This is a genomic window from Brevibacterium moorei (assembly GCF_024580735.1).
Classification (GTDB): Bacteria; Actinomycetota; Actinomycetes; order Actinomycetales; family Brevibacteriaceae; genus Brevibacterium; species Brevibacterium moorei.
Map to the genome: position 1 here is coordinate 57,672 of NZ_JANIJX010000012.1, position 50,679 is coordinate 108,350.

Below are 50,679 nucleotides of genomic sequence, written 5' to 3' on the forward strand. Positions count from 1 at the left end.
CGAGCTGCGCCAATCGTACTTAAATTTACCATAATCCTTCAAAAAATCACTTCGTATCTTCTGTGTCTGACGACGAAGAGTCTGCTTTGTAGATTCTTCTTTCAATAGCGAACCATCAGAACAGTTAGAGAACGAATGAGCAACCTCTGCAATATCGTCGCGGAAGCGCCGCGAAAATTTTGATTGCCTAAATTCTACGAGCTGAGCAGGGGTCAACCGCTCAAACTCGCCAATACCAGGAGCGGGTAATTCCATCACTTCACGATGACTCTGAAGTGCTCCGAAATTAATTTCACCTATTCCAGGCAACGAAAAACCGAGATTCAGACTATCCAGTAACCATTCTAGCGTAAACTCGGGCAAGGTCCACTCCGGCATATATAAATCAAGCTTGCCGTCACTATTCCCTACAACATCAAGTGTCTTAAATAGCTCGGACAGACCAAGAATACGCTGCTGATCTTCACGAATGTTGCGGAGCGCCTGAAGGCCCTCGACATCTTCATTTGGTTCTTTAACATACACCGACCGAGCCTCATCAATGTAGGAATCTACACCTGACATTGGAGTGCTGAAATACTGTAGCAGGCCAGATTCCTCTAATTCTGCGAACCGCACAACCTGAGCAAGGTCAGCAACGCCGTTAGGAAACTCTTGGTCACCAAGTACAGCCCCGACAGGCAGACTACCTTCAGCCGCACGCATTTTAGACCATTCGCCCATGCGGTCCCTCACCCCGAGGCTATCACTATATAACAGTGCCCGTCGCGCAAATGCCAATTCGTGATCGCCTCTACCGGAATCCTCCGCAGGATTAATATAGTCGCTCACAAAGGCCGGGCGATAGTCGTCACGCTTCTTTTCGGAAACATCAGGAAGATACCCTTTATATTTATCGTAGACATCAAGAACCCTGTTTAGAATATCATCATTCTTCTCGAAGGAGTTCCCAATAAAGAACGACTCATCGGGCAGATCGCCTAATGCCTCTTTAATAATATCGACTCTGTACATAATGCGCCCATGCTAGCAGATCATCCTCGGAATTACGTGAGGACGTTTCTCCAAATACTGGTATCACTCCGACTTCTCGTCAAACGCATCAATCGCATACCTCATTGCGGCCTCACGGTCGAGGGTGATGAACGGGGGTTGGTAGGTATAAGTGCCGTCCGATATGGGGTCGAGGTTACCCTCCTGTTTTTCGTGGAGTGCGACGATTTCCTTGGGGACTAGGCGACCGGATTTGTCGTAGTGGTCGCGTTGGGTGTCGTATTTGTAGAGGACGGGGAACTGGGCGCGGTAGATCGAGCAGAGTTCGTCTGCTGTCACACCAAGCATGAGCGCTACTAGTGCGTCGATCTCCAGCTGGGCTTGCCTGCGGTCGGCTGCCTGGCGCAGTGGAGTGTTAGGAGTCCACTCCGGCTCGATGGTACTCATGTCATGCGACTCTGCATAGCCGTATCTCCCAGTCCAGCCGTCGTACGGTTGTCTTTTAAGGTGATCGCCTTGGATCTTGTTACCTCCGGTATCCTGCTCACCTCGCATGAAAGGAACACAAGTATTCCAGAGGTCAGCGTAGGCGTCGGTTAAGCAGTTTAGGCGGAGGACTCTGTGCACCAACGTCGGTAGTAATGGATGATTGAGCGACGGCATGGGCAGTTTTGAAAATGGTCGGCCCTTTATATGAGCTTTTGGTGCGGACCGAATCTGATAGTCGCAAAGCAGTGACGATGCCACGCCTTGGACAATAGCGAGTAATGTACCGACGTCATTGGGAATCCATGCGCTTACGACAGTGAATAGATGAGCGCTACCTGGAGGAATGATTGCTGGAATTAGGGATCGTACGTTAGCTGGCTGCGCCATCGATCGCCAGGCGACTCGGTAGTGGTCGCGAGCTGCCACTTTACTTCCGTTCGGCAGGATCCAGTGGGTGTACTGTTTGTCGTATTGGCCGTCTTTGCGAATTGGTTTGTAGCTGGTAACCGGTACAGCGTCATCACGCAACTTTTCCAAATCGAGATCCGACCAGTCACCATTATTCTTCATTGTCTCGTTTGGCTGCTTGTAGAATGGCGCGTCGACGTGGAAGTTCGGGCCTTGTAAGATTACGTCGGCCCACGAATCGGGCATCCCCCACTTCTTCTCAAAGCGACCTTTGTTGAAGTCCGTCGTTTCATTCCAACCTTGCGAAAAGTAGGGCCTCAGTTGTCCGATTCGCTTCTGGCGTGAAAGCTTCCCCAACACATCCGCTGCTGAACGGTTTACAGCATAGAGCATTTCTGTTTCCAGAACAGGAGTTTGCTCGTCGGCTAGGGCGTCCCTCCATGCTTCAAGTTGTGGATACTCGATCCGTAATATTCTGCCTGCGTGTGCGGAGGTATCCCAATGTCCGTCAGCCGTCTTCAGACCTGGCTCGGCACCTTCACCGCTGTGCAATAGTGACCGCTCAATGGTTTCGGGGTTATGCAGCGATGCTGCCATAAGGAACGACGGCTGGACCTGGGGCAAACCGTAGATATGAATACCGAAAATTTGCTTGCTATCAGCCTCGAACAATTTAGTTGCGTTTGAAAATTGCCAGTGCCGACGTAAACGCGAGTAAGACTCGCGGCGAAGTCGCTGAGCTTTGTCGTCGGTGAAGTGCGTCTCAGGATGGATCAATCCGATGGCGCCGCGGAATGAGGCATGGCTCCATGTCTCTTCCATAAAGCAACGATAAAGATCTGTCCTAAGTGCCGAGATAATCGGGTATGTCGAGACATCACTGAGGAAGGTCCGGTTCGCGCTATTATAAGACGCCTGGGTAACGTACTCGCGCAGGCTCTCTTGAACAATCAGCGCTTCATCCTTGAGCCTATTGAACCTCGCCGGCGGCATCTTGCCCTCAAGTGCAAACGACACGTCGAAGTCGCCGAGGATGTCGGCTTCGTTCCAGTCAGGACGCACCCACGGCGGATTACCCAGCTGGAGGTCAAATCCCCCCTTTTGGAAAACGGTGGCGAAATCGAGTTCCCAGTGGAAGAAACCCTGCTGCTTGGCGATGTCCTCGGATACTCGCAACCAAGGGTGGGCAGTAAGGACCTTCTCGACATCAGTGACAGCCTGGCTGAAGACCAGTTGGTTAACCTCGTAGTCGTTGAGTTCGGCCCAGGAATCAACGTCTGCGATCGTGCTCTGACCAGCAACTTCTTTCCTGCTCACCTTCAGCGGCTTGCCCAACAGCTGCTCGCACGTCTCCAGCCATTCGTCGATGCTCGGCAGCTTTACCTCGGTTTCTGTCAGCGGCCAGAACCATAGCGCGCACCAGGCGTCCATGACGCGACGCAGCCTACGGTAGGCACCGTTCTCATCAGCCAGCTTGCGTTCAACCTCAGCACGGGTGACGGGTGCTTCGACTCCGGGTGCACCACGCTGCTCCCCGGCCACATCGTACTGGTCTGCTGGATCGGCTTCTTCGAAACCCCAGACTCCCATGACACGGCGGGTCTCGGACTCGGCGATGGTGAGGCGTCGCAGGGCGGTCTTCCACAGGGCGTCGACCTGATCGGCCAAGGCCTCGGCACGCTGCAGTTGGGTTTTGCTCAATTTGAGCCGTACAGTCTTGCGCCAGTCTTTGAGTGCCTTCACGGCCTCGGGTGCCAGGTTCCTGCCCTCTTTGGCATCGGCCGCTGCACCCCACCCTTCTGCAGGCAGGAGGAACTGGTAGATGGACTTTGCATCGCGCACTGGGTCGCCATCGGCATCCAGAGCAACACGTGCGGGCGTGGACTTCAAATAGCTCTTGTCCCGGGCCACCGTGTAGTTATAGACAGACCGGCGAGCGCCGATCAACGAGTTACCGCGCCGCAGCCGCAGGCCGAACCAGGGTGCGGCCAGCCCTGCAACCATGGTGTCCAGCCACAGGGATATCTCCGCCAGTTCCACGGCCGTGGCGTTGAGGTCCACGCCATAGACGTTGTGCAGGGCAATATAGGCCTTTGTCTTCTGCAATTCCCGGGGATAGGCCTCGGGATCGATCTTCTCGTTGCGCTCGTCCTGTTTGCGCTTGAGATACTCAGCGGCCAGCTGGCGCACGCCTTCCAAGGCGAAGGCGCCGGACCCTAGAGCCGGCTCGCACACCGTCATCTGCAGGATGTCGTCAGCCTTAGTGTCGTCGGTCAGGAGTTCTGCCAAGGCCTGGCTAACCGTGAACTTGGTCAGGACCTCGGGCGTGTAATAGGAGGCCGACTGTTGCCGGTCCCGCCCGGACAGGCGGAAGACGAAGGACCCAGCCCGGTGCACCACCCGGTCCATATCCCCTGTCAGGTCACTAGGGGTCTTGACGAAATTATCATCGCCGATGTGATCGGCCCGGTCGGTCGGCACAACCCAGCTGCCCTTGGACGGGTCGCCGTGCGGGGCGACTTCGAACAGATCATGTTCAGCGAAGAAGCCGGTATAGGACATGAGTCCCTCATATACGCGGCCAAGCTGGTTGATGCCCAGTTCCGCGTAGCTGATGAAGCCACGCTGTTTGTTCTTCTGTTCCTTGCTCAACAACAGTCGTGTCAGTACCTGCTGCATTGCGTCATTGCTCAACTTAACCCGGTCAATATGGGCCGTTGCCTGAGGCCTGAAAAGATCTGCCTCCAGAGGATGGAAAGTGAGCGATTCGGAATCAGCCACATCCTGGACATCCTCAGCAGGGCCACTTACCCGTAAATCGTTGTGGCCATTCTGGATTTGGTCGAACAGGACCTTGAGCGATTCGTACAGGTGGGTGCCCTGACCTCGGGAGGGGATGGGCACCAAAGCCAGGTCCCGCAGCCGGTCCAGGCTGTAGCCCGACTGGTATTCGGTGGTGCCGGCCTGCACGACCTGCAGTTCCGGACTGGCTTCCGCATAGAGCAGGAACAGGATGCGATAGAGGAAGCGCAATGACTGTTTGGCCAAGGGCTGGGCCTGCTCGGCCGGCAGGGGTTCCAGGCCCTGGGCGCGGCGGCGGGCCACCACGTCATTGGCGATGATTTCGATCGAGGTGCGCACAGCCTCGCGCAGGTCGCCCGATACCTTCTCCGTGTGCTTGACGGAATCCTCGAACACAGAGGAGAACCACGTTGTACCGTCGGCACCCGGGGCGATCGCGGCAGCCGATGCACAGGCCAGGAAACGGTCGACCGCCCCACCCTTCTTCGTGTCGCTGGTCTCCAGCAGCAGGCCCAGATCGATGCTCAAGTAGCGGCCCTCCGGCCAGCGTTCGGCCTGAGTCAACAGCATGGAGTTGCCGGCTAAGACCAGTGCCAGTTCGGGTGGATTGTCCGCGTTGAAGCGTTCGGAGAGGAACCGGGCAGCGGAGGTGGTGGTCTTGACCGCACTTTCCGCATCACCGGGGATGGAAGGCTGTTCAACAGGGGTGAGCAGCGTGGCGTCGTCCTTGACCAAGAGGTCGGTGACATCTGCGACCGGCTTGGCGAAGACGACAAGCAACGGGGATGAACCCTCATCCGTGCCCATCCCCCGGAACTCAATGTAGGGCGCCTCGGACCCGTCCGCATTCATACCCACGGTCGTGTGTGCGACGCTTGCGAAGCCCAGGTAGTGCAGCAGGTGGGAATAGAAGTCGGTGGTAATGCTCGTCTGGTCTGCGCTCAGCGGCAGGTTGATGTCGCCGCCTTCGTCCTGGGCACTCAGGCCGGCGACGTTCAGCAATTCCTTCTGCAGGGCGCCACGGACCCCGGACCATTCGCTCAGTGGAGAGGCGTCCTCGTCCTCGAACTGCTTGCGAAGTTCGAGGACCTTGGCCAGGAACGACTCCTTCTTCGAGTCCGAAGTGAAGTAGTCCTCGCTGATGAAGTCTTGGACGACGGCTAGTTCTTTCACGGGCGGGGCTCCTGGGAAACGGTGGTAACGGGGGTATCAGCGGGCAGAACCAGCAGTAGGGGCCTGACCAGAGTGCGGTCGGGCTGCATGGCCTGAATGAGTTCGGATTCGCCTTGGACTGCCTTGGACCTGTCTATACGCGTCTTTGACCGGGTCATCCTCAAGGCGGTCTGCTGCCATTGACCATTGCGTTCGGTCCAGGCGTGCACTCGGTGTTGTGCGTTGGCCGTGCTGGACTGGACCACTGCCTCGGCATTTTCCCGGATGGCGTCGACTGCGGGCGCGATCAGATGCTGATAGGCGCCGATGTCGATCCGCCCGGGATTGGAACGCCGCCCGGTCACGCCCAGTTCCCGCAACAACCCGGCGATAGTCGGGAAGGTCGCCGGCAGGCCGAAGGCGGGATTGTCCGGGTCGGGGAACTCAACGGTGCTGAACACACTGGCCACGGTCTGGCCACGCTTATTTGTCAGCCCCGCATGAATGACCACGGTGGGATAGTCCACAGCCCCCCGTACGGCATACACGCCGCCCCGTCTGGGCACCGCGGCCAGTGCTCGGTCGGATACCCACTCCAGCACAGGATGCAGCGGGCCCAGGTAGTGTGCCTCCGGCCAGAGGGAGTCGTCCTTGCGATTGGTCGAGTTGCGGGCGGCTTCCACCAGTTCCCGGCCCTTGCGCTTTTCCGTGACCAGTTTGAAGTTCTGCTTGACGTGCCGGTCGCGCAGATAGGACTCCGGCAGGTTCTCCAGGCGCGGCAGCATGTCGCGTGGCGGGGTGAGTTCCGCAATCGGCTGGCCCATATACGTGGTCCAACCGACCCCGCCCTGGCCATCGGCCGATGGCTTCTGATCAGGGTGGTCGTGGAAGACCATGTTGAGGCCGTCCTCCAGGAACTGGATGGGCGCCTGGTAGACGGACAGGCCGGTAGCGGTGGGCTGGGCAGCAGAGCCAGCGTCCAAGCCCGCTCCATCGGAAGCTGGGACAGCAGCGGCGGGCCGAGGGGCCTCGGCCACAACGGGTGCGCCGAAGCCGCCCCAGAACATGGCCATGGGATCATCGGTGGCCGGGTCAGGAGCATCCGGGACGACCTGGTCGACGTCCTGCCCCTTGGCCAGGGCATCGCGGATCGCGTCTTCCTCGGCCTTGGCACTGTACTTGCCCATGAGTGCCGCGGCATCGCCCAGGGCCTTATGGGCTTCGTTCTCCTTCTCGATGAGCTTGACCAGCACGTGGATGTCGCCGGAGAAGCTCTGAGCCTCTGGTTCCAGCACCAATGTGGTGATCTGCGGTGAGCAGGTCTGACCGTAGCGGTCGATGCGGCCGTTGCGCTGTTCGATCCGGATGAGCGACCACGGGATGTCGAAATGGACCAGTTCGTGGCACTGCGAGTGCAGGTTCACACCTTCGGAGGCCACATCGCCGGTGACCAGCACCCGGATGGGTGAGGACTTCTTCTTGAAGGATTCGACGATCTCCTGCTGTTCCTGATCGTTCAGGCCGCCGTGCAGGATCCGGACCTGGTCGTCCTTGAACTTCAGATCGGCTTTGATGTTGGCAGCAAGTGCATTGAGTGTGGCGATTCGTTCGGCGAAGACCACCACGCGTTCGGCGGACTTGGGGCCCACCTTGATCTGCTTGAGGTATTTCAACAGCTCGCCATACTTGCCCAGTTGCGGCTGTTTGGCGGCTCGGGCGGATGTGACGGCGTCCTTGGCTGCTGTAGCAAGGTCGTGTAAGCGGTTCAAGGCGCCCAGCTCATGGGCTTTGGCGGGGTCGGCAGGGGTGATATCCGGATGGCCGCCGGTGACGATCTTCCGGCGGTTGTCGACCGTCTCGATGAGTGCTTCCGGGCTGGACAGGAATGCCTTGGCCAGGGTCCATGGGAACAACTGAGTGTTACCGGAATATGGGCTCTTGCCCTGCGGATTGCCCGCGGTAGCCACGGGGTGCAGCCACACCTGGTCCAGTTCGTCAGCCACGGCGTTCTCCTCAGGGCTGGCCGTGGCGGTCAGTGCCTGTGGGTCCTTGCGTTCGGCCCAGTCCGTGCTGACCTCCTTGCGGACATCTTCGGAATAGCGGTGGCGGCGCACGACCAGCTTCTTGACCGCGTCCTCGTCCAGTTTGCCGTCAGGGCGTACCGCGGTGGGTTCGAGCAGGCGGATGAGTTCTGCGAAGGAATCGGCCTTGCCGTTGTGAGGGGTGGCACTGGCCAGGATCAGCGCATCGGTATTGCGTGCCAGCGTATTGGCCAGGCGATTGTTCAATGAGCTGGTGTTGGTGACGTTGTGGGATTCGTCGATGACGACCGCATCCCACTGGTGCTTGCGCAGATGTGCCAGGTAGCGGTCGGACTTGAGCGTGTCGATGGAGATAATGGCGCGCTTGAAGTAGGTGAAGGGATTGCGGGTCGCCGGCAGCTTCTGGCGGATCCGCTGGATGCCCTGAGAATCCAAGCGCACAAAGGGGATGGCGAACTTGGTCCACATCTCATGCTGCATCTGTTCGAGCACGTGCTTGGGTGTGACGATGAGGATGCGGTCGCCTCGGCCCCGCTTGATGAGTTCGGCCAGGATCAGGCCGATCTCGATTGTCTTGCCCAAGCCCACGGCATCGGCCAGCAGAATGCGCGGACGCAGATTGTCCGGGTCCAGGATCTTCCGCACCGGGGTGCGCTGATAGTCCTTGGCGTCGATGAGCATTCCGTCGGCCAAACGGATCCGGGTGTCCTCGACCGGGACGGCCGTCTTCATGAGTGTGGCTTCCAACCACAGGCGCGAATTGCGGTAGCCGGGGCTGTCGTCGCTGATCAGCGGGGCCTGACGCGGGTCGATGGGTGTGACTTGGTCGATGCTGTCGTAGAAGATCGCAGTGGTGTCGCGTACCAGTTCCGACAGGCCCTGTACCTCGATCCGGTTGACCGGCTTGGTTGGCTGTAGGTCCTGATGACTGGCACGTTCGTAGACAGTCTGTATGCCGGTGACCAACCAGTCCTCGTCACGGACGGTAACGACGGAGCCCGGCGCTAGCGGCGTCGCAGTCGGATGGGGCGGGGAGACTTCGGCGGCGGTCATCGACGGTACCTCTGGAGGTTGGGGAGCATATAGCTGTGATGCTATCGCAGCTAGAGGTGTTGTAACCGCCATGTGTGGGGTTACGGAGTAAAACGCTTCGACATCAGCACTTCGACTACCCGTTCGGCAGCGGCAAAATAGAATTGGAAAATGCGTAGGAGACCATGCGGAGCACCCAAAGTTTGGTAGCCTTGAAGGGACGCCCCGGTGGAGCGCTGACCCTGGAAACAGGGTTATATCTCGCCGGGGCTTTGACGTACCTACCGACACCCACGGCAAGGAGCCCCCTTGACCGGTTCACCGCGTAACCGTGATCACTCATCTGACTCGTGGGTCGAACAGTGGCTTTCAGCGCCTAGGCTTCGCCGATATCTGGCCGAGTCCGGCGGCGACCAGGAACGTGCACTCGACTTATACGAGTGGAATCTGCGGCTCGGAGCAGCGCTGATGCGGGATATCGCGCATTTCGAAGTCGCGCTGCGCAACGCCTACGACCGGGTTATGTGCGAACGGTGGCCGGGCGAGCACTGGTTGTTCGATCCTGCATCGCCGATCTTGGCACCGCTGTGGCGGACCAGACGCAGTAGGCGCGCCGACTTAAATGCGCGGAACCGCACCACTGTCGCAGATGCCGTACGCCGATGTGGAGGGCAGACGGCGAAGCCTGGTGAGGTAATTGCGGAGCTCTCCTTCGGATTCTGGAGACACTGCACCGACGCTGCGCATGAAAAGACCATCTGGGTTCCATACCTGCACCACACATGGCCGAAGAAGACGAGTCGCGTCGTACTCGAACGAACCCTCACGACGATAAATACCGCTCGAAACCGTGCCTCGCATCACGAGCCGCTCTTCGGAAACAGACCCGGCCGCGACCTGGCCGACGCGCACCGCGGAATACTCCACCTGTCCGAGCTGCTGCTACCCGAACTGGCCAGCTATCTTCGTGACACCACCACAGTGACCAGGACCCTCGCAGAACGACCTTGAGCGCTCAAGCTGCGTCGGTGGGGCACCACCCCACAGCATTATCTACTTCCAGTCCTATAGCACCCCCGTATCCAGCCCCAAAATAGGACTGGGGGTACAAAACGCGGCAGCAGCAGAGCCCGGAAAACAAAAATGGCCCGGCATCTGCCGGACCATTTTCACACCGTGCGCGAGGGGGGACTTGAACCCCCACGACCTTGCGATCACTGGCACCTGAAGCCAGCGCGTCTACCAATTCCGCCACTCGCGCAACAAGGAATACATTACACAGCCGGGACCCCCGCGCAAAATCGAGAACCCCCGAAAATCCGCCCCAGACCCCCGATAACACCCGACTGAGACGAAGAACACACGTGCTGGGCGATTTCGACACCCTGTCAAATCGGCTCCTGCCCCGGTAAAACCTACTCAGGAGGCCTGTTTTACCGCTGTGTTCAGCCTCAGCCGGTACCATGAACCCAGTAAAGAGCAGGTCCCGTTCGGCGGGACCTCTTGAAGTCTGTGTACGTACAGGCGGTCGACGGGACCGAGTCATCGGTACCGTGGGCCACCGGACCCTGTGGAAGGAGGCGAGCTGTATGAGCGTTATGGATCGCTTTGAGAAGCGCATCGAACGTTTCGTCAACGGGGCCTTCGCCAAGGTCTTCCGGTCCCAGGTCGAACCCGTCGAACTCGCCGGCGCCCTGCGCAAGGAAAGCGATACCCGTGCCGCCGTGGTCTCCCGCGGCCGCACGCTGACGGCCAACAGCTACGTCATCGAACTGTCCCAAGGCGACTACGAACGCCTGGGGCCCATCGAGGACGACCTGCGCCCGGAATTGCGCCAAGTGGTCGCAGAACACGCCGCGGAACAGGGCTATAGCTGTGTCGGACCCATAACGGTGTCATTCGAAATGGCAGACGACCTGGACACCGGCATGTATCGCGTCCGCGCGACCACCCGGCGCCCCGACGGCTCGCCCGCGGCCCAGCCGGCCAACCGGGGCGGTTACGATCCGCCATCGCGGGCCAACCCGATCGTCGCCGAGGCCTATGAGCAGTCCCAGGAGAACCGCGTGCGCTCAGGGGCCGGCAACACCTATCCCGGCCCCGCGGATTCCGCCGCGGCCGCTCGCCGCGCGGCCGGCGCCACCGGCTGCAAGTACTTCTTCACCGTCGACGTGGGCGATCGTAGCTACAACCTCAAACAGGGCACCACGGTCTTCGGCCGCTCCTCGAACAGCGCGGACATCGTCTTGAGCGATCCGGGGATCTCCCGCCGCCACTTCGAAATCACCGTCGACGGCAATCACGCCACCGCCAGTGACCTGGGTTCGACCAATGGCACCATGTTCGACGGCCGCCCCATCACCAGCATCACCCTGACCGACGGCGTCACCCTGGTCGCCGGCGACACCCATGTGACGTTCCATCAGACGGAAACCGGAGCGCAATGACTGAGCTGACCGTCGTCACCCTGCGTCTGGGATTCTTCGTCCTGCTGTGGCTGTTCGTGCTGATCACCGCGGTCGTTCTCACCCAGGACATCGTCTCCCCGCGGGGCAAGCGCAGAGCCGCCCGCGCCGCGAAGAAGGCCGCGCGCGCCGGCAAACCGGCAACCGCATCCGCACAGCCCCGCAGGGAGCCCGCACGCCAGTCGGCCCCACCGCCCGTCCCACCCACCCCGGCGGCGATGCCGCGCGAACTGGTCGTCACCTCGGGCCCCCTGGTGGGAGTCTCCGTGGCGCTGGGCACCTCGGCGATCAGCCTGGGCCGTGCCGGTGACAACACGGTCGTGCTCGAAGACGACTTCGCCTCCGGCCACCACGCCCGCGTCTACCCGGGCCCGCAGGGCTGGATCCTGGAGGACCTGGGCTCGACCAACGGCACCTTCCTCGGACAGCAGAGGGTGACCGGCTCCATCCAGCTGCCCACCAACGTCCCCCTGACCGTGGGACACACGACTCTGGAGCTTCGCACGTGACCAACGATTTCATGCTCCGCACGGCTGCCCGGTCGAACACCGGGCTGGTACGGAAGAACAACCAGGACTCCGGTTACGCCGGTCCGAACTTCCTGCTCATCGCCGACGGCATGGGCGGTCACGCCGGCGGCGACGTCGCCAGCGCCATCACCGTCTCCCAGCTGGAGCCGCTCGACCACCCGGACCAGGGCTCCGACGCGATGGAGAACCTGCGGTCGGCCATCCTCACCGCCAATGAGCGGATCACCAATACGGTGGCCACCCAGCACGAACTGGCCGGGATGGGCACCACCGTCACCGCCCTGCTGCGCAGCGGCGAACAGCTGGCCCTGGCCCACATCGGCGACTCCCGCGCCTATCTGCTGCGCGGCGGCATCCTGACCCAGATCACCTCCGACCACACCTTCGTGCAGATGCTGGTCGACGAGGGCCGCATCACCCCCGAAGAAGCCGAAACCCACCCGCAGCGCTCCGTCGTGATGCGTGTCCTGGGCGATGTGGGCCAAGCCCCCGAACTCGATATGTCCATCCGCGAGGCCCGCCCCGGCGACCGCTGGATGCTCTGTTCCGACGGCCTGACCGGCTTCGCCGACATCGACGAGATCTCCACCCGGATGGAGCAGATCGACGATCCCGGCGCCTGTGCCGACGCGCTGATCGACCTGGCCCTGGGCGGCGGTGGCGGCGATAACGTCACCGTGCTCATCGGCGATGTGGTCCCGGCCGACCGCGCCGGCCTACACACCCCGGGTGTTGCGGTGGGCTCCGTGGCGATCAACCCGCAGTACGCCCGGCTGGGCATCAGCGGCACCCCCACCGGGGCGATCCCGGAGGTCGACGATGCCTCCGAGGACGACACCGTCGGCCTGCCCCGGGCGAACCAACCGGCGCCGGCGGCCCTGCCGGACGATGCCTCGGCGGCAGAACCCGTGCCAGGGTTCCTCGCATCCGAGACCCCGGCAGCAACCGCTGCAGCCGAAACACCCGCCGAGGACGCTGCGCCCGCAGTGGCCGCCGCCGCACACGATTCCGCAGATGCCCACGCCGAGGCCGAGCGGGCCTGGCGCGAATCCGGAGCCCAGCCGGCCACCCAGCCCCTGGCCGCGGCTCAGCGGCCCGACGCGGGCCACGACGGTGGCGAACCGGCGGACTCCGAGTCCGCCGAGGACTCCCAACGTGCCGCCGCACGCTCCGCCGGCTCCGAGGACACCGGCTCCAAGGACGCCGCTTCCGAGGGCCGGATCCCCGCCTGGCGGCTGTCGGGCACCGAGGACGAGTCCGCGGACCAGGAACCCAAACACGTCAAGAACTCCAAGCACGCCGATTCCGCAGGGGCGGAAGCGGACGCACCCACCGCCCGCGAGCCCAAGCGCCGCCGCGGCCTGGCCGCCACCATCACCACACTCGCGGTGATCATCGTGTTGGCCGCTGCCGGATTCCTGGGCTGGCGCTATCTGCAGGCGCAGTACTACGTGACCGCCACCGACGGCCGGGTGGCCGTCTATTCGGGCGTCTCCCAGGACCTGGGCCCGTTCTCGCTGAGCAACCTGTCCGAAACCACCGATGTGCAGACGGCCGACCTCAGCGACTACTCCCGCGAACGACTGGACCAGACGATCCCGGCAACCTCCAAACAGGACGCCGACCAAATCGTCACATCGCTGCGTGAAGAGGCCCAACAGAACAGCCAGACCGGCAATGACATCAAGGGTGGCGCCACCGATGCGACCGCCAATGACCCCGCGCCCTCACAGGGCGGGGGTGACCAATGATGTCCGCCGCACCTTTGGCGGTGGACGCGGCGCAGGCCGAGTCCACGCCGCAGGAGCGCCCGCCGCACACCTACCGCTGGGTCGAACTGATACTGATCCTGGTAGCCGTGGGCATCAGCGCCCTGGCCTATGCCCTGGTGGGCATCGGCACCCAGGACACGGTCCCGGCCAATGTCTACGAATACACCGGCTGGCTGCTGGCCCTGGGCCTGGTCCTGCACATCATCACCTGGTGGCGGGCCAAGTACGCCGATCCCATCATCACCCCGGTCGCGGTGCTGCTCAACGGCCTGGGCCTGGCGATGATCTTCCGGATCGACCAGGCCACCCTGGGCCGCGAACACCCCACCCACGCAGCGCAGAACCAGCTGATCTGGATGACCCTGGGCTGCATTCTGGCCTGTGTGGTGATCTTCTTCCTGCGCGATCACCGGATCCTGCGCCGCTGGATTTACCTGTTCGGCCTGGCCGGCATCGTGCTGTTGCTCCTGCCCATGGTCCCCGGCCTGGGCAGAGAGGTCTACGGTGCCCGAATCTGGATCCACATCGGCTCGAATTCCTTCCAGCCCGGTGAGATCGCGAAGATCTGCATGGCGATCTTCTTCGCCGGCTACTTCAACACCTACCGCGATCAGCTGACGCTGGCCGGTAAAAAGGTCCTGGGCCTGCGCCTGCCGCGCCTGCGCGACTGCGGCCCCATGGCCATCGCCCTGGTCTGCGCCTTCGCCGTGCTGGTGGTGGAGAAGGACCTGGGCACCGCCCTGCTGTTCTTCGGCATGTTCGTCGCGATGCTCTACATCGCCACCGGTATCAAGACCTGGATCGTCATCGGCCTGGTGACCTTCGGTGCCGTGGCCTTCGCCGCCAGCCGCTTCTTCACCCATGTGCAGCAGCGCGTGGACGGCTGGCTGCACGCGCTGGACCCCGAACAGTACGACAAGCAGTTCGGCAATTCCTATCAGCTGGTCCAGGGCATGTTCGGCATGGCCCAGGGCGGGCTGGGCGGCACCGGCCTGGGCAAGGGCCGGCCGCAGATCGTGCCGATGGCCAACTCCGACTTCATCTACACCAGCCTGGGTGAGGAACTGGGCATGGTGGGCCTGTTCGCCATCCTGGTGCTCTACCTGATCTTCGTGCAGCGCGGCTTCAAGACCGCTCTGAAACTGCGCGACGGCTTCGGCTCCCTGCTGGCCGCCGGCCTGGCCTTCGCCGTGGCCCTGCAGGTGTTCACCGTGGTCGGCGGCGTGACCCGCCTGATCCCGCTGACCGGCCTGACCCTGCCCTTCATGGCAGCCGGTGGCTCGTCCCTGATCGCCAACTGGATCATCCTGGGCCTGCTGCTGCGCATCAGCGACTCGGCTCGCCGCCCCCTGTCCGAACTGCCCGCGGGCTCCCTGCGCGCGGCACCGGTGACCAGCGAGAACCCGATCGTCAGTGAGCGCGCCGCGGCCCGGGCCTCGGCGGATTCCGGCATTCTGCCCGCGGTAGCCCAACCGGTGGGCGACCCGTGGTCGCAGCCGGCCGAGGACGCACCCGGCTATGCCGACCCGTATGCCGCACCCGACCCGCAAGAGGACATGGCAACCGAGGCCTTCCCCGCCCTGCGCGCCCGTGCCCAGCACAGACTCGACGAGCAGGGCTACGACCAGTCCCAGTCCGAGCACTACAACCCGTACTCCAGCCCGCAGGAGACGAACCCCGATGGAGGTGAGAACCGATGATGAAATCACTGCGCCACGTCAGTATCGTGGTCCTGATCATGTTCGGTCTGCTCTTCGGTTCGACCAGCGTGCTCCAGTACGTGCAGGCCGACTCGTTGCGCGCCGATGGACGCAATTCGCGCACCCTGATCGACGATCTGTCCCGCCCACGCGGCCCGATCCTGATCGACGGCACCCCGATCGCCAAATCGGTGCCCGTGGACGACGCCTACAAGTACCAGCGCGAATACGGCACCGGCAAGTACCCGGCCGCCATGTACTCCAACCTGACCGGCTACTTCTCCATCACCTCGGGCACCTCGGGGCTGGAGAACAAGATGAACGGACTGCTCTCGGGCACCGACGACGCCCTGGCGTTCTCCCGGGTCCAGGACGTGCTCACCGGCGAACAGACCAGGGGCGCCGCGGTGGAACTGTCCATCGACCCCAAGGCGCAGAAGGCCGCCTGGGACGGACTGGGCGACCAGAAGGGCGCGGCGGTCGCCCTGGACCCCAAGACCGGGAAGATCCTGGCCATGGTCTCCAAGCCGGGCTGGAACCCCAATAAGCTGGCCACGCACGACCGCGACGCGGCCGTCAAGGCGGCGGAGAACTACAGCTCGGATCCCGAGAAGGCCTATTACAACCGCGCGATCGCCGGCAACCGCTATCCCCCGGGCTCGACCTTCAAACTGGTCACGGCCTCGGCTGCCCTGGAAGCCGGCAAGACGGAGGATTCGACCGTCGCATCGCCCAATCAGCTCAACATCGGCAGGTACTCGATGCGCAATGCCGGTGGCGAGACCTGCGGCGACGGCAAGACGACCACGATCAAGGACGCCCTGACGATCTCCTGCAATACCGCCTTCGCCAATCTGGGCATCGACAACGGCTACGACAAAATGCTGGCCCAGGCCAAGAAGTTCGGCTTCGAGAAGAGCAATCTGCAGATCCCGCTGGACGTCGTGAAGTCGGTCTTCCCGTCGACCAACGACGACAAGTCGATGCTGGCCAAGGCCTCGATCGGCCAGCAGGACGTGCAGGTCACCCCCTTGCAGGTCGCCATGGTATCCGCGGCGATCGCCAATCAGGGCACGGTGATGGAACCCCAGCTGATCAAGCAGGTGAAGAACCAGAAGACCCTCAAGGTCATCGAGAAGCCGGGCAAGAAGAGCATGGGCCGGGCGATCAGCAAGAAGACCGCCTCGCAGCTGACCGACATGATGGAAAGCGTCGTGGACAGGGGCACCGGCCGATCCGCACAGATCTCCGGAGTCAAGGTGGCCGGCAAGACCGGCACGGCCCAGCACGCGGAAGGTGGACATCCCCACGCCTGGTTCACCAGTTTCGCCCCGGCCGACGACCCACAGGTCGCCGTGGCCGTGGTCGTGGAGAACGGTGGCAATGCGGGCAGTGAGGCATCGGGCGGCCGGGTGGCCGGCCCGATCGCAAAGGACATGATGGAAGCGGTGATCGATAAATGAGACCTCAGCCGGGAACCGTGCTGGGCGGTCGCTATGAACTCACGAGCAAGATCGCCGTGGGTGGCATGGGCGAGGTCTGGAAGGGCCGCGACACCGTGTTGGAACGCGACGTCGCCGCGAAGATCATGAAGGAGGAGTACCTGTCCGACCCCGCCTTCCTGGCCCGCTTCCGTGCGGAGGCCAGGTCGATGGGCGCCGTTTCGGACCCCGGCATCGCCGGCGTCTACGACTACGGTGAGGAGAACGGCTCCCCCTATCTGGTGATGGAGTACGTCCCGGGCGAGGCACTGTCGAACATCCTCGACCGCAACGGCAAGCTCAGCGTGCCCGATTCCCTCGAGGTGGTGGCCCAGGCGGGCACCGCCCTGGGTGCCGCGCACAGGGCCGGGGTGGTCCACCGCGACATCAAGCCGGGCAATCTGCTCATCACCCCCGATTTCAAGGTCAAGATCACCGACTTCGGGATCGCCCGCGTGGCCGACCAGGCCCCGCTGACCAAGACCGGCCAGGTGATGGGCACGGCCCAGTACCTGGCACCGGAACAGGCCACGGGCAAGGGCTCCGTGCCCCAGTCCGACCTGTACTCCCTGGGCATCATCCTCTACGAGTGCCTGGTCGGCAAGCGCCCCTTCACGGGCGAGTCGCAGGTGGAGATCGCGATCGCGCAGGTCAACTCCCCGCCCCCACCGCTGCCCGATTCGGTTCCGCTGCCCGTGCGCCGACTGGCCGAGTGCATGCTTGCCAAGAAGCCCGAGCTGCGGCCTGCCAGCGGTTACGCCCTGGCCGAGGCCGCCCGCGCGCTGAAGGCCGGGGACTTCCCCGCTGCCGCCGCCGCGGTTCCGCAACTGGACCCCGGCTCGAATGGCACTCAGGCCGCGACCACGGTGATGCCGGCAGGCGGCGATGCGCCGACCACGGTGATGAATGCGACCGGAAGCCAGCCGACCACCGCCTACTCGCCGGCCACCGCGGTCAACCCCTCGGTGAACACCGGAGCCTATCAGCCCTATGCGCAGTACCCGGCGACCAATGCGACGGGCAATCTGCCGGTCGGCGGTGACGAGCCCGCGGCTCCCAAGAAGAAGTCGGCCGGCGCGATCGTGGGCCTCATCGTGGCGATCCTCGTCGTACTGGGGCTGCTCATCTGGGGCGGCACCGCGCTGCTGGGCAACCGCTCGGACGGCACGGCCACACCCGGGGCCGGCGCATCGGCGACCCCGGGGACCATCAAGCTGGACCCCGACGACTTCATCGGTTTGAGCAGGACGGCCGCCCGCAAGGAATTGAAGGATCTGGGGCTCAAGGCCAAGTTCAAAGAGACCAGCTCCTCTCAGGAGGCCGGCACCGTCATCCGGGTGGGCAAGAACGACGACGGGGAATACGAGTTCGAGGCCGGGGACACCGTCACCCTGACGATCTCCACCGGCGATTCCTCGGATTCCGACTCCTCCGGCTCCTCCTCATCCTCGGGTTCCAGCTCGTCGAGCTCGAACGGGTCCTCGTCCTCCAGCGGCTCGTCCAGTTCCTCTGGCTCTTCGAACAGCAGCTCGTCCTCCGGGTCCAGCTCGTCGAGCTCGAACGGGTCCTCGTCCTCCAGCGGCTCCTCACGGTCCTCCGGTTCCTCCGATGACGAGGGCACCTCGGATTCCGAGGGCAGCAGCTCGTCGAGCGGGTCCTCGAAGTCCTCCGGTTCCTCCGATGACAACGGCGACGACGATGGCTCCGACAGCGGTTCCGATGGTTCAGATGAGGGCCAGGACGGGTCCTCGGGTTCTGGTGGGTCGAGCTCCAGTGCGAACGGGTCCTCGTCGTCTGGGTCGTCGAGCAATGCCAACGCGAGTGCCGACGACACCGGCGGCTCCGGGAACAACGGTGAGGCTGCCAAGGCCGACAAGGGTTCAAGCGGCACCGACGACTGAGGACCGCAACCGGTCCCATATGACAGGATGACCCTACAGGATTCGGAACTGACCGATTGGTGAAAGGAAAGCGCACGTGACTGGCGAACGGCTGTTATCCGGGCGATACGAGGTCCGGCAGTTGCTGGGCCGCGGCGGCATGGCGGAAGTCCATGCCGGCGTGGACACCCGGCTGGGACGCCGCGTGGCCATCAAACTACTGCGCTCCGATCTGGCCCGCGATCCGTCCTTCCACGAACGCCTCAAGCGCGAGGCGCAGTCCGCGGCGGGCCTGAACCATCCCGGCATCGTCGCGGTCTACGACTCCGGCGAGGAAACTCTGGTCGAATCCGGCGGTTCCGAGGTCCAGGTCCCCTTCATCGTGATGGAGTACGTGGAGGGCCAGACCCTGCGCCAGGTGCTCAACGAGCACGGCCACCTCACCATCTCCGAGGCCCTCGACGTCACAGCGGGCGTCCTGGCGCCGCTGGACTACAGCCACCGCAACGGCATCGTCCACCGCGACATCAAGCCGGGCAATGTGATGCTCACGCCCGAGGGCGATATCAAGGTGATGGACTTCGGCATCGCCCGCGCACTCGAGGACACCGGCAGCCTGACCGGCACGCAGTCGGTCCTGGGCACCGCGCAGTACCTTTCGCCCGAGCAGGCCCGCGGTGAACTCGTCGACGCGCGCTCCGACCTGTATTCGACCGCCTGTCTGCTCTACGAGCTGCTGACCGGCCGCCCGCCGTTCAAAGGCGATTCGCAGCTGGCCGTTGCCTATCAGCACGTGGGCGAGGCGCCCCAGCCGCCGTCCGCCTTCAACCCCGAGATCCCGGAGCACGTCGACCGGCTGGTCCTGCACGCCCTGGAGAAGGACCGCGACCACCGGTACCAGGACGCCTACACATTCCGCGAGGACGTGCTGGCGGCCAGGGATGGCCGGCCCATGACGATCGACGTGCCGGGCCAGACCTCGGACACGGGCTATGCCGCGGGTGCGGCAGGTGCCGCGGCGGGGTTCGCCGCCGGCGATGCCGCCACCCAGGTGTTCAACCAGACGCAGGCCTATGGCTCCCAGGGCGACCCCTACGGCTCGCAGGGGCAGCAGTACGGCTCGCAGGGCCAGCCCTATGGTTCACAGGGCCAGCCCTACGGTTCGGCACCGTCCACGCAGTACATGCCGCAGGCCGCTGAGTCCGTCGGCAGCGCCGGACCCTACGATCCGAACCAGCCAGGGCAGTTCGCCACCGTGGGCACCGGCTACGCCCAGCAGGTGCATCCGGAGACCAGCGGCATGTCCACTCTGCCCAATCGCGAGGAGGACTATGCCTCCTCGCGCCGCAAACGCGGCTGGATGTGGGGACTAGCCGCGGTCCTGGTGATCGTGCTGGCGGGCCTGGGTGGCTGGGTCTACGTGATGACCAAGGGCCCGGAGCCCTTCGCCCTGGAGAACCTGAAGTCCAAGAGCACCGCGGAGGCCAAGCAGTACCTGCAGGACAACGGCCTGAACTCCCAGACGAAGGAGACCCACGACGACAAGGTCGACGAGGGCGATATCGTCAAGACCGACCCGACCGCCGGGACCGAGGTCACTGCCGGGCAGACGGTCACCCTCTACGTTTCGACCGGCCCCGATGTGGTCGATGTCCCCGATGTCGCAGGCGATACCGAATCCCTGGCCAGGCAGCGGCTGACCGATGCCGGTCTGAAGGCCGGGGCCAATGAGGAGAAGACCTCCCCGGACAAGGAGAAGGGCACCGTCCTGTCCACCAACCCCAAGAAGGGCAAGGAGGTCAAGCGGCAGTCGACGGTGGACCTGGTGATCTCCAACGGCAAGGTCGATGTCCCCAGCGTCACCGGCCAGAAGCAGGAAGAGGCCTGCGAGACGCTGCGCGGCAAGAAGTACCAGCTCGAGTGCAGCGTGAAGGTCGTCGAGACCGAGGACCACAAGGCCGGCGAGGTCTACGAACAGTCCGTCAACGGCGGCAATACGGTGGACCAGCACTCGACGATCACGATCACGGTCGCCAAGGCAAAGCCGAAGCCCACTCCGCCGCCCACGCCCTCGCAGGCACCCATCCCCACCACGGGGATCCTGCCGGGCACCACGCAGCACGGGCCGGGTAGCGGCGGCTGGTGGACGGGCAACCGCTGAGGCGGGCCCTGGGCTCTGCGGAACGGGCACCATGGAATATCCAGCGGGAATATTCCATGGTGCCCGTGTCTTTACATATGTAAAACGTGAGGCCAAGCCGGGAAACCGCGCGGCCCAGAATAAGGAGTCACGATGACAGACAAAGCACCTGCAGCCTTCGGCCCCGCCGGATTCGACACCCGCGCCCGCGGCGGCATCACCAATGTGACGACTTTGGGCACCGGTGTGCTCGGCTCGCAGATCGCCTTCCAGACTGCCTACGCCGGCTTCACGGTCACGGCCTATGACATCGATGAGGCCGCCGTCGCCGCCGGTGCCACCCGCTTCGACGCACTGGTGGGCACCTATGCCGAGGCCTTCGGCGATCCGGAAGCGGCCGCCGCCGCCCGCACGCGCATCACCGTCACCCACGACCTGGCAGCGGCCCTGTCCGACGCCGACCTGGTGATCGAGGCGGTCCCGGAAAGCCCCGCGATCAAAACCTCCACCTGGGAACAAGTGGGCAAGCTGGCCCCGGCCAAGACCCTCTTCGCCACGAACTCCTCGACCCTGCTGCCGTCGAGCTTCAAGGACGCCACCGGCCGGCCCGAACAGTTCCTGGCCCTGCACTACGCCAATGAGATCTGGGCGCACAACACCGCGGAGATCATGGGCACCGCGGATACCCGCGCGGATGTCTACGATCGCGTAGTCGAATTCGCCACGGCCCAGGGCATGGTGCCGATTCGGATCCACCGCGAACAGCCCGGCTATGTGCTCAACTCCCTGCTGGTGCCCCTGCTCAACGCCGCCGGCAACCTGCTGGTCGACGGCATCGCCGAGCCCGAGGACATCGACCGGGTCTGGAGGATCGGCACCGGTGCGCCCAGCGGCCCCTTCGAGATCTTCGATGTCGTCGGCCTGACCACCGCCTACAACATCTCCACGATGGGCGATGAGGCATCCCAGCGCTTCGCCGACTACCTCAAGACAAACTACATCGACCAGGGCAAGCTGGGCCGGTCCTCCGGCGAGGGGTTCTACCGCTACGGGGACTGAGCAGTCACTTCAGTCCGCTCCCCTTCCCGTGAGCAGTCACTTTGGTCTGGAATCCGGGTGATTTCTCAGACCAAATCGCCTGCTCACTCGGGGGCGCCTCAGCCCAAAGCGGCCGCCGAGGCGATCGGCGAACGGCCGGCGGCCCGCTGCGCGGCCTCGGGCAGCCCGGCCGTGGCCAGGAAGTTCCCGACCATGAGATATCCGTCCTGGGTCAGCACGGATTCCGGGTGGAACTGCACCCCGGCCAGGGGCGCGGTGCGATGCTGGATCGCCATCACGATGCCGTCCGCGGTCTGCGCGGTGACCTCGAAGACGTCGGTCGGCAGGGTCGTGTCGACGATCGCCAGGGAATGGTAGCGGGTGACCGTCACGGGGTTGCGGACCCCGGCGAAGATCCCGGTGCCCGTATGCGTGATCTCAGAGGTCTTCCCGTGCATCAGCTGCGGTGAGTGGGCCACGGTGGCGCCGAAAACCTCGCCCAACGCCTGGTGTCCCAGGCACACGCCGAACAGCGGCTTCGAGTGCTCAGCGCACCAGCGGATCACGTCCGGGCACACGCCGGAGTCCGCCGGCGTGCCGGGTCCCGGCGAGATGAGCACTCCGGCGAACCCGGGCAGGTAGGCGTCCAGGTCCTCGGCCCCGATGTCGTCGTTGCGGATCACCGTGGTGACCGCGCCGAGTTCCTGCAGATAGCCCACCAGGGTATAGACGAAGCTGTCGTAGTTGTCGATGACCAGGATCTGCGTCTTCGGCATCTCAGGCCCCCTCCTCGGTGCCGACGGTGGCGTTGTTGAACGGCATGAACGGAGCGATCAGCGGGAACACGTACTCCATCAGAACGTAGACCGCCGCGACCACCAGAGCCAGACAGATGAGCAGCTTGATGAACCAGTTGCCGGGCAGGGCACGCCAGATGAGTTCGTACATCACTTGCCCCCGGCGGTCTTGTAGGCGGGGCTGTCCTTGATGGTATCGGGCGGACCATCCGCCGCCGGGTGGAAGTCCGACAGCGTCGCATACGCGATATAGCGTTCCCTGGCCGAGAACATCGGATTACATGCGGTCAGCGTCATGATGCGGTCCTTGCCGTGATACTCGGGGAAGCCGGGGACGGGGTCCAGGACGTCCACCTTGTCCGGCAGCACGATGTCGAAGTTGCGGAAGGTGTACGTGTAGTAGCCCTCCTTGGTCTGGACGACGATGTCGTCGCCCGGGCGCAGCTCCGCGATCTGGTTCAGCGGCTTACCATAGGTCACGCGGTGACCGGCGATCGCGAAATTGCCCTTTTCGCCCGGCATCGCGGCTCCCGGGTAGTGCCCGGTGCCCATCCGGTTGAGCACCGGTTCCATCGCCACACCCTCGGCGATCGTGCGGTAGTAGCGGTCACCGAAACGCGGGATGTAGAGGATGCCGAAGCCCTTGTTCTCCGCCGGCGGCTCGCCCACCACAGGGTGGTCGGGATCGCCCTTGGCCTGTGGTTTGTCATCCTGCCAGTCGTTCTGCAGCTGGGCGGTCAGATCGCGGTTGTCCTGATCGGCTGCGATGTCGGTCCACCACAGCTGCCAGCCGACGAACAGGATGAGCACCAGGCCCAGTGTGATGCACAGTTCGCCGAAGGTGCGCACGCTCCCGCGGAAGAATCCCAGGGGCTCGGGCTCGGACTTCCCGCCGCCGTTTCCCCGGCCGCCTCCCGCCGCGCCCGGTTGTCCTGCTAGCGGCTGTATTGCGGGCACGGGTCCCGCGCCCGGCACGTACTGTGCTGCGGGTGCGTACTGCTCTGCTGGGTACTGTTCAGCGGGCGGGTACTGCGCGGCCTGGCCGGCTGGCACTGCGGCGGGGAACTGCTCGGTTGCCGGGAACTGCTGGGCGACCGGTGGCAGGTACTGAGTTGCGGCATCGGGCATGTGCTGTGCCGCGGCGGGATCCGTGCCCTGCTGCGTGTAGGTGCTCTGCTGCGCATAGGGGTCGGGTTGGATCGGAATGGGCGCGGTCGAGTGAGCGCGCCGAATATTCAGGGGCGAAGCAGATGCGGAGCGCCCGTCGGGGGCCTGAGCCTCTGCCGGCACAGCGCCCGCTTGGGGCTGCGGCTCATTGTTCGACTGCGGTGTTTCCCGCTGTGCTGCCGCGGGGTCCGGGGATTCGACGCCGGCAGCGGCAGCGGCGCGTTCACGCGCGATGCGCTCACGGCGAGTGAGGGGTTGGTCCACGGAGTGCACTTTCGGTAGGTCAGCTCTTAGTCCATACTAAGACCTTTCCCTGAACGCCGCCCAGCCGCCGCGCCAGGTCATACCGCCCCTTTAGGGCCGCCTAAGACGGACATGCGCATTCGTGGCACAACCGTTAGACTCGGGGCGTGCGTACCGAGTACAGCCAAGACGGCGCCCGGTACTGAGCATGGAATACGCGGAACACGCGGCATGGATCTTCACTGAGGAGTATTGTGGCCAACTCTAATTCGACGGGCAAGGCGGACGACGTCAAGGAAACCGTCGACGACAGCGCTCTGGTCGACGGGGCCACGGCCGCAGACGCCAAGGCGAAGTCCTCGGCCAAGAACGAAACCGAGGATTCCAAGGAAACGGCTGCCTCCAAGGACAAGGCGGCGGCCCGTTCCAAGGCCCGCCAGGAGTCCAAGTCCGGCAATCCGGCCAAGCGTTCGGAGGCCCGGAAGAAGGCCACCTACAACTCCGCGGAGAACCAGGCGGCGCTCAAGCCCAATGGCCGTTGGTTCGTCCCCACGATGCTGTCGGTCTTCGCGATCGGCCTGCTGTGGCTCATCGTCTTCTACATTTCGCAAGGCGCCTGGCCCGTCGAGGCCTGGGGCAACTGGAACCTGCTGGCGGGCTTCGGCATCATCGTCGTCGGCCTGGGCATGACCACCCGCTGGCGGTAGGGGCCGGTGGCCCCCTCACCTCGGAGCCCCTCCGACTTCCGGCTGCTGGCCGATAGGCCCCTGTGGATCCGACTCATCGCCCTGTACGTGGGGCTGGTGTTCTTCGGGACCTCGTGCGGGCTGATGATCCAGGCCGGACTGGGCAATATGCCCTGGGACGTCCTGCACCAGGGACTGTCCAACTACCTGCCGTTGAGCGTCGGCGCGATCGCCGTCATCCTCTCCCTGGTCGTTCTGCTGCTGTGGATTCCACTGCGGCAGCGCCCCGGCCTGGGAACCATCTCCAACGCACTACTGGTGGGCACCTTCATCTCCGTGACCATGGCCGTGGTCCCGCCGGCGCACGCCCTGTGGCTGCAGATCACCTATATGGTGTCCGGGATCGTGATCAACGCGGTCGCCACCGTCCTCTACATCGTGCCGAACTTCGGGCCCGGACCCCGTGACGGTCTGATGACGGGGCTGGTCGAGGCCACGGGCAAGCCGGTGTTCGCGGTGCGCACCACGATCGAGGTCGTCGTGATGGCCGCCGGCTGGCTGCTGGGCGGGCGCTTCTTCATCGGCACGATCCTCTACGCCCTGGCCATCGGCCCGCTGACCCAGCTGATGTTGCGCCTGGCCGTCAGGCTGTTCGGTCCGGCCGACCCGCTGACCTCCGACGAAGCCTGAGCGCGAGGAAGTAGGCGCCGCCCAGCACGAAGCCGGTGATCAGCCCACCCAGGTGGGCCTCCCAGGCCACCTGCGGATCGAACAGCGGGTAGAGCGCGCCCAACAGGATGAACACGAGCACGCCGCTCCAGTTGCGGTCCAACCGCCGGGTCGGGACCAGCAACACGCCCACCAAGCCGTACACCGCGCCCGAGGCGCCGACGAACACGGTGCCCGGTGACACCTCGGCCGGCCACAGGATCGACAACAGCAGTGGGCACAGGGACCCGCCCAGTGCGGCCACCAGGTAGGTGCCCAGCACGAAGAAGCGGCCGAGCGACTTCTCGAGGAAGCCGCCGAAGAAGTACAGGCCCACCATGTTGAACAGCAGGTGGGTGGGACCGGCGTGGACCAACACCACGGTCAGCGCGCGCCAGGGCTCGACGGCCGTCAGCGCCGGCACGAACGCCAGGCGGGAGGCGAGCCCGGCGCCCGGCAGCAGGTTCGCCAGATAGGCCAGGACGGTCAGCGCCACCAAGGACAGGGTGACAATGGGCGCGCCCCGCCACCTGCGTGATGAGGTGGCGGGGCGCGGGGTTTCGCTCACGGGAGTGACCGGGTCGGACTGCGGCGGGCCTCAGGCCTGGGGCAGGACCTCGACCGTCTCAATGAATGCGGGTTCCGCCGGGGCATCCTGGAAGCCGGTCTTGACGGCTTCGAGGGCGTCGACGACCTTCTTCGACTCATCGTCGGCGACCTCGCCGAAGATGGTGTGCGCACCGTTGAGGTGCGGGGTGGGAACGGTGGTGATGAAGAACTGGCTGCCGTTGGTGCCCTTCTTCACCCGGTTGCCGAAGGCGTCCAGGCCCACGCGGGTTCCGGCGTTGGCCATGGCCAGCAGGTAGGGGCGGTCGAACTGCAGTTCGGGGTGGATCTCATCGTCGAACTGGTAGCCGGGGCCACCGGTGCCACGGCCCAGCGGGTCGCCGCCCTGGATCATGAAGTTCTTGATGATGCGGTGGAACTTCACACCATCGTAGAACGGGGTGGGGTTCGTCCGACCGGCGTCGTCCTTGTACTCCTTGGAGCCGTCGGCCAGGCCGACGAAGTTCGCGACGGTCTTGGGGGCGTGATTGCCGAACATGTTCAGCTTGATGTCGCCCAGATTCGTGTGCAGGATGACCTGCTGCGTGGAGATACTCATGCCCCTATTCTTCCATGCGCACCCCGCCGTAGACGTCCAGCCCGCGTTCAGCTGGGCGCGCAATGCCACCGAAAACCCCGCACCGCCCCCGCTGTACAAGGATGTGCGCGAGGACTTGTGCGGAACTTTCCAGCTCGGCAGGCGGAATCCGGACCATAAACGGCGGGCGGATGAATAGACTAGGGGTAACAGTTTTTCCACGTTGGAGGGTGAAATGTTCAAAAAGGCCGGCCAGAAGAACAGCCGCAAGCTGCTGTCGAACAATGTTTCCGACGTCGTCACCGGCGTGACCGAGGCGGTCCGCGAGGGCTCCGCCCAGGCGATCGAGAAGAGCAGCCCCTATCTGGAGAAGGCCAACGCCTTCCTGCACGAAACGGCGGAACGCCTGCACGCCGCCGCCGACGATGCCCGCCCCAAGGTCACCGCCGCACTGGAAACGGGCAAACAGCGGGCGACCGAGGCCGTCTCGGATGCCCGCGGCCAGCTCGACGCCCGCTACGGCGACCAGATCGCCGACGCATCCGTCGAGCTGACCCGCAAGCGCGGAAAGCTGCTGGCGCAGTCCGGTGACCAGCTGACCCGCCTGTCCTCACTGGTCGCCGGCGCCAAGACCCCCGCCGCCGTGACGGATCTGGCGACCAGGCTGACCGGGGACAAGAAGGCCGTGAAGAAGGCGCAGAGCGCTTTGGCCGAACGCGGCAGGGAACTGGCCAAGGCAGCCAAGAAGCAGGCGAAAATCGACGCCAAGGCCGGCAAGAAGGGCGGCCGTTGGTTCATCTGGGTCCTGTTCCTGGGTGCGGCCGGCCTGATCGGCTACTTCGTCTACAAGGCGCTCAAGCCGGTCGAGGACCCCTGGTCGACCCCGCTGCCGGGCAACCGCCCCGCCGATGCCCGTCCGGTCGGTTCGACCCCCGCTTCGGAGGCTGCCAAGCCCACCGTGACCAAGGTTGAAGAGCCCACCGCGGACGACGACGCCGAGGAAGTCGAAGCCGAGGTCGAAGAGAAGTAACCCTCGCCAGTACCTCCCGGTACCTTCCCCGCCCCGCTCCCCCGCGATGAGCAGTCACTTTGGTCTGCCTCCTCTCGATGAGCAGTCACTTTGGTCTGGAATCTGAGTGATTTCTCGGACCAAAGTGACTGCTCACGCAGGGCGGACCGACCAAAGTGACTGCTCATGAGAGGGGCGGAGGGCTGGTGCGGAGATAACGTCGCATAGACGCCGAGGCCGCACTCGGGTTCCGTTTTCACGGAACCCGAGTGCGGCCTCGGCGTTTGGGAGGGCCGGCAGCCCGCGGGACCCGGCCCGCCCGGGGCCCAGCTCACCCCGGGACCCGGCCGGCCCGGGAAATTCAGCGGCCCGGCAGGACCAGACCGGCCGACCCTGTCGTCATACGACCGTTGGAGCCCGGCTTCAGGTCGATCGGATCGCCGTACCAGGTCATACCCTCCGGGAAGTCCACCGGATCCCATTCGAGTGCCTGCCAGTCCGGATCGAAGATCTGGTAGCCGCCGGAGTACAGCTCCACACGGTGGCCCGAACCCGGGTCGAACACGTAGAGGTACATGGCCTGGCCGATCCCGTGCTTGCCCGGGCCCACGCCGATCTTGACGTCCAGGTCGGCCAGCACATCGGCCGCGGTCAGCGCATCGGAGAAGTTCTCCAGGTTGAACGCGACGTGGTGCAGCTGTGTGTTCAACTCGCTCTGGTTGGCCACCATCGCCAGGTCGTGGACCTGACTGGTCACGGACATCCAGGAGGCCATCACGGTGGTGGGGTGCTCCGGCAGCATCGCGAATTCGCGGCGCTTGAAGCCCAGCGTGTCACGTACCCAGGATTCCGCCTGGTTGATCTTGCCCGGTTCGGCCTGCACATTGTAGTGATCGATCCGGCGCACACCCAGACCGCGGCGGCGCGAGGAGTTCGACGGCAGTTTGGAGCGGATCGCCTCGGGTGCCAGGGGCTTGTCGATGTCGTAGTACAGCTCGAAGGGGTGCAGGCTGCCCGGAACCTGGAAGCGCACCGCGGTGCCGCGGCCCGATTCGGTGCCGGCGGGGACCTCGATGGCCTCGATTTCCTGCGCGGCCAGTTCGGCTGCGAACAGTTCGACGTCCTGCGGGCGGGCGACCCGGAAGCTGTAGGAGTTGACGATGTTCTCGTCCTGCTCGGTCAGCACCAGGGAGTGGTGGCCCAGTTCCATATAGCAGCGCAGGTAGGACACATTGCCCACGCGTTCGACTTCCTCCATGCCCAGGGTGTCGCGGAAGAAGCTCAGCGACTTCTCCAGGTCCTTGGTGCCGAGGTTGATGGTGCCGCACTGGGCGATCTGGGGACCCGGATCGTACCGGTCTGCCAGCTTGGTCATGGTGTTCTCCTTCTGTGGGGATTGGAATATAGGGTGCGCCGGGCCGTAGACGCTGACGGCGCCGGCGCCGCGCCGTCAGCGCTGGGCCATATGGTGCTTGAGGTAGTTCACGATGACCTCGTTGAACTCGTGGGAGCGTTCCACCTGCGACCAGTGACCGCACTGGCTGAAGATATGGGCGTCCGCATGGGGTACGACCTGCAGGATCTCCCAGGTCCGCGACACCGGAATGACCACGTCCTGCATCCCGTGGATCAGCAGTACGGGCACGTCCAGTTCCGCCAGCACCTCGAAGTCCAGGGGCAGTGCGCTACGGTCACGGTCACGGGCCGCCACGACCTGAGCCAAACGGTCCGAGGCCGTGTCGTTGAGCGCGGAGTGGTAACGCAGGGTGACCAGCTCATCGGTGATCAGGGACTTGTCGACGACGAAGGACTCCAGGGTGTTGCGGATACCGGCTTCGGTCAGCACGGGGTTGGAGTGGCTTTTCAGCGCCCCGGTCAGCTGCGCACCGCCGGTGCCCATGGACACGATTCCGGCCAGGCGTTCGGGATGGTCGATGGCGAACTGGAAGGCCACCCAGCCGCCCAGCGAATTGCCCACCAACCAGGTCTTCGCAATGCCCAGGGCGTCGAGCACGCGCACCGCGTGTTCAACCCAGGCCTTGATCCCGTACTCGGTCCCGGGAGCCACGACCGTCTGCCCGTAGCCGATCGAGTCGATCGCAATGCAGCGACCGGCCGCGGACAGTTCCGGCAGGTTCAACCACCAGTTCGCCGCGGCGGTGACGCCGGTTCCCGAACCGTGCAGGAACAGGATCGCCTCCCCGGTGCCCAGTTCGTGATAGTGGGTCAGTTCGCCCGGGGCGGTTTCCAACCATTTGTCCGCCAGGCCGAAGAACTCATCGGTCGTATAGTCTGGGGTCTTCACTGTCTGCTGCTGTGTCATGCCGGCGCACCTTCCTTCTGGGCCACCAAATCCAGGGCGATATCGGTGATCATGTCCTCCTGGCCGCCCACCAGTTTGCGCGCGCCGACCTCCATCAGGATGCTGCGCGCGTCCAGTCCGTAGATCTCCGCGGCGCGTTCGGCGTGGCGCAGGAAGCTGGAGTAGGCACCCGCATAGCCGACCGTCAGGGTTTCGCGGTCCACTCGCACCGGGCGCACGTGCAGGGGCCGGATCAGGTCCTCGGCAGCGTCCTGCAGGGCGAACAGGTCCGCCCGGGGCTCCCAACCCTGGAGTTCGGCCACCGCGACGAAGGGCTCGATGGGCGTGTTTCCGGCACCGGCACCGTGCCCGGCCAGGGAGGCGTCGACGCGGAAGGCGCCCTCTTCTAAGGCCGCGATCGAGTTCGCCACGGACAGCGAGAGGTTTTCGTGGGCGTGAATGCCGATCTGAGTGTCCGCGTCGAGCACATCGCGGTAGGCGCGCACGCGCTCGCGCACCCCGTCCATCGTCAAACGGCCGGCCGAATCGGTGATGTAGACGCAGGCCGCACCGTAGGACTCCATGAGTTTGGCCTGTTCGGCCAGCGACTTCGGGTCGTTCATATGGGCCATCATCAGGAAACCGGAGACGTCCATACCCCATTCGCGGGCGGTGGAGATGTGCTGGGCCGCAACGTCGGCCTCGGTGCAGTGCGTGGCGATGCGCACGGAGGTCACACCCATGTCGTAGGCCCGACGCAGGTCCTCCAGGGTGCCGACGCCGGGCAGCAGCAGGGTGGTCAGGCGCGCGTTCTTCACCACGGGGGCCACGGCCTCGATCCATTCCCAGACCGTGTTCGAACCGGGCCCGTAGGTCAGCGAGGTGCCGGACAGGCCATCGCCGTGGGCCACCTCGATCGCGTCGACGCCGGCGGCGTCCAGGGCCGCTGCGACTTCGGCCGCCCGTGCCGGGGTGATGCGGTGACTCAGCGCGTGCATACCGTCGCGCAGGGTCACATCCTGTAGGTAGAACTTGGCCGCGTTCACGCCGCCGCCTCCTGTCGGTTGGCGACCAGGCGTTCGGCCGTGCGCAGCGCCGCCGAGGTCATAATGTCCAGATTGCCCGCGTATTCGGGCAGGTACATGGCAGCTCCCTGCACCTCCAAGAACACGCTGATGCGGGTGTAGGCGTCGCGGCGCCGCCGGGTCGGGACCAGGACGTCCAGCTCGGAGCCCTCGTCGAGGAACTGCACGTCCTGTTTCAGCCGGTAGCCTGGCACGTATTCGGCAACCCGGGCGACCTGTGCGGTCACCGCCGCGCGCACCTCGGCGCGCCCGGCCTCGTCGAGGCGATCGGTCACGGCCAGGACCGTATCGCGCATGATCATGGGCGGTTCTGCGGGGTTGAGCACGATGATCGCCTTGCCGCGGGCGGCTCCCCCGACTTCTTCGATGGCCGCCGAGGTGGTTTCGGTGAACTCGTCGATGTTCGCCCGGGTGCCCGGACCGGCCGACTTCGAGGCGATCGAGGCGACGATCTCCGCATAGTGCACGGGTGCCACCGAGTTGATCGCGGCGATCACCGGGATCGTCGCCTGTCCGCCGCAGGTGACCATGTTGACGTTTGTGTGTTCCAGGGCGGCATCCAGGTTGACCACCGGGACCACATAGGGCCCGATCGCGGCGGGCGTGAGGTCCACCAGCTGTTTGCCGTAGGGTTCCAGGGCCGCGGCGTTGGCCTTGTGGGCGCCGGCCGAGGTCGCGTCGAAGACGACCTCGATATCGTCGAACCCGTCCAGGGCGATCAAACCCTGCACGCCGTCTGCGGTGGTGGGTACGCCCAGTCGCGCGGCCCGGGCCAGGCCGTCTGAGGTCGGGTCGATACCGACCATCGCACCCATTTCCAGGGTGTCGGACAGGTGCATGATCTTCAGCATCAGATCGGTGCCGATATTGCCCGATCCGATGATCGCGGCTTTGACCTTGGCCATCAGGCCTCCTTCTGTTCCGGCTGGGCCGGGGTGGGTTCGAGGGTCGAATCAGGGGTGGACACGGTGGCGGAGACGCTGCCCAGGCCGACGATCTCCGCTTCGATCCGGTCGCCTGCGTGCAGTAGGGCCATGGGGCCCAGGGCACCGGAGAGCACCACTTCACCGGCCTGCAGGGGCCGGCCCAGCTCGAGCGCGGTCTGCGCGACCCAGACCAGGGCTGCCAGGGGGTCGCCGAAGCAGTCCGCGCCGGTGCCGGTGGAGGCGACCGTACCGTTGATCCTGGTGGTCATGGACACCGCCGCGGTATCGACTTCGGCCAGGGGTTTGATCGTCGAGCCCAGGACGTACAGGGCCGAGGAGGCGTTGTCGGCGACCGTGTCGACGATCGTGATGTCCCAGTCGCGAATCCGGCTGTCGACGATCTCCAGGGCCGCGACGACTCCGGACACCGCGGCCCGCACGGCCTGCGGGGAGGCGTCGGTGACCTCGGAGCCCAGGATGAAGGCGACTTCGGCCTCGACCTTCGGGGCGATCAGCGCGGACCCGTCGATAACACCGGCGTCGGCGATTTCCATATCGGCCAGCAGGACGCCGAAGTCCGGCTGGTCGACGCCCAGTTGGGCCTGGACGGCGGGGCTGGTCAGGCCGACCTTGCGGCCCACCCGCGGGTTCGTCGCCGCTTCGCGACCGGTCACGACGAGTTCCTGGACCAGGTAGGCCTCCGTCAGGGCAGCGGGGTCGTCCACCCCGCCCAGGGCGTCCACCACGGGGGCGATTCCGGTACGGGTCGTCTGGGCCGCGGCCAGGGCTGCGGCAGTCTGGGTGCGCAGCTGTTCGCTTGTCATGCGTTCTCCTTCAGGGAATTGACTGCCCGCGGGTCCGCAAGGCCTGCGTCGATCAGCCGGTCGGCGGTCAGTCGCATGGCCGTGGCCTGGGTCGTCTGGGTAGCGGCGTCCGGGCTCACGGGGACGATATGGGCGGCGGCGAACAGGGCCGACGCGGTGCGAGCGGCATCCTGGGTCAGGCAGGCCGCTGCGATGAACCGGTCGGGGCGGACGAACAGCACGGGGGTGGGGCGCTCGTCGAACCAGCGCTTGCACACGCCGTTAGTGTCGGCGACCACAACGGAATTCGGGTCCTCGGGCGGGTCCAGTTCACATCCGGCGGCGGGCCGAATCGATACGAAGGTCGTGCCCAGGCGGCGCAGGGTGGCGCGCTGGGCCGCGGAGAAGTGGCGTTCGGGATTGCCGCCCCATTCGAGTACGGCCCAGTTGTAGCCGATCACGTCGTCGAGTTTGGCGGGACCGTCCGGGGTGCCGACGGTCGGCTGGATGACCTGGGTGCCCACGGGCGAGTCCAGGGTGTTCGCGGACTTGTGCGCGATCAGGCGCGGGGTCATCTTCGCGGCGGCCCGGCCGGGGGTGAAGGTCGAGGGGTCGACGATCGCGCCCGTGGTGTAGCGGGGCATCGGCTTGTACTTCATCTGGGCGAAGTACTGCTTCGTCTGCTCCGAGAGGTTCAGCACCGCGAAGGCCGCATCGCGCAGGCCCGCGGTCAGGGCGCGAGTCGGCTTGACCATTCTGCCGAAGGTCGTCGACAGGTCGATCATCGCCTTGGCGTGATCCTTGCGTTCGGCCGTATAGGTGTCCAACAGCCCGGACCCGGCGTAGCCCTTGACCACGGCGGCCAGTTTCCAGGCCAGGTTCGTGGCATCGCGCTGGCCGGAGTTCCAGCCCTGACCCTGCCATACCGGCATCAGGTGCGCGGCGTCGCCGATGACGAAGATCCGACCCTTGCCGAAGGACCCGGCGATGCGCGAATGGTGCGTGTAGACGCGAGCGCGGATCAGGTCGACGTTGTGCGGATCGGTCACATGGTCGGCCATCAGGCCGGCCACGAAGTCCTGATCCTGGACCAGTTCGTCGGGTTCGTGGTCGAACAGCAGGAATTCGAACCGGCGGATCGACTGGGGCAGCGCCAGGGACACGTAGGGGCGTTTCGGGTCCCCGCCCAGGAACACGTTGGGCGTGCCGATGGGATCGTTGCGCAGGTCGACGACGAGAAAGCGGGTGGAGGGGGACTGCCCGTCGAAGCTGACGCCCAGGTGCTTGCGCACGGGTGACTTGCCCCCGTCGGCGCCCACCAGGTAGGACGCGCGCAGTGTTTCGGGGCCGGTGGACGTTTCCACCGTCACCGCCACGGTGGTGCCGTCGTCGGCGAAGGCCGTGGCCTTGGCGCCGAAGCGCACATCGACGTTTTCGAAGCGGGACAGGCCCTCGTAGAGGACCCGGTCGACCAGTGGCTGGTTGAAGGCGTTGCGGCGGGGCCAACCGAATTCGCGGGTCCCCGGTGCCATTTCGAGCATGGTCTTGCCGCGGCCGTTGACCAGCCGCATGATGTGCTGCGGTGTGGTGTAGGGCAGGGCGTTGTCGACCACGCCGATGGTCTGCAGGGTGCGCAGGGATTCGTCGTCGATTCCCACACCGCGGGGGAAGTCGATGAGTTCGTCACGGGCTTCGAGCACGATGACGCGGATGCCGGCTTTGCCCAGCAGGTTCGCGGCGGACAAACCGGCGGGCCCGGCGCCGACGATGATGACATCGGCGTCGAGGCCGGTCTGCGGGCCCGCGGTGCGGCCGGTCTGTGGGCCGGGGGGTGCGGGTGGGGATGAGGTCATCCTTGACTCCTGAGGGGACTAGCGCGACTCATATATGTGCACATATCGCACTCAAAGGTGCACTATGTGATTCTCATGCAGTGTATGTCGCACCCTCGGGAGCTTGTCAAGACGGAGTCGGCGGGTACCGGGGGTAGCGCCCACCCGGGCGCGCCGCAGGTGGCGCAGCAAGTGGCGCAGCAGGCGGCGGGCAGGGCGTGAAAAAGGGCGGCGTGAACGAATGATTCGTTCACGCCGCCCCACCAACAGCGATTCGGGCCGAACCGCGAGGTTTCAGCCCGGTTTACTCCAGTGCGGTCAGCTGCGCGATCCGCTCGGCCGCCCGTAGCATCGCCGGCACAGCCGACTCGGCGACGTCCTCGCGATAGGTGATGAGGTTCAGACATGCACGCAGATGAGAATCGACCCCGTGCAGCGGCACCGCCACACCATAGGCACCCGGTTCGACCTCGGCGAAGGTCTGGACCCACCCCTGTTCCCGCGCCCGGGTCACGACCTCGCGCTCACCCGGGGCCGCCGGAGCCAGGGCACTGAGCGCAACCCCCGCCGCACCCCGGTCCAGGGGGTGGCGACTACCCTCGGCGAAGACCAGCCGATATCGGGCCTTGGCCGAGGTGACCACAGCAAGGGCCACCGCCTCGTCGTGTTCGACGACCAGCAGGCTCATCGTCGATTCCAGTTCGTCGGCCACCTGGCGGATCACCGGCAGCGAGACCTGGCGCAGCGCCGCATACGCCCCGGATGCCAGACCCACCAGACCACTGGCCCCGCGATAGCGCCCATCGGAGCCACGGGCCACCAGGCGATAGTCACTCAGGGTCTGCAGGATTCGCGAGGCGATGGTGCGGTGGATCCCCGCGGACTCGGAAACCTCCTGGACCGTCATCCCCGTTCGCGCCGCGGCCACCGCGCGCAGCACATTGAGCCCCCTGGCCAGGGTCTGCGTTCCCGCATGCGTTCTCTCATTCATCACCGTCCATTTTAAGGCTTGACAAGATGAGGACTCGGCCGCGAAACTGATCACTATTAGCACTCATATGTGCGATATATACACACTCATTCCCAGATCTCCCCCGGGTCACGAAACAACGGAGCTTCCATGACCGAACTCAAACCACCACATACCCCGACCCCACCGACCGGCCCCCTCGAAAGCGACCCGAAAACCCGGCGCATGGCCGTGACCTCCAGCTTCATCGGCACCACCCTGGAGTACTACGACTTCCTGCTCTACTCCTCGGCCGCAGCCCTGGTCTTCCCCGCCCTGTTCTTCTCCGGCCAGCCACCCTTCGTAGCCTCCCTGTTGTCGTTTGCGACCCTGGCCGTTGGCTACTTCGCCCGCCCCATCGGCGGCCTGCTGTTCGGCCACTTCGGCGACCGCTACTCACGCAAGACCATGCTGGTCATCACCCTGGTCATCATGGGCCTGATGAGCACCCTGATCGGCCTGCTGCCCACATCGAATACGATCGGCGTGGCCGCCCCCATCATCCTGGTGTTCCTGCGCGTGATCCAGGGGATCGCGGTCGGCGGCGAATGGGCCGGTGCCGCACTGATGTCGATGGAACACGCCAAGGGCGGTAAGAAGGGCTTCGCCGGCTCTCTGGTCGCCGCCGGCGGTCCCGGCGGCGCGGTGCTGGCATCGGCAGTCCTGGGCCTGTTCTCCCTGCTACCCGACGGACAGTTCATGTCCTGGGGCTGGCGTGTCCCGTTCCTGCTATCGGCCGCCCTGGTCGTGGTGGGCATCGTACTGCGCACCAAGGTGGGCGACTCCCCCGAGTTCATCGCAGCCCAGGAACAGGCGGCGGCAGCGGACAAGGAAAAGAAGGTTCCGCTGCTGACCGTCCTCAAGGAGCACCCGGGGGCCGCGGTCATCGCCATGCTCGGCTCCCTGGCGCCCCTGTTCATGCAGGGCCTGATCTCCGCCTTCATCCTGACCTTCGCCGTGAGTCACGGGCACGCCCAGTCCCAAGCGTTGTTCCTCGTCACCATCGCCCACGCGATCCACGCCTTCACGATCCCCGCCTTCGCCGCCCTGTCCGACCGGATCGGGCGCAAGCCGGTCATGGTCGGTGGTGCGGTGCTGGGCATCATCCTGGTCTGGCCCATGTTCTGGGCCGTCCAGCAGGGCAGCCCCGCCCTGTTGCTGATCGGTTTCATCATCGGCAACCCGATCGTCCAGGGTTCCATGTACGGCCCCCTGGCCGCCTGGATCGCCGAGAAGTACCCGGCCACCGTGCGCTACACGGGCGTGTCCCTGAGCTACCAGATCGGCACCACCCTGGGCGCCGGCCTGGCTCCGCTGATCTGCGCCGCGCTGTTGCAGGCCAAGGGCGACGGCAACCCGCAGTACATCAGCCTGTACTTCGTGGCCCTGTGCATTATCAGTGGCCTGGCCTACCTGTTCAGCCGCGACCACTCCCGCGAGTAGCAGGCGATTTGGTCTGATCCTCTCCCCTTGAGCAGGCGATTTGGTCTGGACTCCGCGTGATTTCTCGGACCAAATCGCCTGCTCACGAGGGGCAGGACCGACCAAATTGCCTGCTCACGTTTGGGTGTGCTCCGCCGAGGCCGCACCGGGTTCCGTTGTCACGGAGCCCGGGTGCGGCCTCGGCCGTGTTATCCGGTAGAGTCTCCTACGGCCTTCCCGTCTCTGCACAATGACTGCGCAGTAACGCAGATCACGTGCGTGACGGTGGGGCCGTTTTGTTTACCCAATTCGATCTCACCCAAAAGGTAGTGATTCTTTCCGAAAGGAGCCGTGTGCACAACCGCACCCAGGTACCCATCGACGATCAGATCAGCATCGTGGCCGCACAGCGCGAGGGCGCTCTGCCGGACCAGGACAGCCCCGCCCCAGCAGCAGCGCAGGCCCAGCCCGGCCCGCTCAAGCTCAGCGGTGCGAAACGGATCGCGCAGGGCTCGGTGAGTCCCAGACGGGCGATCGGATCGATGGCGTTCACCGAACTGTGGGAGCGGTTCTCCTTCTACGGACTACAGGGGATCCTGAGCTTCTACCTGCTGTACTCCCTGGACCGCGGCGGTCTGGAGGTTCCCGCTGCGGCTGCCGCCGGGATCGTCGGCGCCTATGGCGGTGCCGTGTACCTGGCCCAGCTGCTGGGCGCCTGGGTCGGCGAGCGCCTGTTCAGCCCGCGCACCATGGTGTTGCTCGGCGGCATCATCATCACCGCCGGGCACGTGTGCCTGGCCGCCCTGCCCGGCATGCTGGGATTGGGAGTCGGCCTGGTGCTCATCATCGCCGGGACCGGAGCGCTGAAGACGAACATCACCTCGATCGTGGGGTTCATCGTCGCCGACAAGCCCGCGGCTGCGCGCGATGCGAGCTTCTCCTACTTCTATATGGCGATCAACGGTGGTGCCGTGTTGGGGCCGCTGCTGACCGGTTTCGTGCAGAACGAGTGGGGCTTCCACTGGGGCTTCGCGCTGGCGGCCGTCGGCATGTTGGGCGCGCTGATCCAGTACCTGTTCGGTATGCGCGGTCTGCCCGAGCAGGCCAAGCACCCGTCGAATCCGCTGCCCATCGCGGCAATCTGGAAGCCTGCGATCCTGGTCATCGCGGCTCTCCTCATCATCGCCGTGGCGTCCCTGTCCGGCTGGCTCAAGGCCGCGAACCTGTCCTCGCTCGTGACCATCGTGGCGCTCGTGGCCGCCGCCGGATACTTCCTGGTGATGTGGACTGCGAAGACGGTGAGCCGGGAGGAGAAGAAGCGGACGGTGTCCTACCTGCCGCTGTTCCTGCTGTCGGGCTGCTACTTCGGGTTCCTGTTCCAGAAGTTCACCGCGGTGTCCATTCTGATCAGTGAGCGCGTCGATCTGAGCGTGGGCGGCTGGACCTTCCCCGTCGCCTGGATCACCATGGTCAGCCCGCTGGCCGCGGTGCTGGCGACCCCGCTGATCGCGCGGATGTGGCAGAAGCTGGGTGCCCGTCAGCCCGGCGCCCCGGCGAAGTTCGCGATCGGGCTGTGCCAGATCGGCGTGGCCTATCTGTACCTGTTGTTGGTGACCACGTTGACCGGGGATGCGACGATCCCGGTGTGGCTGGTGCTGCTGTTCATGGTGGTCGCCGGGTCCTCTGAGGTGTTCGTCGGCCCGATCGGCCTGTCGTTGGCCACGAAGATCGGCCCCAAGCGCTTCGGCACGCAGATGGTGGGGTTGAACTTCCTGACCCTGGCCCTGGGCTCATCGCTGTCGGGTCTGCTGGGCCAGCTGTTCACCGCGATCTCGAACACCGCGTACTTCACCTTCGTGTCCGGTGCTGCGATCGTGTTCGGCCTGCTCCTGCTGGTCTTCCGGGGTCCCCTGGCCCGTGGGCTGAACGCGGGGCTGTAAGTCGCAGGTAGGTGGGGCCGGGTCGGCGGCCGGGCTGGTTTGCCGGCGGTCGGGCTATCCCTCCACCAGCGGGGTAGCCCGGCCGTCCGTGTGCACATAGCGACTGCCGTCGGGCAGGTGCAGGAAGGTGACCGCGGACCAGGCTCCCAACCCCGCGGAGTACCGGGCGAAGCGGCCATCGGTCCCGCTACCCAACGGCGCCAGGACCGAGGTGGCCACGGGGATGTCCTCGACCTCGGTGAAGGGACTCGTGTCCACCTGTCGGATGCGCAGCGTCTCCGGTCCGAGCGTCACCTCGATGCGCTCCTCCGCCCGGACGTACGCACCGGTCAGTTCGGCCGCCACTTCGGAGGACAGTGCTCGGTCGGGCCAGTCCTCCGGAGGAGCGACCCGGCAGGGCTTGGCGATCCCCGCCAAATCGGCGAAGACGCGTTCGAACAGCTCCTCGTAGACCATCTGGCCATTGCCGCCGTTGGTCAGCAGCACCACCGCGGTGCCGGAGTCCGGGTGGATGCGCAGATAGGCCGCCTGGCCCATGGTGCCGCCGTCGTGACCGTAAACGAACTCGCCGTTCCAGTCCGACAACACCCAGCCCAGGCCCCGGGCATCCCCCGAGGTCCCGCGATCGGGTTGGGCGACCTGTTCGGTCTGCATGTCGGCCACGGACCCCGCCCCCAGCACCCGGGCGCCCGTGGCTCCTTCGCCCTCGGCCATGTGCATGTACGCGAAGGCCAGGACGTCCGCGGCCCTGGCGACCACTGCGCCGGCCGGGCCGGAACTGCGCGGCAGGTGCCACTGCCGGATCACCGAGGTGGCACCGGCGATGTCCTCATGGCCCACTGCGACATCACCCAAGAGGATCGCGTCCTCGGGCAGGGTCACGGAATGGTCCAATCCCAGCGGGTCCAACAGCGATTCCCGCAGGGCCGTGTCCCAACCCTTATCGGTCAGGCGTTCGATGATCAGCCCGGCCAGGGAGAATCCTGAATTGCAGTAAGAGTACATCGCGCCCACCGGATGGATCTGAGCGGCCTCGGCCAGAACGTCCAGGTACTTCTGCAGGCAGTCATCGCCGCGCCCGGTGTCGACGAACAGGTCTCCGTCGATCCCGCTGGTGTGGGTGAGCAGATGTCGCACGGTCAGCTCAGCGCGGGTGCGCGGATCACGCAGCTTCAACTCCTGGACGATGTCGCGCACCGGGGTGTCCAGGGTCAGCGGGGCACCCTCTCCCGCCGCCGAGGTCGTGTCGACTCCCGGCCCGGCCCCGGTTCCAGCCGGGCCAGGTGCCGGCACCGGGGTGCCGGCCTCGATCAGGCGCATGAGCAGCGTGGTCGTGTAGATCTTCGTGATCGAACCGATCTGGAAGATCGAATCCGGGGTCACGGGCGCGCCCGTGCGCAGGTTGACGCTTCCGTGGACCGCCACGCCGATATCCGGGGCCTGGGCGGCGCCGCCAGGCGCTCCCGGATCCATCCGGAGGATTCCCAGTTGGGCGCCCGGCACCCCGTGGCGCTCGCACAGTTCGGCCAACAGGTCCCGATAGGCGGCGGTAAGCCCCTGGTGCGCGCCCTGCGAATCCGGCCCCGACACAACCGCGCCCATCAGGCCTCGCCCGGGATGGTCCCCAGGCCGTCGACTCTGGGGATCGCGGCCAACAGCCGCTGCGTATACGGGTGGGCGGGCCTGTTCCAGATCTGCTCGGTGTCGCCGACCTCGACGATCCGGCCCGCTTCCATCACCGCCACCCGATCGGCGATCTCCCTGACCACCGAGAGGTCGTGGCTGATGAAGATGAGCGAGGCACCCGATTCGATCGCCAGGTCGCGCATCATCTGCGCCACCCGCGACTGCAGGAAGGCATCCAGGGAGGCGATCGGCTCATCGCCGATCAGCACCTTGGGCCCAGCCGCCAGGGCACGGGCGATGGCGATCCGCTGCCGCTGCCCACCGGAGAAGGCATGGGGAAAGCGGTTGGCCGAGGTGGCCGGCAGGTCCACTGCCGCCAGCAGATCCTTGACCGTCCACCGACCGGCCGGATCCAGGGCCAGCGCATCCTCGATCTGCTCTCCGATCGGGCGCCGCGGGTTGAGCGAGGCGTACGGGTTCTGGAAGACCATCTGGATGCCCAGCAGCCCGGCCGGACGACGCCGGAATCCCAGGGGCCGCACCGGGGTCGACTCGAAGGTGATCGTGCCCTCCGATGGCTTCTCCAGGCCGCAGATCAGCTTGGCCAGCGTGGACTTGCCACAGCCGGACTCGCCCACCAGGCCCAGGACCTCGGATTCGGCCAGCTGGAGCGACACACCGTTGACCGCGCGGAACCGGCCGCCGCCGTCGAGCTTGTACTCGCACACGACCCGGTCCAGGTCGAGCACGGTCTTCTGTTCGGTTACCGTCGTCACTGGGCCAACTCCGTTCCTGGCAGGGATTCGATGAGTGAGCGGGTGTAGTCGTGCTGCGGGTTCACGATCACCGAGTGCCGGTCGCCGGTCTCCACGACCCGCCCGTTCTGCATCACGACGATCGTGTCCGCGACCGAGGACAGCACGCCGAAGTCGTGGGTCACCAGCAGCACGGCCAGTTCGAGCTCGTCGCACAGATCGCGCAACAGGCGCAGGATCCCGGCTTGGACCGTTACGTCCAGGGCCGTGGTCGGCTCGTCGGCGATGAGCACCCTGGGTTCGCAGATCACCGCCGAGGCGAAGGCGATGCGCTGCAGCTGCCCGCCGGAGAACTGGTGCGGGTACTTCTTGACCGCGCCCTGCGGATCGGGGACCCGGGTTTTGGCCAGGATCTCCACGGCACGGGCCAGCGCCTCCTTCTTGCCCATCTTCCGATGGTGCCGCAGGTGGTCGGTCAGCTGAGCGCCCACCGAGAGCATGGGGTGGAAGGCCGAGGACGGGTCCTGGAAGACCATCGCCAGAGAAGTCCCGCGCAGCGCATTGTGTGCCTTGGGACTCAACCCCACCAGTTCCCTGCCCTCGAAATCGATACTGCCGGTCAGCCGGGCTCCGGCCGGGGACAGCCCCATGATCGCCATGCCCGTCTGGGTCTTGCCCGAGCCCGAGGCCCCGGCGACACCGGTGATCTTCCCGGCTTCCAGCGTGAAGGACACATCGTGCAGGATGTGGTTCTCGTTCTTGCCCTGGCCGACGACCAGGTTGAGATCCCGCAGGGTGACGACACTCATCCGTTGGCTCCTTCCACCTGTTTGGCGGTTCGGGGGTCCAGCGCATCGCGCAGGCTGTCGCCCAGGAAGTTGAAGGCCATGACGACCGTCAGAATGCAGATGCCGGGGAACAGTGCGATCCACCAGGCGTTGAACTGCGAGACGCCTTCGCTGATCATCGCGCCCCAGTCGGGTGCCGGCGGCACCACGCCCAGGGACAGGAAGGACAGACCGGCCATCGTCAGGATCGCCTCGCCCACACCCAGGGTTGCCAGCACCACGACGGGTGAGACCACATTGGGCGTGATGTCGCGGAACAGCGACTTCCAGGGGCTGAAGCCCAGCAGGCGGCCGGCGACCACGTATTCGCTGTTGCGCGCGGTCATGACCAGGGCGCGAGTCGTCCTGGCGTACTGCGGCCAGGACACGATGAGGATCGCGATGATCGCGTTCTTCAGACCGGGGCCCAGGGCCGCTGCGATGACCATGGCCAGGATGATCGTCGGAAAGGCGAAGACCAGGTCGGCGATGCGCATGATGACCTCATCCACGGCCTTGCCGAAGTAACCGGCGATGGCCCCGAGCACCGAGCCGACCACGGCCGAGCACAGCACGACGAAGATCGCGGCGGGCAGGGTGGTACGAACGGACACGATGATGCGCGAGAGGACATCGCGGCCCAGGGTGTCGGTGCCCAGGGCGTTGTCCCCACCGGGTGCCTGCAGGCGGGTGAAGTTCTGAGCCAGTGGATCGTAGGGGGCCAGGAGTGGAGCGAAGACCGCGATCAGCAGCCACAGCACCAGGATGATCCCACCGGTGATGCCCAGCGGGGTGCGCAGCGCCTGGGGAACCCGGAAGCGCCAACGCTTGATCCCGAGTTCCGTCGCCTCCCTGCTGCTGATCTGCGTGCCGGCGCTCCCCCGCGAGTCGGGGGTCTGCGGGGCGCTCATCGGACCCTCACTCGGGGATCGATGAGGCCGTAGATGACATCCACGATGAAGTTCACTCCGATGTAGACGATGCCGATGACCAGGCCGACGCCCATGATGACGGGCAGGTCCAGAGAGGTGGCACCGCGATAGGCGAATTGTCCCAGTCCGTTCCAGGCGAACACCGTTTCGGTCAGCACCGCACCGGACAGCAAGGACCCGAAGGCCAGGCCCACCACGGTGATGATGGGTACCAGGGCGCCGCGGAATATGTAGGTGAAGACCACGGTGCGTCCCGGCAGGCCCTTGGCCCTGGCCGCGGTCACGTAGTCCAGGTTCATCACGTCGAGCACACTGGAGCGGCTGAACCGGGTCAGCAGACCGATGGTGAACAGGGCCAGCACACACGATGGCAGGACCAGGTGGGAGAACGCATTGGCGAAGGTTCCCATCTGCCCGGCCAGCAGGGAATCCACCGTGTACAGGCCCGTCACCTTCGGCGGCGGGGTGACCCACGGGTCCAACCGGCCGGCACCACTGACGATCCCGGCTTTGAAGGACAGCAGATAATAGGCGATCGTGGCGATCCAGAAGGTCGGGGCGGAGATCCCGATCAGGCTCAGCGCCCGGATCACATAGTCCAGGATGGTGTTCTGCTTCAGTGCCGCCAACAGACCCAATAGCAGGCCGATGATCACGGCGATGATGATAGCGCCCAGGCCCAGTTCAATGGTCGCAGGGAACACGGTGCCGATCGATTCGGAGACCGGCACCCTGGTCTGATTGGATACGCCCAGGTCGCCCTGTAACAGATTGCCCAGGTAGGTGAAGTACTGGACGACCAACGGCTGGTCGAGGCCCAGGTCCTTGCGCGTCTGCGCGACGATGGCGGGGTCGGCCGAGGCCCGATCTCCCAAGATCGCCTGGACGGGATCGGCCGGCACCAGGTTGGTCAACAGGAACGTCACGACGGTGACGCCCCAGATGAGCAGCGCGCTGATGCCCAGGCGGATGAGGACATAGCGCAGCAGCGGATGAAGCTTCGGCGGCTTGATCCGCTGCTGCGCGCCGGTAACGGCGGTGGTCATGCTGTTCCGGTCCTGCCTATTCGGCCTGAGCGAAATCGAAGTCGGTATCCGCGTTGGACACGAACTTGGTGATAGACGAACCGATCACCACGGTCTGCACGGGCTGAACCAGCGGAATGAACGGACCGTTGGCCGTCGCCGATTCGAAGGCCTTCTGATAGGCGGGGCCGCGGGCGTCGCCTGCTGTCTTGTTCGCCGCATCGATCAGCTTCGTGGTGGCGGGATCGGCGTTGCCTGTCCAGCCCGCACGTTCGGACACCGACTGCCCCGGGGTGAACACCAGGTAGTTCGTGGGGTCGGGGAAGTCTGCGCCCCAGGTGCTGATGCCCATGGGCTGTTTGCCGGAACGGAAGCCGTCGAGCTGGGTGGAGCTGGGAGCGGGCTTGAGCGATAGGTTGATGCCCGCCTCCTTGACCTGGGCCTGCACGGATTCGGCCAGCTGGGACAGGTTCAGACCGTTGACGGACTGATCGCTGCTGTAGTGGAAGGGGATTTCCTCGCCCTTGTATCCGGCCTTGGTCAGCAGTTCCTTCGCCTTGTCCAGGTCACGCGCGGGGGCCTGGTCCTTGGGCACGGAGCCGATGAATTCGTTCGGGACGACGCTGGCCATCCGCTGCGCGCCCTCGCCTCCCATCTCGACGACCTTGTCGTAGTCGACCGCATAGCGCATCGCATCGCGGAAGTCCTTCTTCGACGTGATGCCGCTGACCTTGGTGTTGTCATTGGCGAAGATGTAGACGCTCTTGGTCGACGGCAGGGATGCGACCTGGGCCTTGGACTGGTCCAGAGTCTTCACCTGATCGGGACCCAGATCGAAGGCGACCTGGGTCTGGCCGGACTGGATGTCGCTGAGCTGCGTATCCGCGGAGACGTTGTTGATCACGACGCGCTTGTACTTGGGTTCCGGGCCGTTGTAGTGCTCATTGGCCGCCAGCACGACCTTGCTTTCCGCGTTGTAGCTTTCGATCTTGTAGGGGCCGGATCCCTGCGAGTTGCTGTCCAGGAACTGATCGGCCTTGTCCTTCTCATCCGTGGTGCCGCCGTTGGCCTTGACTTCCTTGGCGTTGAGCACGCCCAGGTTGGAGTTCGGCAGGATGTAGGGCAGGGCGGGGTTCGGGTCCTTGCTGGTCAGGGTGATGGTCTCATCGTCGACCTTCTTCACGGTGACGCCGTCGAGGTAGAAGGAGGGGTTGCCCTTGACGCCTTGCAGGCGCTGATAGCTGAAGACGATGTCGTCGACGGTCACCGGATCACCGTTGGAGAACTTCGCGTCCTTCTCCTTGAACGTGAGTGTCAGGACCTTGTTGTCCTTGGACATCGTGTAGGAGCACAGGCCGTCCGTGGGCTTCTTCAGGTCACCGTCGGCGAAGGTCAGTGCCGTCTGGTAGAGGGTGTCCTCGATCCGGGAGCCACTGAGCTCGAATTGCCGTGCCGGGTCGATGGTCTTGAGGTCGAAGTTCATTTCCGCGACCAGAGTGTCACCGGAGGCGGAGCCTTCGTTCGAACCGCCGCTGCAGGCACCAAGGCTGACGGTCAGGCCGACGGCCACGGCCGCGGAGAGAATCATTGTGGGGAGACGACGCATAACCGAACTTTCTACTGCAATCAGTGGGACACGTTACATTATGTACGATGAGTCACAGATTACTGTAATCCGGCTGGATCCTCTCGGTTCTCTTCTCAGCCCCGTTCACAACCCCGCAGCCGCGAAGGCCCTGGCGTAGATCTCGCGCAGCACCGACTCCTTACGTGCGTTGTACTCCATGACGACCTCGCCCGCGGCGTTCGAGGATCGGGCCGCCGCCAGCTTTGCCGCCGCATAGAGGTCCCGGTCGGCCCGATTCCTCCGCAGATGATCGCGGAAGATCCGATGCCGCCAGGGCTCCGGGGAATCCGGACCGAAGACGTGCAGGTTCGCGCGCATAGTGCCGGCGCCCGCGGACCCGGCGGGGACCTCGGTTCCGGGAGCCGCGCCCGGTAGCCGTTCGTCCGCCTGCGCACGACCATCCGGTTCGAACCGCAGGCACCGGTGCTCGTACCACCAGGGCTCGCGCACGGTCAGGATGAAACCGGCTGCCTCCAGCGCCGGCAGCCAGGCATCCTCAGCGGCCGGCTCGGCCACGATCAGATCCATATCGATCACCGGTTTGGCCGCCAGCCCCTGCACCGAGGTCGATCCTACGTGCTGCAGCGCCAGCGCCCGGGCGCCCAGGGCCTCGGCGATCCGCGCGGCCAGCGCTTCGTAGTGTGCAGGCCACACGGGGTCGTACTCGTCCACCGCGATGGGTGCCACTACCGGCTCCACCACCCACGGCGAGGCGCCCGCGGGCGGCGCATCGTCACCGAAGGTCCCGATGTCGCGCGCCCGGGGCATCGGATCACCGCCCGATGCTCTTCAGGAAGGCCGCGGCACCCAGGGCGATATCGGCCTCGGCTGCCACCGCGATCGGCAGGCAGGCCTCGTCCACGTCGAAGTCCTCCGTGTGGTGGCCCCAGGGGGTGTCCATCCCGACCTGCACATAGGTCTCCAGGCCACCGCGTTCGGCCACGCGCTTCATCATCGCCGTCGCGTCCTCGGAACCGGAGCCGCCGCCGGAGTCCTTGACGTTCTTGACTCCCGCGGTGTGGGCGAAGGCCTCGTGCACGTACGGCAGCAGTTCCGGGGTCGGCAGCGCGGTGTCGGCCTTGCCCGTGATCGTCAGTTCGTAGTCCACGTCGTACATCCGCGCGGCGCCGGCCACGACGTCCTTGGCGCGGGCGAACATGAAGTCGTTGATGTCCGAGGACGCGCCGCGGCACTCCGCCCGGATCACGGCCTTGCGCGGGACCACATTGCGGCCCTCGCCGGCGACGAACGTGCCGACGTTGATCCGACTGGCGCCCGCGGAATGACGCGGGATCGCATGCAGGTTCAGCGTGGCCGCGGCCGCCGCCAACAGCGCGTTCTTACCCTTCTCCGGGTCGCCGCCGGCGTGCGCGCCGACCCCGGAGAACTCCACGTCGAACTTCGTGCTGGCCAGGTACTTGTCCGCACCCGTGCACACATTGCCCAGGCCCTCACCCGCACCAACGTGGGTGGCCAGGAACAGGTCGACATCGTCGAACCAGCCCTTGGCGACGATCGAGTGCGATCCGCGCACGCCCTCCTCGGCCGGCTGGAAGATGATCTTCACGGTGCCGGTGAGTTCGTCCTTGTGCTCGGTCAGCACCGTGGCCAGGCCCAGGCCGATCGCGGCGTGCCCGTCGTGGCCACAGCCGTGCATGGCCCCGGCGTTGACCGAGGCGAAGCCCTCGGCGGTGGGCCGGTGCTCGTCCGAGGGGTTCTCGTTGAGGTCGTTGGAGTCGATGTCGACGCGGAAGCACACGACGGGGCCGGGCCGACCGGTCTTCAGGATGCCCAGCACGCCGGTGAAGCCATCGCCCATGGCCTCGACCAGTTCGGGATCGCCGCCCTGGGAGATGGCGCGCTCACGGGCCGCGGCCAGGACCTCGGCGCTCGGCACGCCCAGGCGCTCATCGGCGACGTGCAGTTCCGGACCGTAGACCGTGTCCCAGCCCAGGTCGCGCAGCACGTGGATGATCTTCGAGGTGGTGCGGAACTCCGTCCACCCCGGTTCCGCGTACTTGTGGAAGTCGCGCCTCCACGCTGTCAGCTGTTCGGTGAGTTCGGGCGTGAGTTCCATCTGTTCCTCCAGGTCGGGACGGTGTCCGCATCAGGGTGTTCGCGTTCACACCCAATCTACCCGGCAGGTCCATGATACCCGCGTGCGGGCCCACCCGGCGGGGGCGGACGAGGCCAGGTGTTGAAGAGCGGCTGGCGGCCCTCAGCCGGGCGCCGACCACTCTGTTCTCGCCCCACCACCGAATTCAGATCGACCCAGACCACATCCCCCTTTGTCCGCGAGAGCCACGAGATATTCCAGCTGTTCGCCCACGGTGCGGTGCTGCGCCGCCGCCTGCGGCTTCAGCCTGTCCCTCGCCTCACTGCCGACCTCGACCGTGCGCAGGTCCTATGGGGATCGGTCAGTGCGACTAGGCTACCCCCATGTCCACCGCACAGCCGCGCAACGATGCCGCCCGGCGCGCACGCACAGTATTCTTCTGCCTGGCCATCGTGGGCATTCCAGTCACGGTCGTCTCGTGGACCTGGTACGGCCTGGCCCAATTCGAGGAGCAGTCCGAACAGTCCAAGGCCCTGGACGCCGGAACGACAATGGCCGGCACGGGAGAATTGATGGGCGGGGTCCCACTGATCTTCGTACACATCGTCGGGCTACTTGCACTGGGCCTATTCGGACGGTTGGGGTGGAGCACAAAGGACATACGGAGGGGAGTTGCGGCCGTGGCGATTGTCAGCCTCATCGGCATCCTGGCCGCGGAGCTGTTCTTCGGCGGCAGGCTCTTCTCCTACGGCGCACGCAACGTCCAACCCTGACTAGGGTTCGGGCGGCACAGCACCGTCAGGACCGGTGGTCCGGGCCCCCGGTATGTACCTTCCACAGGTATTGCGCGATCCGGGCGACCCGCTCGTCGGGGTCCGAGCACAGCCGGTCAACCTCGACCGCGCACAGCTCCCAGGGGAGTTCGCCCAGGGCCTGCACCAGGCGCAGACGGGACTCCGGCCTGGCGCTCGCACCCTCGATCCGCCCGGCCAACCGATCCACCAGGCCGGGTTCGGCCACGGCCAAGCCGGCCAAGACCTCGCCGGCCTCCACATCGGCGATGCCACGTTCGATCGCGTCGAGCAACGCCTCACCCGCTGCGCCATCGCCCAGCCCGCCCAGGATCACCGCTGCCCGCGCGGCCACCCTGGCATCGGCGTCGGCCAGGCACTCCCGCAGGGTCCGGCGGGCAAGCTGTGCCGATTCCGCCGATTCGGTCTGCCCCAGAGCCACCAGCGAGCGCAGGCGGCGGGTCCTCCCCCGCCCGGCGGCACCCCTGGTCGATCCGGTCCCTGTGACCTCACCACCCCGCAGCGCCGTCGCGGCCAGCAGCGCCGTCGCGGCACCGTCCAGCGACTCCTGCCGCGCGGCCCACAGTAGAGCACCGGCCGCATTGTCATCGGGCTCATCCAGATAGGCCCGCACCAGTTCGACGCCCGAATCGGGCGGGTTCCCCGCCGCGGGGCCTACCCGCAGAGCCGCGTCCTGCCTGGCCCTGGAGGTGCCGTGGCGCAGGGTCGTCACCAGTTCCAGTGCCGCCAGCAGCTCGCCCGTCGTGTCCGATGCCCGCAGCGTGGACGACAGGCCGTCCAGAAGATCGACCAGCCTCTCCGCCTCCTCGATCCGCCGCTGCAGATCATCGCGCAGCCCGGAGATCGCGGCGGCAGGATCGAAGTCGGGGTCGTCCAACGCGGTGCCGACCTCGGCCAGGCCCAGCCCCAGCGAGCGCAGCGCCTCGATGTGCATGAGCCTGGTGATATCGGCCTCCGTGTACTCACGGTAACCCGCCGAGGTGCGCCGGCCCGGGTGCAGCAGGCCCATGCGGTCGTAATGGCGCAGCATCCGCACGCTCACCCCCGAGGCACGGGCCAGTTGTCCGATCAGCACGGCTGCCCGCCGGGTTCGGTCACGTCCGGATCGGCCGTGACCTCGTGCCCATCTCCGGATCCGACGCCGGGTTCGAACCCGCTCAGGGCACGCACCCGTCGGGCCTCGGCGAGGTCGGGGGCGAAGGCGGCGTCGGGATCGTCGAACAGCCGCAGGATCGCCATGGCATGGGCCACCCGCTGCTCCGCGAATCTGCACGGGGAGTGCTCAGCGGCCCGAGCAGCGGGCCCGCCGACCGGACCGCCGGCTCCGTCCGCGGCCCCGCCGGCCGACACGATCCCTTCCAGGACAGAACGAACGCTCTCCCCCAGGTCTAGGTGGACCCGCGCCAGACTCAACCACGTCTCCCGCCCGCCACGGCCCAGCTGGGACGTCAGGCGCTGGGCCAGGGAGGCCTCGGCGCCGGCGGGGACGAGCTTCGCCGCAGCCCGCCAGGCGGTGCGGGCCAGGGTGTCGTCGGGATCGGCGAACATCGCGTCGGTGATGGCGGGCCAGCCACGGATGTCCCCGATCTTGGACAGGGTGTGCAGCGCCTGGGCCACGGCCTGCACGGAACCGGATGCCCTGGTCCCCTGCCTGTTCCCCCGATAGCCGGCGAGGATCCGCAGCAGCTCGGGCACCGTGAGCTCGGCGGGCAGCCGGGTGATCGCCCAGGTGAGCATGTCGCGGACGAAGAAGTCCGGTTCCACCGCGCAGCGCTCCACCAGCACGGGCAGCAGTCCGGGATCCGGGGTGCTGCCTGCGGCCAGGGCCGCCTGCAACCGGGTGCTGGAGCTGTGCGCTGCCAGTCCCGCGGCCAGATTGCGCACGTGTTCTCTCGTGGTCGGCATGTCCTCGGTGTTCATGCCTTAAGACTGAACCCTGTCACAGTGTCAGGGTCAAGGGGTGGGTCGTGGTGTCTGCAGGGTCGGTCGTGGGTCCGGCTTGGGATCGTCGTTGTGAAGGGC

At 65.5% G+C, this 50,679-nt stretch carries 40 protein-coding genes and 1 tRNA gene (1 of these 41 cut by a window edge); 15 read left to right on the forward strand and 26 right to left on the reverse strand.

Going from position 1 to position 50,679, the window contains the following annotated elements; all coding sequences use genetic code 11:
- From NQ034_RS09300 to NQ034_RS09310, 3 genes are all read right to left on the reverse strand, one after another.
- Positions 1-1,014, reverse strand: partial view of a hypothetical protein gene (locus NQ034_RS09300; RefSeq protein ID WP_257048472.1) — the 5' portion only. 231 nt of this gene lie to the left of the window's left edge; 1,014 of the gene's 1,245 nt are visible here — the first part of the coding sequence; its start codon is at positions 1,012-1,014; the stop codon falls past the left edge of the window.
- A 63-nt stretch (positions 1,015-1,077) separates the two neighbouring features.
- On the reverse strand, positions 1,078-5,865 hold the full coding sequence (locus tag NQ034_RS09305) for an Eco57I restriction-modification methylase domain-containing protein (RefSeq protein ID WP_257048473.1): 4,788 nt from the start codon (positions 5,863-5,865) through the stop codon (positions 1,078-1,080).
- Positions 5,862-8,939: a helicase-related protein gene (locus tag NQ034_RS09310; protein ID WP_257048474.1), complete on the reverse strand. Its 3,078-nt coding sequence runs from the start codon at positions 8,937-8,939 to the stop codon at positions 5,862-5,864. The genes NQ034_RS09305 and NQ034_RS09310 overlap by 4 nt, the downstream gene beginning before the upstream one ends.
- Positions 8,940-9,227: 288 nt before the next feature.
- Between NQ034_RS09310 and NQ034_RS09315 the strand changes: the two genes are divergently transcribed.
- On the forward strand, positions 9,228-9,929 hold the full coding sequence (locus tag NQ034_RS09315; protein ID WP_257048475.1) for an Abi family protein: 702 nt from the start codon (positions 9,228-9,230) through the stop codon (positions 9,927-9,929).
- Positions 9,930-10,095: 166 nt separating this feature from the next.
- Here the strand turns inward: NQ034_RS09315 and NQ034_RS09320 are convergent.
- Positions 10,096-10,179, reverse strand: a tRNA-Leu gene (locus tag NQ034_RS09320).
- 328 nt (positions 10,180-10,507) lie between these two features.
- Between NQ034_RS09320 and NQ034_RS09325 the strand changes: the two genes are divergently transcribed.
- The 8 genes from NQ034_RS09325 (at position 10,508) to NQ034_RS09360 (ending at position 21,945) form a co-directional block, all read left to right on the forward strand.
- The gene (locus NQ034_RS09325; RefSeq protein WP_257048477.1) at positions 10,508-11,365 is read left to right on the forward strand and encodes a DUF3662 and FHA domain-containing protein; all 858 of its coding nucleotides are present in this window, start codon (positions 10,508-10,510) and stop codon (positions 11,363-11,365) included.
- The gene (locus NQ034_RS09330; RefSeq protein WP_257048478.1) at positions 11,362-11,892 is read left to right on the forward strand and encodes an FHA domain-containing protein FhaB/FipA; all 531 of its coding nucleotides are present in this window, start codon (positions 11,362-11,364) and stop codon (positions 11,890-11,892) included. The genes NQ034_RS09325 and NQ034_RS09330 overlap by 4 nt, the downstream gene beginning before the upstream one ends.
- On the forward strand, positions 11,889-13,664 hold the full coding sequence (locus tag NQ034_RS09335) for a PP2C family protein-serine/threonine phosphatase (protein ID WP_257048479.1): 1,776 nt from the start codon (positions 11,889-11,891) through the stop codon (positions 13,662-13,664). The genes NQ034_RS09330 and NQ034_RS09335 overlap by 4 nt, the downstream gene beginning before the upstream one ends.
- Positions 13,664-15,385 (forward strand): FtsW/RodA/SpoVE family cell cycle protein, encoded by a 1,722-nt coding sequence (locus NQ034_RS09340; protein ID WP_257048480.1) that lies wholly within the window; start codon positions 13,664-13,666, stop codon positions 15,383-15,385. The genes NQ034_RS09335 and NQ034_RS09340 overlap by 1 nt, the downstream gene beginning before the upstream one ends.
- Positions 15,382-16,848, forward strand: coding sequence for a peptidoglycan D,D-transpeptidase FtsI family protein (locus tag NQ034_RS09345; protein WP_257048481.1), 1,467 nt, complete (start codon positions 15,382-15,384; stop codon positions 16,846-16,848). The genes NQ034_RS09340 and NQ034_RS09345 overlap by 4 nt, the downstream gene beginning before the upstream one ends.
- Positions 16,845-18,767, forward strand: a complete 1,923-nt coding sequence (locus tag NQ034_RS09350) for a protein kinase domain-containing protein (RefSeq protein WP_257048482.1) — start codon at positions 16,845-16,847, stop codon at positions 18,765-18,767. Before NQ034_RS09345 ends, NQ034_RS09350 begins: the two co-directional genes overlap by 4 nt.
- A gap of 76 nt (positions 18,768-18,843) precedes the next feature.
- The gene (gene pknB / locus NQ034_RS09355; protein ID WP_257048483.1) at positions 18,844-20,907 is read left to right on the forward strand and encodes a Stk1 family PASTA domain-containing Ser/Thr kinase; all 2,064 of its coding nucleotides are present in this window, start codon (positions 18,844-18,846) and stop codon (positions 20,905-20,907) included.
- A gap of 132 nt (positions 20,908-21,039) precedes the next feature.
- Positions 21,040-21,945: a 3-hydroxyacyl-CoA dehydrogenase gene (locus tag NQ034_RS09360; protein ID WP_257048484.1), complete on the forward strand. Its 906-nt coding sequence runs from the start codon at positions 21,040-21,042 to the stop codon at positions 21,943-21,945.
- A gap of 98 nt (positions 21,946-22,043) precedes the next feature.
- Here the strand turns inward: NQ034_RS09360 and NQ034_RS09365 are convergent, their stop codons facing one another.
- From NQ034_RS09365 to NQ034_RS09375, 3 genes are read right to left on the reverse strand one after another with little or no spacing between them, the layout of a single operon-like run.
- Positions 22,044-22,700, reverse strand: a complete 657-nt coding sequence (locus NQ034_RS09365; protein WP_257048485.1) for an anthranilate synthase component II — start codon at positions 22,698-22,700, stop codon at positions 22,044-22,046.
- Position 22,701: 1 nt separating this feature from the next.
- Positions 22,702-22,872: a hypothetical protein gene (locus NQ034_RS09370; protein WP_257048486.1), complete on the reverse strand. Its 171-nt coding sequence runs from the start codon at positions 22,870-22,872 to the stop codon at positions 22,702-22,704.
- On the reverse strand, positions 22,872-24,152 hold the full coding sequence (locus tag NQ034_RS09375) for a class E sortase (protein WP_257048487.1): 1,281 nt from the start codon (positions 24,150-24,152) through the stop codon (positions 22,872-22,874). The genes NQ034_RS09370 and NQ034_RS09375 overlap by 1 nt, the downstream gene beginning before the upstream one ends.
- A 233-nt stretch (positions 24,153-24,385) precedes the next feature.
- Here NQ034_RS09375 and NQ034_RS09380 point away from each other — a divergent pair, with 233 nt between their 5' ends.
- Together NQ034_RS09380 and yczE are read left to right on the forward strand one after the other, a co-directional pair.
- The gene (locus NQ034_RS09380) at positions 24,386-24,838 is read left to right on the forward strand and encodes a cell division protein CrgA (protein ID WP_257048488.1); all 453 of its coding nucleotides are present in this window, start codon (positions 24,386-24,388) and stop codon (positions 24,836-24,838) included.
- A 6-nt stretch (positions 24,839-24,844) separates the two neighbouring features.
- A complete protein-coding gene (gene yczE / locus NQ034_RS09385; RefSeq protein ID WP_257048489.1) occupies positions 24,845-25,507 on the forward strand; it encodes a membrane protein YczE in 663 nt (220 codons plus the stop codon).
- Here yczE and NQ034_RS09390 read toward each other — a convergent pair.
- Together NQ034_RS09390 and NQ034_RS09395 are read right to left on the reverse strand one after the other, a co-directional pair.
- Positions 25,461-26,093: a rhomboid family intramembrane serine protease gene (locus NQ034_RS09390; RefSeq protein ID WP_257048490.1), complete on the reverse strand. Its 633-nt coding sequence runs from the start codon at positions 26,091-26,093 to the stop codon at positions 25,461-25,463. The genes yczE and NQ034_RS09390 overlap by 47 nt on opposite strands.
- Positions 26,094-26,123: 30 nt before the next feature.
- Positions 26,124-26,690 carry a peptidylprolyl isomerase gene (locus NQ034_RS09395; protein WP_257048492.1) on the reverse strand — a complete coding sequence of 189 codons (567 nt, stop codon included), beginning with the start codon at positions 26,688-26,690 and terminating at the stop codon, positions 26,124-26,126.
- Positions 26,691-26,904: 214 nt separating this feature from the next.
- Here NQ034_RS09395 and NQ034_RS09400 point away from each other — a divergent pair, with 214 nt between their 5' ends.
- Positions 26,905-27,699 (forward strand): hypothetical protein, encoded by a 795-nt coding sequence (locus tag NQ034_RS09400; RefSeq protein ID WP_257048493.1) that lies wholly within the window; start codon positions 26,905-26,907, stop codon positions 27,697-27,699.
- A 340-nt stretch (positions 27,700-28,039) separates the two neighbouring features.
- Here the strand turns inward: NQ034_RS09400 and NQ034_RS09405 are convergent, their stop codons facing one another.
- From NQ034_RS09405 to NQ034_RS09435, 7 genes are all read right to left on the reverse strand, one after another.
- Positions 28,040-29,053 carry a VOC family protein gene (locus tag NQ034_RS09405; protein WP_257048494.1) on the reverse strand — a complete coding sequence of 338 codons (1,014 nt, stop codon included), beginning with the start codon at positions 29,051-29,053 and terminating at the stop codon, positions 28,040-28,042.
- A 75-nt stretch (positions 29,054-29,128) separates the two neighbouring features.
- Positions 29,129-30,001 (reverse strand): alpha/beta fold hydrolase, encoded by an 873-nt coding sequence (locus tag NQ034_RS09410; RefSeq protein ID WP_257048496.1) that lies wholly within the window; start codon positions 29,999-30,001, stop codon positions 29,129-29,131.
- A complete protein-coding gene (dmpG, locus tag NQ034_RS09415; protein WP_257048497.1) occupies positions 29,998-31,026 on the reverse strand; it encodes a 4-hydroxy-2-oxovalerate aldolase in 1,029 nt (342 codons plus the stop codon). Before dmpG ends, NQ034_RS09410 begins: the two co-directional genes overlap by 4 nt.
- On the reverse strand, positions 31,023-31,970 hold the full coding sequence (locus NQ034_RS09420) for an acetaldehyde dehydrogenase (acetylating) (RefSeq protein WP_257048498.1): 948 nt from the start codon (positions 31,968-31,970) through the stop codon (positions 31,023-31,025). Before NQ034_RS09420 ends, dmpG begins: the two co-directional genes overlap by 4 nt.
- Positions 31,970-32,815 (reverse strand): 2-keto-4-pentenoate hydratase, encoded by an 846-nt coding sequence (locus NQ034_RS09425; protein ID WP_257048499.1) that lies wholly within the window; start codon positions 32,813-32,815, stop codon positions 31,970-31,972. Before NQ034_RS09425 ends, NQ034_RS09420 begins: the two co-directional genes overlap by 1 nt.
- Positions 32,812-34,647 carry a bifunctional 3-(3-hydroxy-phenyl)propionate/3-hydroxycinnamic acid hydroxylase gene (locus tag NQ034_RS09430; RefSeq protein ID WP_257048500.1) on the reverse strand — a complete coding sequence of 612 codons (1,836 nt, stop codon included), beginning with the start codon at positions 34,645-34,647 and terminating at the stop codon, positions 32,812-32,814. The genes NQ034_RS09425 and NQ034_RS09430 overlap by 4 nt, the downstream gene beginning before the upstream one ends.
- Positions 34,648-34,930: 283 nt before the next feature.
- Positions 34,931-35,617: an IclR family transcriptional regulator gene (locus NQ034_RS09435; RefSeq protein WP_257048502.1), complete on the reverse strand. Its 687-nt coding sequence runs from the start codon at positions 35,615-35,617 to the stop codon at positions 34,931-34,933.
- Positions 35,618-35,746: 129 nt separating this feature from the next.
- Here NQ034_RS09435 and NQ034_RS09440 point away from each other — a divergent pair, with 129 nt between their 5' ends.
- Together NQ034_RS09440 and NQ034_RS09445 are read left to right on the forward strand one after the other, a co-directional pair.
- Positions 35,747-37,078 (forward strand): MFS transporter, encoded by a 1,332-nt coding sequence (locus tag NQ034_RS09440; RefSeq protein ID WP_257048504.1) that lies wholly within the window; start codon positions 35,747-35,749, stop codon positions 37,076-37,078.
- Between the two features lie 332 nt (positions 37,079-37,410).
- On the forward strand, positions 37,411-38,997 hold the full coding sequence (locus NQ034_RS09445; protein ID WP_257048506.1) for a peptide MFS transporter: 1,587 nt from the start codon (positions 37,411-37,413) through the stop codon (positions 38,995-38,997).
- A 54-nt stretch (positions 38,998-39,051) separates the two neighbouring features.
- Here the strand turns inward: NQ034_RS09445 and NQ034_RS09450 are convergent, their stop codons facing one another.
- The 8 genes from NQ034_RS09450 to NQ034_RS09485 all read right to left on the reverse strand — a co-directional run bounded on the left by NQ034_RS09450 (position 39,052) and on the right by NQ034_RS09485 (position 47,866).
- A complete protein-coding gene (locus tag NQ034_RS09450) occupies positions 39,052-40,599 on the reverse strand; it encodes a serine hydrolase domain-containing protein (protein WP_257048508.1) in 1,548 nt (515 codons plus the stop codon).
- Positions 40,599-41,399, reverse strand: a complete 801-nt coding sequence (locus NQ034_RS09455; protein WP_257048509.1) for an ABC transporter ATP-binding protein — start codon at positions 41,397-41,399, stop codon at positions 40,599-40,601. The genes NQ034_RS09450 and NQ034_RS09455 overlap by 1 nt, the downstream gene beginning before the upstream one ends.
- The gene (locus NQ034_RS09460) at positions 41,396-42,187 is read right to left on the reverse strand and encodes an ABC transporter ATP-binding protein (RefSeq protein ID WP_257048511.1); all 792 of its coding nucleotides are present in this window, start codon (positions 42,185-42,187) and stop codon (positions 41,396-41,398) included. Before NQ034_RS09460 ends, NQ034_RS09455 begins: the two co-directional genes overlap by 4 nt.
- Positions 42,184-43,116 carry an ABC transporter permease gene (locus NQ034_RS09465; protein ID WP_257048512.1) on the reverse strand — a complete coding sequence of 311 codons (933 nt, stop codon included), beginning with the start codon at positions 43,114-43,116 and terminating at the stop codon, positions 42,184-42,186. The genes NQ034_RS09460 and NQ034_RS09465 overlap by 4 nt, the downstream gene beginning before the upstream one ends.
- Positions 43,113-44,183, reverse strand: coding sequence for an ABC transporter permease (locus NQ034_RS09470; protein ID WP_257048514.1), 1,071 nt, complete (start codon positions 44,181-44,183; stop codon positions 43,113-43,115). The genes NQ034_RS09465 and NQ034_RS09470 overlap by 4 nt, the downstream gene beginning before the upstream one ends.
- A 16-nt stretch (positions 44,184-44,199) precedes the next feature.
- Positions 44,200-45,750 carry an ABC transporter substrate-binding protein gene (locus NQ034_RS09475; RefSeq protein WP_257048515.1) on the reverse strand — a complete coding sequence of 517 codons (1,551 nt, stop codon included), beginning with the start codon at positions 45,748-45,750 and terminating at the stop codon, positions 44,200-44,202.
- Between the two features lie 123 nt (positions 45,751-45,873).
- Positions 45,874-46,557 (reverse strand): GrpB family protein, encoded by a 684-nt coding sequence (locus tag NQ034_RS09480; RefSeq protein WP_257048516.1) that lies wholly within the window; start codon positions 46,555-46,557, stop codon positions 45,874-45,876.
- Positions 46,558-46,561: 4 nt separating this feature from the next.
- Positions 46,562-47,866, reverse strand: coding sequence for an amidohydrolase (locus NQ034_RS09485; RefSeq protein ID WP_257048517.1), 1,305 nt, complete (start codon positions 47,864-47,866; stop codon positions 46,562-46,564).
- Between the two features lie 362 nt (positions 47,867-48,228).
- Here NQ034_RS09485 and NQ034_RS09490 point away from each other — a divergent pair, with 362 nt between their 5' ends.
- The gene (locus NQ034_RS09490; RefSeq protein ID WP_257048519.1) at positions 48,229-48,618 is read left to right on the forward strand and encodes a hypothetical protein; all 390 of its coding nucleotides are present in this window, start codon (positions 48,229-48,231) and stop codon (positions 48,616-48,618) included.
- A 25-nt stretch (positions 48,619-48,643) separates the two neighbouring features.
- Here NQ034_RS09490 and NQ034_RS09495 read toward each other — a convergent pair whose 3' ends face one another.
- Together NQ034_RS09495 and NQ034_RS09500 are read right to left on the reverse strand one after the other, a co-directional pair.
- Entirely contained in the window at positions 48,644-49,732 is a 1,089-nt protein-coding gene (locus tag NQ034_RS09495) for a MerR family transcriptional regulator (RefSeq protein ID WP_257048520.1), read from the reverse strand.
- The gene (locus NQ034_RS09500; protein WP_257048521.1) at positions 49,726-50,577 is read right to left on the reverse strand and encodes a HEAT repeat domain-containing protein; all 852 of its coding nucleotides are present in this window, start codon (positions 50,575-50,577) and stop codon (positions 49,726-49,728) included. Before NQ034_RS09500 ends, NQ034_RS09495 begins: the two co-directional genes overlap by 7 nt.
- Between the last annotated feature and the right edge of the window lie 102 nt (positions 50,578-50,679).

Coding starts and splice junctions, on each gene's coding strand:
- NQ034_RS09310 (WP_257048474.1), bottom strand. CDS start 8,939: ATGACCGCCGCCGAAGTCTCCCCGCCCCATCCGACTGCGACGCCGCTA.
- NQ034_RS09325 (WP_257048477.1), top strand. CDS start 10,508: ATGAGCGTTATGGATCGCTTTGAGAAGCGCATCGAACGTTTCGTCAAC.
- NQ034_RS09330 (WP_257048478.1), top strand. CDS start 11,362: ATGACTGAGCTGACCGTCGTCACCCTGCGTCTGGGATTCTTCGTCCTG.
- NQ034_RS09340 (WP_257048480.1), top strand. CDS start 13,664: ATGTCCGCCGCACCTTTGGCGGTGGACGCGGCGCAGGCCGAGTCCACG.
- NQ034_RS09345 (WP_257048481.1), top strand. CDS start 15,382: ATGATGAAATCACTGCGCCACGTCAGTATCGTGGTCCTGATCATGTTC.
- NQ034_RS09350 (WP_257048482.1), top strand. CDS start 16,845: ATGAGACCTCAGCCGGGAACCGTGCTGGGCGGTCGCTATGAACTCACG.
- NQ034_RS09360 (WP_257048484.1), top strand. CDS start 21,040: ATGACAGACAAAGCACCTGCAGCCTTCGGCCCCGCCGGATTCGACACC.
- NQ034_RS09365 (WP_257048485.1), bottom strand. CDS start 22,700: ATGCCGAAGACGCAGATCCTGGTCATCGACAACTACGACAGCTTCGTC.
- NQ034_RS09370 (WP_257048486.1), bottom strand. CDS start 22,872: ATGTACGAACTCATCTGGCGTGCCCTGCCCGGCAACTGGTTCATCAAG.
- NQ034_RS09395 (WP_257048492.1), bottom strand. CDS start 26,690: ATGAGTATCTCCACGCAGCAGGTCATCCTGCACACGAATCTGGGCGAC.
- NQ034_RS09400 (WP_257048493.1), top strand. CDS start 26,905: ATGTTCAAAAAGGCCGGCCAGAAGAACAGCCGCAAGCTGCTGTCGAAC.
- NQ034_RS09405 (WP_257048494.1), bottom strand. CDS start 29,053: ATGACCAAGCTGGCAGACCGGTACGATCCGGGTCCCCAGATCGCCCAG.
- NQ034_RS09410 (WP_257048496.1), bottom strand. CDS start 30,001: ATGACACAGCAGCAGACAGTGAAGACCCCAGACTATACGACCGATGAG.
- NQ034_RS09420 (WP_257048498.1), bottom strand. CDS start 31,970: ATGGCCAAGGTCAAAGCCGCGATCATCGGATCGGGCAATATCGGCACC.
- NQ034_RS09425 (WP_257048499.1), bottom strand. CDS start 32,815: ATGACAAGCGAACAGCTGCGCACCCAGACTGCCGCAGCCCTGGCCGCG.
- NQ034_RS09430 (WP_257048500.1), bottom strand. CDS start 34,647: ATGACCTCATCCCCACCCGCACCCCCCGGCCCACAGACCGGCCGCACC.
- NQ034_RS09435 (WP_257048502.1), bottom strand. CDS start 35,617: ATGAATGAGAGAACGCATGCGGGAACGCAGACCCTGGCCAGGGGGCTC.
- NQ034_RS09440 (WP_257048504.1), top strand. CDS start 35,747: ATGACCGAACTCAAACCACCACATACCCCGACCCCACCGACCGGCCCC.
- NQ034_RS09450 (WP_257048508.1), bottom strand. CDS start 40,599: ATGGGCGCGGTTGTGTCGGGGCCGGATTCGCAGGGCGCGCACCAGGGG.
- NQ034_RS09460 (WP_257048511.1), bottom strand. CDS start 42,187: ATGAGTGTCGTCACCCTGCGGGATCTCAACCTGGTCGTCGGCCAGGGC.
- NQ034_RS09465 (WP_257048512.1), bottom strand. CDS start 43,116: ATGAGCGCCCCGCAGACCCCCGACTCGCGGGGGAGCGCCGGCACGCAG.
- NQ034_RS09470 (WP_257048514.1), bottom strand. CDS start 44,183: ATGACCACCGCCGTTACCGGCGCGCAGCAGCGGATCAAGCCGCCGAAG.
- NQ034_RS09475 (WP_257048515.1), bottom strand. CDS start 45,750: ATGATTCTCTCCGCGGCCGTGGCCGTCGGCCTGACCGTCAGCCTTGGT.
- NQ034_RS09480 (WP_257048516.1), bottom strand. CDS start 46,557: ATGCCCCGGGCGCGCGACATCGGGACCTTCGGTGACGATGCGCCGCCC.
- NQ034_RS09485 (WP_257048517.1), bottom strand. CDS start 47,866: ATGGAACTCACGCCCGAACTCACCGAACAGCTGACAGCGTGGAGGCGC.
- NQ034_RS09490 (WP_257048519.1), top strand. CDS start 48,229: ATGTCCACCGCACAGCCGCGCAACGATGCCGCCCGGCGCGCACGCACA.
- NQ034_RS09500 (WP_257048521.1), bottom strand. CDS start 50,577: ATGAACACCGAGGACATGCCGACCACGAGAGAACACGTGCGCAATCTG.